Here is a 56,667-nt window from a genome sequence, read left to right as displayed (position 1 = left end):
GGTAGTATTAGTTATGTAACAGCAACTGGTCTTTTTATGGGTTTGCGCAGCAGTCACTATGCGCAAGTAGAAAATGTCCATGATCGAGTCATCAATCTCGAAAAAATCGTTGCCGTTAACGGACTCTCTCGTGCTTATGCAGAAAAGAAAATTTCTTTAGCGGAACTGCACGAGGCATTAAAAAAGGTCAATCCGACAACACCAAGTTTCCCCTACTGGCTGCAGGTCCTTAGTGCTGGTGTAGTCAGCAGTACCTTAATGATTATTTTTGGCGGTGCTTGGTTTGACTTTCTACCGACCTTCATTATTGGCTGTCTGGGATTTTTATGCGCGTATTGGGTCAAGAAAGTGATCGATATCCGCTTTTTGGATATGTTTTGCGCCTCTTTACTAATCGGTACTTTGTCTGTCTTAGCGGTCTCCCTTCATGTCGCACAAAACGTCGATAATTTGATTATCGGTGCCGTCATGCCCTTAGTTCCTGGTGTAGCGATCACCAATTCCTTTCGCGATATCTTGGCGGGCCATCTCATCAGCGGAACCGCCCGAGGTACTGAAGCCATTTTCACAGCTGCCGCGATCGGTGTCGGCATCGCCACGGTCTTCACCTTATTTGGAGGGATCTCATGACGATTTTTATTCACCTTTCCTTCAGCTTTTTAAGCACCGTGACCTTTGGCATTTTGACTAATATTCCTAAAAGAGCTTTGGTTGCCACAGGCATTGCCGGAACCGTTGGCTGGATGATCTATTGGTCATTAAAAACGATTGGCTATGGTTTAGGTAGCGCCAACTTTTTAGCCGCATTTGCTGTCGGTTGCGTCAGCATCTTTTTTTCCCGCAGAAAAAAAATGCCTATGATCATTTTTAACATTCCTAGTCTCGTTCCCCTCGTACCGGGTGGACCTGCCTATAAAGCCGTTCGAGAATTTGCTTTAGGAGACAACTTTGTCGGCTTTGAAAATCTGATGATCGTGGTTATCACTGCTGGGGCGATCGCCGGAGGCTTCATGATGACGAGTGTGGTTGAAAAGATCGTCAATCGTTGGCAAGTGAAGCGCACAAAAAAACGTCACCCAGATAAAAAAGCCTCCTAAAACTAATGGCGTGCCGAAACTATAAATTTTTCTTATTTCAGACTTTGGTACAATGTTTTCTTTGCGGACTTCTCTTATAATAAAGGCATACCTTACAAAACTGTTTGACGTTTGTCATTTGTTTTACTGGATTTTTCTGGTCTCACCCCGTATAGTGAGATTATGAAACAAAAAGGAGATGAAGTCCTGTGAGCATAGCAACTTCTCGTCGTATCATTAATACGATTTCTATTATTGGCTTAGGTTTATCTATCGCATTAACGATCTATTTTATCAATCTAGGTGTTTTCAAAGACATTAATGCCTTACGAGGTCTAGTTGGAAATTCTGTTATCTTAGGACCAATCGTCTTTATCCTATTGCAGATCTTGCAAGTCGTGATCCCAATCATTCCCGGTGGTGTCTCCAGCGCTGCAGGTGTTTTGATTTTCGGTCCTTACCTAGGATTCGTTTATAACTATGTAGGAATCAGTATTGGTTCTGTCATTATTTTCCTGCTTGGCCGACGATACGGTAAACCATTCATTTTAAGTATGATCAGTGACAAAACTTACGATAAATACATTGGCTGGTTAGATAACCAAAGCCGATTTGAAAAACTTTTCGCCCTTGCGATCTTTCTACCGGTTGCCCCAGATGATGCCCTTTGTCTTATGGCTGGATTGACCAACATGTCCGTTAAGAAGTTTACGTTGATTATTTTATTAGCAAAACCTGCCTCAATTTTCTTGTACAGTATGGCATTGATTTATGGTGGGACATTCTTAACTGGTTTGTTAGGCGGATAAGAATTAGAGTAAGAAAAGCGATCAATTTATTGAGCCGAATGTGAAGGAGCTACGTTTGAGACAGGATCTATGCCTGTGACGAACTTGCTGCTAAACTGTTCGGCTTTTTTACCGCCTTTACCTTTATTACCCAGAGAACTAAAATACTTACTATTGTTAGGATGACAACCATGAATTATTTAAAAAACAGCTTCATCAACACTTGGGATTTTTTGAAAGACAGCAACGCCTACTTCCGTGATGTCTTATTGATGCACGGTGCCTTGTTGTTCTTAGTAATTCCCATATTAACTTCTTCCACCAAATTCGTTCTAAGACGGGGAGGCTTACCTTACCTTTCATTCGACAATATCGGGAGTATTTTTACAGATCATCCTGTCGTATTGCTTTCACTAACAGTGATTTTGCTTTTGATCTTATTAGCCGTCTTTTTTGAGTTTACATTCTTGTTGCTGAGTGTTTATTTTATCAAAAAGAAACAACCCATCAGCCTGCGCCAATTGTTACGGATGACTGTTTTGCAGTTGCGAAAATTACGGCCGATGACCTTTTTATTTTTCCTCTTTTACTTCTTACTGATTCTACCCATCGGTGGGTTGAGCTTTAATTCGGATTTACTCGCAAAAATCAAAATCCCTGCCTTTATCATGGATTTCATTTTTGCCAACCGTGTCGTAATCATCGGAGCAGTGCTCTTGATCTATGTCTTGTTGATCTATTTAGGAATTCGCGTGATTTTTGCCTTGCCAGAAATGATTTTGCGTGATTTGCCTTTTCGAAAAGCGATCAAAGAAAGCCTTCAAGTGACTAAACGCCGCTTTTTTGCTATCGTTGGTCAGTTTGTTTTTATTAGTGGTAGCATCTTATTGATCACGACACTTAGCTTTACTTTGCTGATCACGATTCAAGCAGTAATCGAAGCTGTTGCACCGAATTATGCCTTGTATAGTGCTGTTTTTATTATGACTTTCTTACAGTTTATTTTGTTACTGAATGTCATTTTATCGACCGTAGCTATTTTTTATATCATCGTTGATTTCATGGATGACGAAGGTTTTTTACCAGAGATTCCTTCCTGGTTCCACCAAGAACCATTGAACCAGCGTCATTTCTTAGGTCTAAAAAGTTCCTTGTTTACCTTGGTGACGGTGCTTTTCGGTGTCGGTGTTAGTCTATATAATATGAACTATCTGACTTCAGCTGCTTCGATTCATCCGGTAACGATCTCCCATCGAGGGGTAAGCGACGGACAAGGGGTCCAAAATTCTCTTGAAGCACTACGCTTTACTAGTGAGAAGTATCACCCGGATTATGTTGAAATGGACGTCCAGCAAACAAGTGATGGTCATTTTATTGTCTATCATGATTTTTCTTACCGCCAACTAACCGGCGGCAAAGGAAAACCAGAACAATTACCCTTGAGCTATGCCGAATCACTGACAGTTTCGGAAAACAACCAGACAGCCCGTATTCCAACTTTTGACGAGTACTTGGCGCTTGCCAACCAATTGGATCAAAAACTGCTGGTGGAGATCAAAACTCAGCAAAAAGATACTGCGCAGCTCGTAGATGACTTCTTAGAACGATACCAAGAGGATTTAGTTGCAAATGGGCATATTATGCAAAGCCTCTCCTATACAGTTGTTGAAGAATTAAAGGATAAAGCACCTGAATTGACGTCAGGATACATCATGCCCTTCAATGTCGTTGGCCCACCACTGACTAGTGCCGATTTTCTGACAATGGAATACAGTACGATCAACCGCAACTTCATCGCTTCTGCCCGGACTGACGGCAAGGAAGTGTTCGTTTGGACCCCCAATGATGCGGATACCATCAGCCGGATGCGTTTTTACGGTGTGGACGGGATCATTACCGACCAAATGGGGATTTTAAATGAAGAGTTGAGTGTGACGGAAGAAGACATGACTTATTCAGACAAACTATTGAACTTTGTGATCGGTGTTGGCTGATCTCACACGAAGAAAAATGCTGCTCACGGTAATCCGTGGAGCAGCATTTTTACTCTTTTGTTAAGCAACATTGGTTTGTGTAAAAATTTTATTGAAGCTGACGATCATCCGACGATTACAAGCTTCTACTTGTACTTGATCTTCTTCTTCACAACTTGAAACGACGATCAACGCCGTATTTACGTATAGTTTTTCCACCACACCGATCACAGGCTTACTCGCCCCTACTGGTCGGCAGACATATTTTTCACCAATCGTAATATTCTCCATATCCTCACCTCAACCGTTTTCTTTCTTAAAGATATAATAACAAAAAAGCATCAAAATGAAAACGGTTTATTTCCGTTCATCACGCATTTGTCACCAAGAAATGACAGTTTCGTTCGTTGAAACCCACTGCTTTGTTCGTGCCACTGAATAGAATTCATTTTATACTAAAGAAAATCAAAAGGAGATGAGTCAAATGCCAATTATTCAAACCTGTATCTTTGGACTATTGTCTGCTGCGTTGCTTTGGGGATTAAAAGAAGACCGCTGATTTTTTGGATTACTGATTTGTTATTAAATAAAATAAAAACGCCTTGAGCCGATCAGAACTGGCTCGAGGCGTTTCTTTATCTTATTATAGACGTTCGTTCAATTCTTTTGCAAGATCTTCGAAACCTGGTTTGCCAAGTAAGGCGAACATGTTTTTCTTGTAAGCTTCAACTCCTGGTTGGTCAAATGGGTTCACGCCATTTAAGTAGCCAGAAATTCCTACAGCGATCTCAAAGAAGTACATCGTGTACCCTAACGTGTAAGCATCCATTGTAGGGATTTTTACTAACAGATTTGGTACATCTCCATCTGTATGGGCAAGTAACGTTCCTTCAAAGGCTTTCGTATTAACAAAATCAACTTCTTTTCCTTCTAAGTAGCCAAGACCATCAAGATCGGCTTCTTGTGTAGGGATCGCGATTGATTTGCGTGGTTTTTCAACTTTTACGACGGTTTCAAAGATATTGCGACGGCCTTCTTGGATGTATTGACCAAGAGAATGCAAATCTGTTGAGAAGTTTGCACTTGAAGGATAGATCCCTTTTTGGTCTTTTCCTTCAGACTCGCCGAATAATTGTTTCCACCATTCTGAGAAGTATTGCATGCCTGGTTCGTAGTTGATCAGCAATTCGGTTACTTTGCCTTTGCGATAAAGGATGTTACGCATTGCTGCATATTGATACGCTTCATTTTTTTCAAGGTCGTCACTTGCGTAAGCATCGCTAGCATCTGCTGCCCCTTGCATCAAGGCATCGATATCCGCTCCGCTGGCAGCGATTGGCAATAAACCAACAGCAGTCAATACAGAGAAACGGCCGCCGACGTCATCTGGAATCACAAAAGTTTCCCAGTTTTCAGCATCTGCTTCAACTTTTACTGCACCTTTCGCTTTATCCGTTGTTGCGTAGATCCGTTTGTTGGCTTCTTCTTTGCCGTATTTTTCAATCAAACGTTCTTTGAAAACACGGAAAGCGATCGCTGGTTCAGTAGTAGTTCCTGATTTTGAGATCACATTCACAGAGAAGTCACGGTCACCAATGATTTCGATCAAATCTGCTAAGTAAGTTGAAGAAATTGAATTACCGGCAAAAAAGATTTGTGGTGCTTTGCGTTCTTCATTTGGTAACAAGTTAAAGAAAGAATGATTTAAGAAATCAATCGCTGCTTTCGCTCCTAAATAAGATCCGCCGATCCCGATCACGACTAGTACTTCAGAATCAGATTGAATTTTTTCAGCCGCTTTTTTGATACGCGCAAATTCATCTTTGTCATAATTTTTAGGAAGGTCGATCCAACCTAGAAAGTCGCTACCAGCACCTGTTCCTTCGCGTAATTGTTTGTCTGCTGCTGTAACTTGACTTTGCATGTAGCTCAATTCGTATTCGTTTACGAATGGTGCTACTTTCGAATAGTCAAACTTGATGTGTGACATGATTTGTCCTCCTTGAAAAAATAGTTTTTCATACACTACCTACTTTACGTTTTTTTCCAACTTTTTTCAAGTAATTCCTGATAGGTAGCCTGTTGGGTGATTTTAGACAAGTCCTTGAGCAAACATTGCTTTAGCAACTTTTTCAAAGCCTGCGACGTTCGCACCTAACATAAAATTATTTTTTTGATCGAAGGTTTCAGCAGTATCACGGCATGCTTCATAGATCGACTTCATGATATCGTCCAATTTGGCATCGACTTCAGCTTTTTCCCATTGCAGTCGTTGGGAGTTTTGACTCATTTCTAACGCAGAAACGGCTACGCCGCCAGCATTGGCTGCTTTTCCTGGACAGTAGAAAATTCCTTCTTCAATAAAATATTCTGCTGCTTCTAATGAGCTAGGCATATTCGCGCCTTCAGAAACGACCCGAACACCATTGGCTTTTGCACGTTTGGCTTGTGAGAGATTAATCTCGTTTTGGGTCGCGCAAGGAAAGGCTAATTCCGCTGGTGTATCAAAATCCCAGACAGATGCCCCTTCATGATATTCTGCTGATGGACGTTCTTTCGCATAAGCCGTCAGACGTTCGCGCTTCACTTCTTTGATTTCTTTTAATAAGGCCAGATCAATGCCGTCTTTGTCATAAATAAAACCAGAGGAATCAGAACAGGTGACAGGGATCGCACCTAATTCTTGCAACTTCTCAATTGCATAAATCGCAACATTGCCGCTTCCAGAAACGATCGCTTTTTTGCCTTCAAATGTTTCACCTAGGTCTGTCAATAAATGCTTAACGAAATAAACAGCACCATAACCCGTTGCTTCTGTGCGGTTTTTACTGCCCCAAAAGTCTAATGGCTTACCAGTTAAAATACCGGCATCGTATTGTTTCAATCGTTTGTAGGAACCAAATAAATAGCCGATTTCCCGTCCTCCGACACCAATGTCGCCAGCAGGAACATCTAAGTCAGGTCCGATATGTTTTGACAGCTCCGTCATAAAGCTTTGGCAAAAACGCATCACTTCGGCATCTGATTTGCCTTTTGGATCAAAATCACTTCCGCCTTTGCCGCCGCCGATCGGCAGACCTGTCAAGCTGTTTTTGAAGATTTGCTCAAACGCCAAAAACTTCAAGATACTCAAGTTGACACTTGGGTGAAAACGCAAGCCGCCTTTGTAAGGCCCCATTGCCGAGTTGAATTGAATCCGATAGCCACGGTTTACTTGCCAGTTGCCTTGATCGTCTTGCCATGGGACTCTGAATTGGATAAAACGTTCTGGTTCAGTTAAGAGGGCAAGGATATTTGATTCAATATATTCTGGATGCTCCTCTAAAAAGGGAACGATCGTAGGCAAAAATTCGTCAATTGCTTGAAGAAATTCCGGTTGGTGTTGGTCTTTCTCGTGAATCTTCGCTTGAATTTCTTTCACGTAAGCTGAAGCTTTGGTCATAGTGCATTACCTCCTTTAAGATATTTTCTATTTTAAAGAAATTTTCTGAAATTGCACGCTTTTTTTTAGAATTGTCAGAATTTTTTATCATTCGAAAAAAATCGACCAATCCTTTCAGCAGTCGTAGCCGATGTGTTACAATCCCAAAGAGGTGAAAAGAATGGAAAAAACCTATGATGTCATTGTTGTGGGTGCAGGTACGAGCGGCATGATGGCTGCGATCACTGCTGCCAAACAAGGTGCTAGGGTCTTATTAATCGAAAAAAACAAAAAAATCGGCAAGAAATTATTGATGACTGGCGGCGGACGCTGCAATGTGACCAATAATCGGCCGGTAGATGATTTAGTTGCTCATATTCCGGGAAACGGCAAATTTTTGTATAGCACGTTTTCCCAATTCAATAATTATGATGTAATGGCGTTTTTCGCTGACTTGGGGGTCGTCTTAAAAGAAGAAGACCACGGAAGGATGTTCCCTGTGACGAACAAATCAAAAACGATCGTCGAAGCGTTACTTCAAGCAATCAACGATCATCACGTCACCCTGTTGACGAACACGGCCGTAACCAAGTTGATCCATGACGGCAGTCAAATTCGCGGTGTGCGAACCGAAACCGATGAGTTCTCTGCCCCTAGTGTGATTCTGACGACAGGAGGCCGCACCTATCCTTCCACGGGCGCAACGGGGGACGGCTATAAGATGGCAAAAAAAGTCGGCCATACCATTACGCCGCTTTATCCAACCGAATCGCCGCTTGTTTCAGAAGAATCCTTTATTCAAGAGCGGACGTTGCAAGGCATTTCCTTGCAAGACATCACGTTGAGTGTCTTGGATCAAAAAGGAAAGCCTATTGTCGCCCATACGATGGATCTTTTGTTTACCCACTTTGGATTATCTGGTCCAGCTGCTTTGCGCTGTTCCTCCTTCGTAAATCAAGAATTGAAAAAGCAACAACCCGTAACGGTTGCTCTGGATTGTCTGCCAGCAAAATCTCATGAAGCCTTGACCCAAGAATTGATTCAGTCTGCGGCTTCGAAGAAACAATTGCCGAATGCTTTAGCTGGCTTTTTGCCTGAGCGCTTGATGACCTTCTTTTTGCAGCAGCTAGACCTGCATGAGCTGGTTGCTGAAAAAGCCTCACCAGAACAGTTGGCGGCGCTCGCTTCCTTGATCAAAGGCTTTTCAATCACCATTGTCCGCACGTTCCCATTAGAAAAATCCTTCGTGACGGGCGGCGGGGTCCATCTGAAAGAAATCAATCCAAAAACCATGGAGAGCAAGAAAATCAATGGCTTGTATTTTGCCGGTGAATTGCTGGATATCAATGGGTATACAGGTGGTTTCAACATTACAGCAGCGTTTTGCACGGGGCATGTCTCCGGAAAAAATGCAGCAGAAACAGCGAGTTATTTCAGTTATTGATCGATGACCCAGGTGTTGGCAGCAATATCCTTGCCCGTTGCTGTCAACACCTGGGTCTCCCCCTCTTTTTGCTTATTAGTTGGGTTTTTCTCAAAGTAGGCGTAGACTAAAGATAGCAAGATCGAGGGAGGTTTTTTTAATGAAACGAATTTCAAGAGGTAAATTTGAACGAATGCAAAAACTTTCAAATGAGGATGGTGTGATTGCTGCACTAGCGATCGACCAACGTGGTTCCATGAAAAAAATGATGAAGGCAGCAACTGGACCGGATGACTTTACGATGGAACACATTTATGAGTTCAAGCAGTTGGTTTCCCAAGAATTGACCAAATATGTCAGCAGTATTTTGTTAGATGAGGAATATGGCTTCTTAGGGATCGAAGCAAAGAATCCCAATGCTGGCTTGATCCTTTCCTATGAAAAAACAGGCTATGATGTCAACACGCCGGGTCGTTTGCCTGAGATTTTACCCAATGAATCGTTGCAGCGCCTGGTGAAAAAAGGGGCAGATGCTGCGAAAGTCTTGGTTTATTATAATCCAGATGAACCGCAAGAGATTTTAGATACCAAACATGCGTTTTTGGAGCGTTTAGGTACGGAGGCGCAGGCGGCCGATATTCCGTTATTTGTGGAACCAATCGTCTATGATGATGAGATCACAGATGACAAATCACCTGCTTTTGCCAAGATCAAACCGAGCAAGGTCATCCGAACCATTCAGGAATTGACGAAAGATCACTACCATATCGATATTTTGAAAGTCGAAGTACCGGTTCAGTTCGACTTAGTTGAAGGCTTCCAAAAAGAAGGCTTAGAGGCCGTTTATACGCAAGAAGAAGCCGCCGATTACTTCAAAGAAGCCAGTGACGCCGCGACGCGACCATTCATCTATTTGAGTGCGGGAGTTCCAGCGAATGTCTTTCGCGATGAATTGACCTTTGCTGGTCAACATGGTGCCAAATTCTCAGGAATCTTAGGTGGTCGAGCAACTTGGCGCGATAGTGTCGAAATTTATGGGAAACAAGGGGCCAAAGCGTTATTGGAATGGCTGGACACCCAAGGAAAAGAAAATGTTGAAGAATTAAACGCCATTCTAAAACAATATGCCACTCCGTGGTTTGACTTTTATGGTGGTTTAGAAAATATCGAGGTTTTCGATATTGAGGTCATGGAATAAAACAGCACAAAAAAATCCCCGTGAGCGTCATCTCTAGATGGTTCACGGGGATTTTTTATTCGTGGTCAGTTGCCAACAAATCGGCAAAGACCGCCCTTGTCAATTGTTGCAACGCTTGTGGGGCAAGCCCCATCTGCAACCCGCGCTTTCCTGCAGAAACCACGATTTCTTCCAGTGTCTGCGCCCCACGATCAATATAAGTAGGAAAGAGCTTTTTCATCCCGATCGGCGAACAGCCGCCGCGAATATAGCCAGTCGTCTCTTCTAAATCTCTCAGATGCAGCATCTCTACTTTTTTGTTTCCACTGACTTTGGCTAACTTTTTCAGATCCACTTCTCTATTTCCAGGAATCACAGCCACCAGCGGTCCTGTTTTGTTCCCCACTGCCACCAGCGTTTTGTAGATAGCTTGCGGGCGTGCTAGTTGCGCAGCGACGGATTGCGCATCGAGATGATCTTCCGACCACTCATAGGTGTATTCGTTATAGGCGATTTTCTGTTGTTCTACTTGACGGATCGCATTGGTTTTTTGTTTCTTCTTCGCCATTTTATCCCTCTTTTGTTTTGGTTTCTTCTAAGAGAAGGCCTTGGCTGGTCTTACTCATTGAGTGAAAATTCTTGTAAGTAGTTGGTCATTCGTTCGATCGGTATTTGTCCAGGTGCTGATGCCCCTTGCAACGAAGCAAAAGTAAAGACCGAACCAGTCAATGCCCCACTAACACGGCTGATTTTCCCCAGCTCCCCCATCGACATGATCGCCAACGGCAGTTGGTTGAAGCCACGAGCTTTAGTAATGATCCCCATTAAACGTAAAACGTCTTGGACTTGCTTGGGCATCATCGCTAACTTGCCAACATCGGCACCAAATTGATTCATTACGCCGATTTTTAAAATCAACACAGCATCTTCTGGCGTTTTCTCAAAATCATGATTGCTCAGTATCAGCTTTACCTGTGCCTTTTTGATTTCTTGAATAAAGCCGCGACCTAAAAATTCAGCTTTCTCTAATTCGATATCGATCCAATCGATCAAGCCTGAATCAGCAGCAGCTAAACACAATTCTTTGTATTGGGTCAACGTGAACGGCCGCTCGCCCCCTTCTTCTATGGTTCGAAAAGTAAAAAGTAGCTCTTTTGATTTTAAAGTCGTGCGAATATGAGACAATGCATCTAAGACCGCTTGTTGATCGTCTGCATGTTTGTAATGGTCAACGCGCCATTCAATGATCTGTGCTTCTGATTCCTCAGCAGCAAGGGCTTGTTTTAAAATTTCCTCATTGGTTTTTCCAATCAATGGGACACAAATCAGGGGTGTTTTCCCATCTAACGTTACTGGTTTTGATCGGCTCATCTCCTTCACTCCTTTTTCATTTGATAAAAGAATACTTTCAGATAATTACCTTCTGGAAAGTGCTTATCTACCGCAAAATCAGCTGGTAGACGATAACTTTGAATACATTCATAAGGAACATGTGCTTTCTCTAATGACGCTTCGATCATTTCTTGAAACTTCTTCGAGGACAGATTGGCCGCATTCGTTGAGGCGATCAATAAACCATCTGGCGCTAAAATCTCCAAGCTATCTGTGACTAAATCGCCATAGTTTTTTGCAACCGAGAAGACTTTTTTCTTGTTGCGGGCAAAACTCGGCGGATCTAAGACGATCACATCAAAGCGCAAGTCTTTTTTGCGGGCATAATTGAAGTAATTGAAGACATCCATGACATGGATACGCTGGGTATCTGGATCAATGCCATTAACTGAAAATTGTTCGCGGGTCTTTTCCAAACTGCGTTTTGCCAAATCAACACTCGTGGTCTGAGTAGCCCCACCGACAGCAGCAGCGACAGAAAACGCCCCCGTATAACTGAACATATTTAAAACAGACTTGCCAGCTGCCAAACCATCGACGAGTTGGCCACGAACTTCTTTTTGATCCAAAAAGATGCCCGTCATTAGTCCTTCGTTCAAATACGTCGCATACGTGACGCCATTTTCTTTCACCAGTAAGGGTTCAGGCGCCGTTTCCCCATAGACCCATGCTGATTCGGGCAGTTCAGACGCAAAGCGGATTTTTTCATAAGCCCCTTTGATCTCGGGAAAGATTTGACGAAAAGCCGCCACGATCGCTTTTTTATGTTTATAAAGGGTGGCATTGTACCAAGAAAAAACGACATACTCGCCATACAAATCTACGGTAAGTCCCCCCAATTGATCCCCCTCGCCATTAAACAGACGAAAGGCATCTGTCAGGTCATCTTGATAGTAAGCACTACGCTTGCCTTTTGCTTTCGCAAAGCGTTGCGCAAAGAATGCTTGGTCGATCACTGTTTCTTCAAAGGATACGACCCATCCGATCCCTTTATTTTGTTCCCCAAGATAGCCGACACCTAAGAAATGGTTGGCCTGATCAATAAAGGTGACCCACTCCTTCGTCTCGATTGCTTGTTGAAGATCTTCACTTTGGATCAACGGATTCTTTTTGCGAAGCTTCGCTGATCCTTGCTTCGTTAGTTTTATTTTCATGTTCATCTGCTCCATTCATTCTCCTTTTTAGTATAGCAAAAAGCGACTGTATTGTCTGTATCCTTGAAAGTAAAGAAATACTTAATTCCGCGTCATGACAAGGAATTCATTTGACACGTCTTTCACAGCCTAGTAAAATGTACTGTGATGTAAAATCGTAATTTACCGGTTATACTGGAAAAAGAGAGGACGATTCCTTTGAAAAAAAATAAAGTATCCACCTTTGTGAATACAAGAATGGGCTTTTTTTTCCTATTAGCCCTATTATTTTGGCTAAAAAATATCTTTGCCTATATGGTGGACTTCCACCTAGGTATTGAAAGCAGCATTCAGTACTTCATCTTATTCATCAATCCGATCGCAACGACTTTGTTGCTGCTGTCGATCGCATTGTACGTAAGAAGAACCAAGGCAGCTTATATCACGATGCTTGTGATTTATTTCTTGATGACTCTGCTATTGTTCTCCAATGTTTCTTACTATCGAGAATTCACTGACTTTATCACCATCAACACGATGCTTGGTGTAGGAAAAGTGGCAAGTGGTCTAGGAGAAAGCGCAATTCGCTTGTTCCGTCCCTACGATGTGTTGTATTTCATTGACTTTATCGTGCTGATTGCAGCCTTTTCAAAGAAAAAAATCAAAATGGACACTCGTCCTGTGCGGGCACGGATGGCTTTTGCGATCTCAACCTTAGCTGTTATGGTCTTTTCTGCCAATCTTTTCTTAGCAGAAGCGGATCGTCCTGAATTGCTTACTCGAACGTTTTCTCGTGACTATTTAGTCAAATATCTTGGGATCAATGCCTTTACAGTTTATGATGGCGTACAAACTTATCAAGCTTCGCAAGTACGTGCCGAAGCGAGTCCCAACGACATGAACGAAGTAGAGAGCTATGTTAAAGAGCATTACGCAGAACCAAATGATGATCTGTTTGGTATCGCAAAAGGCAAGAATGTCATTTATATTCACTTAGAAAGTGTTCAGCAATTCTTGATCGATTATAAATTGAAAGATGAAGATGGCGTGGAACATGAAGTCATGCCGTTTATCAATAGTTTATACCATAGTGATAGTACCTTTAGTTTTGATAATTTCTTCCACCAAGTAAAAGCTGGGAAGACCAGTGATGCCGAAACATTATTCGAAAATTCCCTGTTTGGATTGAATCAAGGAGCGTTATTCACTCAACTGGGTGGGAAAAACACCTTTGAAGCAGCACCAGATATTTTAGGTCAAACGCAAGGCTATACCAGTGCCGTTTTCCACGGAAATACTGGTACCTTCTGGAACCGAAATGAAACTTACAAACGGTTTGGCTATGATTATTTCTTTGACGCTTCTTATTATGATGTCAATGATGAAAATTCATTCCAATACGGGTTGCATGACAAACCGTTCTTTGAACAATCGGTACAATACTTAGAACGTCTGCAACAACCGTTCTATTCAAAATTCATTGCTGTTTCTAACCACTACCCTTATTCTGAATTTACCAATGAAGAAGGCGGCTTCCCGCTAGCGAACACTTCTGATCAAACGATCAATGGCTATTTCGCAACCGCGAATTATTTGGATAAAGCCGTGGAAGAGTTCTTCAATTACTTGAAAGAAAGTGGCTTGTACGAAAACTCAGTCATCGTTTTATATGGTGACCATTACGGAATTTCCAATTCTCGTAACCGTAACTTAGCAGAATTGCTTGGAAAAACAAGTTCTACGTGGACAAACTTTGACAATGCGTCGTTACAACGTGTCCCTTATATGATTCATATTCCAGGACAATCAAATGGCGGCATCAATCATACGTATGGCGGTCAAATTGATGCATTGCCAACCCTATTGCACTTACTGGGTGTGGATACATCGAACTATATTCAACTGGGACAAGATTTATTCTCTGATCAAAATGAACAACTGGTTGCCTTCCGTGATGGCGACTTTGTGACACCAGACTACACTTACTATAGCAGTACATTGTATGACAATCGTACCGGCATGCCGATCAACGATCCATCCGATGAATTGCAAGCCAAAGTCGATGAATGGAAAGCCAAAGTCGACAAACAGCTTTCGGTTTCTGATCAGATCAACAATGGTGATCTCTTACGTTTCTACGCGAAGAGCGGTCTAGAAGAAGTTGATCCTTCGACCTATAATTACAAAGATGCCCTTCAGCAAATGATGGATATCGAAAAGAATCTAGGCAGTGATTCAACCAGTGTCTTTTCTCAAAACGGGAATCAATCGACCGTCGATCTGTACCAAACAAAAACCTTCCAAGAATACCAGCAGATGATGGAACAAGATAGCGGCGAGTAAAGTAAGAACAACCAATGATCAATCCAGTAAGGCGCCTGCCTTGCTGGATTTTTTTGCGCTATTTGTTAGGAAAACGTCGAACTTTCTCGCCACTTTTTTAGCTTCGATATTTTACTACAAGAACTTCATACTTTATTCAAACTCCCCTTTTATACTATGTACTAGGATGAGGTGAATTAGATGAAAACTATACATTTTGCGATTGCTAGCATTTTTTATCATAAAAAAGCCATGGTGCTTTATACGCTTGTATCCTTCTTTGCCGTAATTGGCTTGATCGTGACGTTTGCCTTGATCTACTCGATGGATCAAGTGATCGCTCAGACAAGAGATCTCTTAGCGACAGAAGATCTGCAAACGAAAGTAGCCGAAGAGATCCAACCGGTTACGACGATCTATCATCAACTGTTCTATTTGATTTTCAGCGCCTTTACGCTGGTCTTTATCGGCTTTCAAGTTTACTACCAACTATATAAACGCTCGGAATACACTGCTTGGTTAGCAAGTGGTGCTACCACCAGACAATGGGTAGCAATGCAGATCATTGAAATGCTCTTACCGCTCTTAGCAGCCGCTGTGATCGCCTTTGTGTTATTGCTACTCTTCCAACCTTATTTCCAGCGGGAATTACTTAGTGGGCATATCATTGCCCTTGATCGAGAGCGTGCTTCTGATAACTTTTGGGAGGCTGTCCAAAGTCTTCCTGGACAAGAATTCGCCATTACGATTCCGCAAAATAGTCAAATTCTGGTCCAAAATGTCGATTTGAACAGCACCACTTGGCTTGCTATTTTATTTGAAAGCACACGCCACACACTTGTCGTCTTACTTGCCGCTGTGACCGGTTTTACTGGTTTGATTGCCAGCGGACATAGTCTGTATCGGAGGAAAAAACAATGGAAAAACCAACTCAGCTAACGAAATCAATTGGTTTCTATTATATTTCGAAAGACAATGAAACAAAAACTTCTGAATTAAGTTTGCAGCTTTCACAAAAAAAAGCAATCTTGATTCGTGCTCAATGGCCCTCCGTTCCCTTTTTATCCGTGATGGACAATGTATCTCTTGCAAATAAAAAAGGGGACGATTTAGAGAGTGTACTGCCTTATGTTCAGCTTCCCTTATCAGCTTTAAAAAAAGAGCGGACAGAGTTAGCCCCCTTTGAGGAAATCAAAATTCAACTGCTCTTAGCGTTACTTTCAGAAAGAGAAACCCTTTTAATCGAAAATGTCTTGAGCACGTTAACAACAGAAGAGGTCCAAATCCTGCTGCCTTTGTGCCAAGAAATCGCCGAACAATTTGCTGTTGCCATCTATTTGATCCATGAAGACGAATGCTTTGCCCATACGCCCTATACCACTTATCTATAGTTTACATAGCCCTCAAACAAAAAGGCTTGCTTGCAAAAGCAAGTCTTTTTGTTTGAGATGCTGCCAATGAAACGCAAAAAAATCGACCGGCTAAGTAAATTGCTGCCGGTCGATTCCTTATTCTTCATTTAAGTCGATATCTGGAAAAGAGATTTTAAAGGTCGTGCCTTTGCCAAGTTCACTTTCTACACTGATCTTTCCTTTGTGCAGGCGTACGAGCTGTTCAACGATCGATAGTCCCAGACCAGATTCACCAAATTGACGGTTTTTGCGGGAAGGATCAACTTTGTAGTAACGATCCCAAATATTCTTGACTTGTTCCTCAGACATGCCGATTCCCGTATCACTGATTTCGATGATCGTTTCCAAGTAGCCTTTTTCGATTCGAACCCGAATTTCTCCATCTTCCGTAAACTGGATCGCATTTTGTAAAATATTGACCATGATTTGGACGAAACGATCGTAGTCGGCATAGACGTCAATTGGCTCTGTTGTTTCTAAAATCAACACATCTTTGGCGATTTCTGCCTTGCTCTCCAGTTGCGTCAGTAGATTTTTGATAGTTTGCGTCGCATCAAATTTTTTGATGACCATCGAGATTTGATTGGTTCTGATTTTTTCGTAGTCAAGGTTTTCGTTGACTAATCGAATCAAACGATTGGTTTCATTTTTCATCAAGCGGATCGCATTGTCTTTTTGATTCTCAGGAATTGCGTTGTACTCTAAGCCCTCCAATAAGCCATTGATGGTCGTCAACGGGGTACGCATCTCATGAGAAGCATCCGCCATAAATTGCCGACGACGTTCTTCTTGCCGTTCAATCTCTTCTTGGGATTCTTTTAAGGATTTCGTCATTAAATTAAAATCTTCGGCTAATTCATCAAATTCATCCCGATTATGCACCGGCAAGAAAATATCAAAATTGCCATTAGTAATTTCTTTGGTTGCCCGTTTCATGCGATTGATCCGCCTTACTTGGAACGTAGCAAAAAGGTAACTGATCAATAATGAGACAACGATCGAGATCAAACAAACTTTAAACAAGTTTTGATTAAAGGCACTGACAAGATTCAAAATACTGCTTGCCGATTGCGAAACTACCATTACCCCGTAAAAATCCGTGCGATTGACAGAAAAAGGTATCAACACATAGGAAGTCAGTTCTTTTTCCCCGTATAAATTTGTGGCGGAGGTCAGTTGTAGACGCGCCCCATTTTCTAAGGACTGCCAGTCTTTTTCAGAGATCGGAAAATCAACAGCATGAGCGGTATCTAGTGGATAAATAATATCATCAGGACTTTTAAAGAAAGCAAAGGAGATATCTTGGTTGCTCAAAATATTCTCAGCCAAACGCAAGGAATACTGTAGATAGCCATCCCGGGTCATATTTTGCTGTAAATATTCTGAGTCACTGATTTGCGAAATCGTCGCGACCGACGAAGCATACCCCATTAACTGCTCATAATTCCGTTCTTGTAACGTTTGGCGTGTCATTTGAGTAAACGCAATACCAATCGTCATCAAGATCACGAAGATCACCACAAAAAATGCAATCAGCTGTTGATACAGGTAGCGCATTAAGCAGCACCCGCATCATCAAATTTGTACCCAACGCCCCAGACGGTTTGAATGATCTGTGGCCCCACTTTTTCAATTTTTTGTCTTAGTTTTTTGATGTGTGCATCGACGGTCCGTTCATCGCCAAAGTATTGGTAATCCCAGACCAGTTCTAACAGCTGTTCTCTCGAAAATACTTGTCGCGGTTTTTTCGCTAACGTATAAAGCAAATCAAATTCTTTCGGCGTCAACCCATCGATGGGTTGACCATTTAAATAGGCTTCCCGTGTTTTTGTGTTCATTTTGAAATGATCGGTGACGATATCAAAGGTGGCATCGGAAGCTTCAGGTGTTATTTTGTCAACCAATTCACTGCGACGGTGTAGTGCCTTGATCCGTGCAATCAAGGTCAATGGACTAAAGGGTTTCGTCACATAGTCATCCGCCCCCATCTCTAATCCAATGACTTGATCGCTTTCTGAGTCACGGGCCGTCAACATAATAATAGGGACTGTACTAGAGATTTTACGAATTTCGCGCGCCACCATCATGCCGTCCATGGAAGGAAGATTCAGATCAAGGGTGATCATATCCCATTTTTCTGGTTCAGCAGCAAAGGCCTCAAGTCCTTCTTTGCCATCGTACTTAAACACTGCTTCCCATCCTTCATTCAAGAAAAACATTTGCATCATTTCAGAAACAGATTCGTTGTCTTCAATCATTAATATATTCATTTTCTTCACCTCTATGTTCTTTATCAAATCGTTGCAGATTCTCTTCGATCAGGCCAAAGATCGGCACGATGAACCAAGGGATCGCGATCATTTCAATTAGAAAAAAGTTGGTCCATTCTTGCCATTTCAAGACAAACCCAATGAGCGCCATGATTCCGCCAAAAAGCAGAAAGAATCGGGCAGATAGTTTTTGGGCCTGTCGCCAATTTCGTTCATTTTGTTTTGCCAGATAGGAACGGTAGCCATAAATAAGGTTCATTTTTTTTGATGGAAAAAGAAAAAAAGTGAGACCAATCAAGAAAAAAATGCTGCCAATTACTAAAAAAATCATCGTTTCACTCCATTCTTCCTATAGTATACTCGAATTTCTTTCTTCTACCAACAACTTCACCGATTATTCATAAAGGTTTGCCTTTTTTTCAATCTTTGATAAGATTGTGAGTGGACTATGACTATAAACCTTAGGAGTAAGATACATGACCTATAAAGCATTAACATTTTTTGATCTTGACGGTACGCTTTTAGATGAACACGCGCAAATCACTTCGGAAATTGCTGAAGCGATGGCGATATTGCGAAAAAACGAAGTACTGCCGATCATTGCAACTGGAAGAACTGAACCTGAAGTTACCGCCATTCGTGAAGCAGCTGGGATCACCTCAAACATCGTCATGAACGGGGCCTTTATTCGCATTGACGGCAAAGAAGTTTTTTCTGATACTCTAGAACCTGAGCTTTGCGCACGAATGTACCAAGCTGTCAAAGACAATGGTGATGAGCTGTGTTATTACAATGAGAAAGGCTATTGGGCGACTGGTCACACCGAGGAAATGGTCGGTGCATACAACTACGTCCGTAGCCCTCTCCCAGAAATCGATCCTCTGCATTATGAAACGGACCGGACCAATATGTTGCTGGTTTTAGGTGTCGGCAACGATGCTTATTATCATGAGCTTTTTCCAGAATTAACTTTTTATCGTAATACGCCTTTTTCGATCGATGTCGTAAAATCTGGCACCTCTAAAGGGACTGGCGTAAAAACCTTGGTAGAATTGTTGGGTCTAGAAGATGTACCTACCTTCGGCTTTGGTGACGGCAGCAACGATTTCGCCCTTTTAGAAGCCTGTGACCACAAAATTGCCATGGGAAATGGGATTCAAGAGTTGAAAGAACTGGCAGATTTCGTTACCTTGAAAAATACCGAAGGCGGAATCGTGCACGCCCTGAAACACTTTGACTTGATCTGATCCTTTGCACATGAACAAAAATATGGTATACTAGTGAATGGTAGCGATACCCCTTTTATCGAGGGGATGTTACGGATTCGACAGGCATAGTTGAGCCTGAATTGCGCTTCGTAGGTTACGTCTACGTTAAAACGTTACAGTTAAATATAACTGCTAAAAACGAAAACTCTTACGCTTTAGCTGCCTAAAAACAGTTAGCGTAGATCCTCTCGGCATCGCCCATGTGCTCGAGTAAGGGTCCTATTCTAAGTGGGATACGTTTTATCTTTCCGTCTGTAAGATAAAAAAGAGCTCATCAGACTAGCGATACAGACTGCCTGTCACTCGGCAAGCTGTAAAGCGAACCTTCAAATGAGTTGACTATGAGCGTAGATTTTTAGGTAGCAATATGTTTGGACGCGGGTTCGACTCCCGCCATCTCCATAAGCTTAAATCGATTAGATTTTCGTAGTTTTTCCTAAGTGTTCAAAACCTTGATTTAAAGAGGTTTTGAACACTTTTTTTGTATTTTCAGTTGCACAATGTTTTTCGTAGTTTTCTTGTTTGGTAGTCAAATGGTGGTTAATTATCAGCTTTAAACCGATGTGCTATTCCTCGCTTTTCTTAGATTGTATTTCTTATACCGATTGAACCTACATTAATTGTTCAAGTGAAGTCAGATGCTTTTTTTTAAGCAATCAATGCTCTTCAATGGCGTACCTTTTCACCAAATTGTATACGAGTCTCTTTTTTGCGAGTTTTTCTTGGGCTGATTTTTTTACTCTATTTTTGATTTAAGGCTTTTTACTCCTTAGTATCTTTAGATACACTTTTTTTCACTCCTGTTTTGCGTTCTCAACGGCATTCTTTTTTCCTATCTAAAGAATATAAAAATAAAGAAAACCTTAGAATAGTCAAGTTGTGCAGTGCGGCTATTCTAAGTGTTCTCTTTTTGTCTTGTTCTACTTTTCAAAAGTTATTTTTTTGTGAGTCTGATAATTTCTGAAATATCGTCAATTTCCAATGCATTAGCGATTCTTTCAATATGTTGAAGGTAAACTTTTTCTCGTTTGCCATTTGCCAGCTTATTAATAATCGAAGGTTCAATATCAGATAAGCGTGCTAACTCTCTTAGAGAAATTCCTCGGCTTTTTACAAGCTCTTTTAAGCCTATTTCTATTTTTCTGTTCATGTATTAGCCACCTTTTTCTGCAAGCAGATGTTGTTCATAAGGACATCATATAGTAAAATAGAACCTAAGGTGGTGTCTATAAGAGCACCATTAAAAACAGAATGGAGGCGTTACTTTGAAAGAAATAGAAAAGATTGGCATTAAGACAAGTAATAAGCAGCCGGTAAAAGAAATTAGCTACCAGGACATATATGGTTTAGGAGATACTTTGGAGCAATTAAAATCTTGGCAAGAACCACTCTGTGTATTAGAAAAATTTTTCAGTGACAAAAAAAGACCAGCTAACAAGCAGAAAATCATCCGAGATTATCATGCCTGTTCCTTATTATTTCATGTCTTTCTCACAGACTTTGGTAGCTCCCTCGAAAAACTGGAACTCCAGATTGGTGATTTAAAAACTCGAAGAAAAGTTTAATAGCAAAACGATAGCTTGAGCTCACATCAAGCGATAAATGATCGCTTACTTTGCTTATTTAGTCTAATAATGGAATATTTTTAACCGCTTATTTTCCTCTGTATAGAATCTACCCGTCTGTTACGTCTCGCAGAAACGACACAACGCTTAGAATCATACGTGATCAAATGATAATCGCCTTCCCTTCTTTCTTATCCTTTGATATGATGATTGCATCAAACGAAGGACGTGATTAAATGAAACTGACCTTATTGGCACCCTCTTTTTCTGTCATCCAAGTAGAGCGTATTGATCCTTCGATACTGAAGATCGTTCCTCTATTTTTTGCCCATACGTCAGAAGAACTTTCTTTGGTGTTACCAACGGCAAAGGTTCCAGCTGAAACACTAAACAGAGAAGATGGATGGAAAGCGATGAAAATAATTGGTGTGCTGGATTTTAGCTTAATTGGCATTATTGCAAAAATCTCTTCCCTTCTAGCCGAGGAGTCAATCAGTATTTTTGCTGTTTCTACCTTCAATACTGATTATATTTTAATCAAGGAACATCAGGTAGAACAAGCTCGTACTGTTTTAACCGCCAATGATTATTCCTTTGTCAATTGAGAAAAACTTGTTCTTCCTTACGATAAGTTACTCTCGCTCGCTTTATGAAATACAAAAGAACGACTGAACCAAAGAAGTTCAGTCGTTCTTTTGTATTTCACTTGTCGTTTAACAAAGATAAGAGTACTGGGTATCCCAAATAAAAGACTTCCCCAAGCTTTCATTTGCCCCAGTACTCTTCATTGCTCGTTGTTAAGATAATCATAATACAAAAATGATTTTTATTCAATAACTATGCTTTAAAAATAAATAAAATGCTATTTTGTGACAATTTATAGGGGTTTCACTTCATTTCTAGCTAATATTCCCTATATCTGTTTATATTCTAAATGGTTCCATGAAGCATCAGTTGATGAGATGCGATCCCTTCGATAGCGATCCTCCTTCTTTTAAAGTTTTGAATTTGAGGAAATTCAGCCTTGTCAATCTCGCCTTCCCATGCTACCATGGTTATGCAAACGTTAACATTAAAATGCACACGTGAACATTAATTTGAGGAGGATTTTTAATGGCAAAAATTACAGATGTACAAACAGCGTATTATCGGATACCTCTTCCAGAAATCATGGAAGATGCGAAGCACGGCTTACACACCCACTTTGAAGTGCCTATCGTCAAGATCGTTACTGATGATGGACGTGAAGGGGTCGGCTATACGTATACTGGTGGCTTCGGTGGCGAATCGATCGCCAAACTGATCGATAAAGAACTAAAAGCGATCCTTTTAGGGAAAGATCCAGCATGTGTGGAAGCCTTGTGGGATCAGATGAACTGGGGAATCCACTATGTTGCCAGAGGCGGTTTAGCAAGTTTCGCCATTGCGGCTTGTGATATCGCCTTGTGGGACTTACGTGCGAAAAAAGCACAAGAACCCCTCTACAAACTTTTAGGCGGCGCAAGCAACAAAGTAAAATGCTATGGTGGTGCGATTGATCTAAACTTTCCTCTTGAAAAACTCTTAGCCAATAATCAAAAATATTTAGACATGGGATTAAAAGCGGTCAAAATCAAATTGGGACAAAAAACACTTGCCGAAGATATTGCTCGCATAAAAGCGGTCAGAGAATTGATTGGTCCCGATGTTGTCTTTATGGTGGATGCCAACATGAGCTGGTCTGTTGAAAAGGCGATCAAAGCCGCCAAACTGATGGCGCCTTATGACATTTTGTTCCTTGAAGAACCAACGATCCCCGAAGATTACGAAGGCTACGCTCGTATCGCTAAAGAAGGGCAAATTGCGGTGGCAGGCGGAGAAAACTTGCGCACCCCTATCGAATTTGCTCATATGATCAAATATGGCAATGTCGATTTTCCGCAACCCGACGCTTCCAATTGCGGTGGGATCACCGGCTGGTTGAAAATTGCTGCCTTAACACAAACAAGTAACTTATCTGTTTCTACACATGGCATGCAAGAATTGCACGTTAGTCTACTAGCAGCGATGCCTAATGCTGGGTATCTCGAAATGCACAGTTTCCCAATCGATCAATACACCACGAGACCGTTAGTGATCGATCCATCCGATGGATGTGCGATTGCACCAGAAGAACCAGGGATTGGCGTCACCTTTGACTGGGAGAAACTTGCTCCTCATAAACAACCCTTTTAACTGAAAACCCACGCTGATTTCCTTTAGGATGAGGAAATCGGCGTGGGTTTTTATTACAGAATCAATGGTTTTTCTTCAAATGGAAGCCACCGTTCATCAATCAGGGAACGATACCAAGCGGCTGATTTTTTTAATGACCGAGTCCGTTCTTCATTTAGCTCGACTCGTACAAGACCATAGCGGTTTTTGAACGCATTCATAGGTGAAACACAATCGGTAAATGCCCAAAGCATATAGCCTTCGCAGTTGGCGCCTTCCTCGACGGCTTTTAGCAGCCAGTAAAGATGTTCGGTAATAAACTGAATCCGATAGTCATCTTGGACTTGACCTGTGGCATCCATATACTGTTCTTCATTTTCCCGCCCCATACCATTTTCAGTGATCAGCCATGGAATATTGCCATAATTCTCCTTAAGATAATTTGCCATATCGTACATGACCTTCGGATAGATTTCCCAGCCACGGGAGTTATTCATTTGTTTTCCTGGCAAATCAAAGGTCTCATAAAACATTTCTGGATGAAATGGTGTATCCGAATGCCATTGATATCGTGGTGCCCGCACGCGTTTCGGGTAGTACTGATTGACACCTAAGAAATCCACCGTATGGGTGCGGATCGTTTCCAAATCTTCTTCTGTCGGATCAAAGTAGATGTCATAGGTTTGGCAAAGTGTGATAAGTTCATCTGGATAATGCCCCTTAACCATTGGATCAAAAAAGATTCGGTTGAAAAAAAGATCGTACATTTTTTGCGCGTTTTGATCCTCTGGTGAGGAAGAGCGTGCGTAAACCATTTCTGGATTTAGCACACAACCGATGCGCCCCTCGTAGCCCTTTTCATGATAGACAGCCACCGCTTGGGCGGAAGCCAATACTTTGTGATAATTCCAAAGCATCCATTTTTTTGTGTTTTGCTCATGGGGCCAGCGGATCGCATCGAGATAGCAACGAGTCTGAATAACGATCGGCTCATTGAAGGTAAACCACTGTTTGACTCGATCACCGTAACGCTCGAAGGCGATTTCGGCATAACGAGTATATAGATCGACCACTTTCCGCGAGCTCCAGCCATCATAGGCATCCATCAAACTAGCTGGCAGTTCATAATGTTCCAAACAAAGCATCGGTTCGACCCCAGCCGCAAGCAATTGGTCGATAAGCTGATCGATATGAGCAGCATAATCTTCATCAACGATCAGCTGTTCATGGTCGGTAAAGAAGCGCGCCCAATTGATCGATGTTCGGTAATGGGTCAAATGAACCTCCTGCATCAGTTCAACATCCTCTGAAAACTTTTCCATAAAATTCGTCGCAACAGCCGGCCCGTAGCCATTATGCCAGACAAAGCGTTCTTCTTTGTACCAGCGGTCGAGATACGAATCTTGCCCTTCTTTCTTTCCTTGCCAGCCTTCTGTCTGCCAAGCAGACGAAGCAGCCCCTAAAATAAATGTTTCAGGTATTTTTACCATTTTTTTAAAACTCCTTTATGCAACTTCATTGGTCGTACGATTCATTACCAAAACAAAAGGTAGATAGATCAAAATTGCCACGACAATACAGATAACTTGCGTGATCACAGCCCCGATATCCCCAGCAGTAGCTAGATAAGCATTGACGATCGGTGGCATCGGCCATGGGACCATTACCACGGCTTTAGCGGCAAAGCCTAGACTTGTCGCCACGTACCCAATCGTTCCTGTTACTAACGGTGTCAGGATAAAGGGAATCGCCAAAATGGGATTCAGCATAATTGGCATTCCGAAGATCACTGGCTCATTGATATTGAAAATCCCAGGTGCTAATGACAATTTAGTGATTTGGCGCATGTCCTCCCGCTTGCCGACGATCAAAATCGCAATCAGCAACCCAATCGTAACCCCAGAGCCGCCCATACTCATATACATATCCCAAAACGGCATCGTAATAATATTGGGTACTTCTTTTCCATCTTCAAAAGCTTCCGTATTGACAGCGATCGCTGCCAGCAACAATGGTTCGCGTATGGGTTTGACCATCTGGTTCCCATGAATCCCGATGACCCAAAAAACTTGTGCGATAAACATCAACAACAAGATACCTGGCAATCCTTGGACGATCCCTTCCAGTGGTCGTTGGACGACATTGTAGATGATATCGTAAGCATACATCCCTGTGAGTGCTTTGATAGCAAAACCAGCGGTGGCGATGATGGTCACGGTGAAAATCGTTGGAAACAATGCCGAAAAACTTGCCGAAACATTCCCAGGAACACTATCAGGCATCGTGATCTGCAGCCGTTTTTGTCTTCCTAACCACGCATAAAGCTCGATGGAAACGATCGCAACGAACATGCCTAAAAATAGGCCTTTCGTGTCAGTATATTGCTTAGCCAGCACGTTTTCAGCAACCACCGTCGCATCTTCGTGCAAAAATTCAAAGATCATTGGATTAACAGAAAGATAAGACATCACGGCGATGATTCCTGGAAAGACCCCCGAAATCTTATTTAATTTTGCTAGCTCAATCCCAATCAGAAACACTGCATAGATCGTTAAGAAACTCAACGTCACATAACTGACCGCAGATGAGATCGGTTTTAAACTTTCTAAAAAGCGCAGTGCCTCGATTTGTGCCAATCCATTTTCAGCATCAAAAACCATTGCTGAAAACAAAGTACCAAATGCCCCGGTAATGATTACTGGAATCAAAGCAGCAAAGGCATTTTTAATGACCATGATGTAGCGTAAATTGTTGATCCTATTGGCAAACTTTCCTAAAACGTCAGCGAGTCGATCCATAAATCCTTGCATAAAACTCCCTCCTATACCCCTATTCTTCAATCGTTAGAAAACGATTACATTCCAAATGTAATTCATTTCCTGAAGAATGTAAACGCAGGAAAAGCCTTTAAAACAAGGTATGTAAAGCTGCAAGTTTACATACTTCGTTTTATCACTTATTATTATTTTGAGGTGAAGCAAATGGCGAACTACCATGACATCGCTGCCGATCTACGGAGCAAAATCAATCACGGGTTTTACGAAGAAGAGAAAAAATTGCCGGAACAATCCGAACTGGCTGTCCATTATCAGACCAGCCGCGTGACGATTCAAAAAGCATTGAATATTTTACAAATGGAAGGCATTATTTACGGTAAAAAAGGCACGGGTACCTTTATCAGCGACGCCTATTCAACCTTCGATTACAACGCCAAGATCAATCGTGGATTGACCAAACGTCTTGGGGAAACAGGAAAGATCACCAGCAAGATCATTTCTTTTGCCATTCTTTTTCCCGATGAGAAAGAACAAGAAAAACTAAAAATCCGCAGTGACCAACAAATTTATGATATCGTTCGTTTGCGCCTGTTTGACGATATACCCGTTGTTTTAGAATATACCATCATGCCGCTTCATGTCATTCCCGGGATTACCGAGGAAGTCTTAAACTCATCGGTCTACAGTTATATCACCAACCAGCTACACTCCTCGATTGGGACATCTGTCCGTCGCATCAAAGCGGATCGTGCAGATAACTATGATCAGCAATACTTAGCTTGTGCTGCCACCGATCCCATCTTAGAAGTGGAACAAACGGTTTATCTCGGCGATGGGACGCCTTTTGAATTTTCTCAGTCACGGCATCGTTATGATATGGGAGATTTTATCGTCGTAAATAATTAATACGCTGCGTATCGAGTATCTCTGAGTGAGGATCGATACGCAGCGTATTTTACTTAAAAATATTGCTGATAGACTGTTTGACCAATTTCTCTTAGCCAACTGATCCCTTGACCACTACCGGTTTTATCATAGGAAAACGCCACAATGATGATCGTCGTTTCATTGGCTTGTAAATACGCTACATCGTGTTCGATGCGGTCAAGACGGCCTGTCTTATTAAAAATGCGGCACGCAGGATGCGTTGTTTCAGCAAAAGTCCCTGGTATGCCCTCTTGAAATTGCTGCTGATTTAAGGCTGAAAATCCTAGGGCAGCTTCTTCTTGTTTAACACACCTTAGTAGTAGTTTGGCAGCCGCCGAAGGGGTCAAGCGGTTCTCTTTGTCTTTGATCGGTCGCATCATATACCGTTCAAATTGGATTTCCGGCTCCTGGATCCATGCTTGAAGTGTGGGCAACCCTACTAAGTCCAATAGTACATTGGTGGCGGTATTATCAGATACGGCGATCATCGCTGTAAGCAGTTCACTGATAGCCCAGCTTTTTTTCTGAGGAAAAAGACGGAGTACCCCAGCGCCACCTGTCAGATCAACGGGGCTCACACAAATTACCTGTTGGGGATCGATCTTTTTTTCGATGATTTGTTCAAGGTAATAGGCATACAATACAAGCTTACTGATACTTGCTGCTGGAAATGACTTATGACTCTGATAGTCAACAAGACATTTCGTTGGCGTACCAATCCATAACCCCATTTCCAATGTTGCTTGATATTTTTTTAGGATATGATTTATTTCTAAATAAACGTCATCTTTTGTCATCAAACGCTCCTTTCCTAAAAGTCAGTAAAGGATTACTCATGTGCCCGATTTAATTGGTGTATTTGGTTTGTCTTGCCAATAGCGCGCCACAACTGCTAGTTCTGGTTCATAATTAGAACCAGCGATTTTGGTTTTCATGACCCGCGATCCGGGTGTTCTTGAATGAATCATTTCATCATCCCCCAAATACAACCCAACATGATGGACTTCGCCTTTTCCTTCTTCATAAGCAAACAGCAGCAGATCCCCTGGTTGTGCCTGACTGTAAGGCACGATGTTTGCTTGTTGTGCTTGCTCAATCGTATCTCGGGGGATCAAAATACCATGAAGTCGATGCAGCGAATACATGAATCCAGAACAATCAAAGCCACTGCCGCTAATGCCTGCCCAGACATAGGGCTGATTCAAAAATTGTTCTGCTAGTGCAATCATTTTCTCGGGCAGATTTGTCCATGTATCCACAATGACTTGAGCAAAGGATTTAGCGATCGTTGCTGGTCCATTAGGCGTAGCCACTCGATAGGAATCTGCGGTTTCCCCAACTAGGGGTAAAACCGTCCCAAAAGAAACGATCCGTGTCGCTGAGTCAAAAACAAGCAAAGCTTCTTTGGCAGTCACGCCGAGCATTCTTTTAGCTGTTGCATAGTCTGGTGGCAATGGCTTCAATACCTCGTTTGGTAGATAGCCGGGATAGCCAAGCGGGTGTTTATTGCTTTTTTGATCCAAGACGATCACATGGGACCAACCATCCATTTGGTCGATGACTTCTACAATCGTCCCATATAATACTTCGGAGTCCACTAAGCTTTCCTGGTAAAGCTGCATCGTATCTTCATCAGTCAAAAAAGTGTGCAACGCTTCTAAAGGAAATGCTTTGATTTTTGCTAGTACTTTGTTTTTTTGGGGTTCCTTCCATAAGAAGGAAGAGCCAGCCTGAACAATTTGTTTCATCTTTGCTCCTCTCATAACTGTTTATTCGTTGATTCCTAGTCCGATGCGTTCGGTGACGCTCAAGCTTCCTGGACGCTGAAGAATCCCTTGCGTTTCAGGGGAAGTCGTTTGAGTCTCCCACATAAAAGGAACATCCAGATCATAAAATTGGACATCGTTCATCCCTAAGGCAAAATGGGCGGCGGCAGCCATTCCACCATACCCTTCAATCATCGAACCGACCATCACCGGCACTTGATGCTCTTTTGCCAATTGATAAATTTTTTGTCCCTCTTTGATCCCGCCGCTTTTCATCAATTTAATGTTCAAATAATTGCAGCAGTTTTCAGCAATCAAACGTTTGGCATCCTCATAGGAAAAAAGACTTTCATCGGCCATGATCGGAATCGTCGTCCGAGCAGTCACATAGCTGAGTCCAGCAAAATCATGGGCTTTTACTGGCTGTTCAACAAACTCGATCGGAATGTCTTGCCATTGGTCTAAAATCTGCACCGCTTCTTCTTTGGTCCAGCCTTGATTCGCATCGATTCGAAAGGGGATCGTTCCTGCCAAGCGTTCATTGATGCGGCGAATTTTCGCAACTTCCTCTTCGATCGTTCCTGCCCCTAGTTTGATTTTCAAAGATCGAAACCCCGCTTGGACTTTTGCTTGGGCATCATGCAGCATCTGCTCCTGTGAGCCGACACTGATCGTATAATCGGTTGTCAGTGTATTGACAGAACCTCCTAAATAACGGTAAAGCGGTAAGTTAGCTGCTTTAGCCAGTGCATCATGCAATGCAATATCGATCGCCGCTTTAGGGCTCGTATGATGCTGGATCAACGCATGAAGCTCATCCATTACCGACAATTGCGCATCTACCTTTCTGCCTAACAGGAACGGGGCAAAGACCGTTTCAATATCTTTTAAAATACTTTCTTTTGTATCACCGGTGATGACTTCGGTAGGTGCTGCTTCTCCGATACCAACGATCCCATTGTCAAAAGAAAGCAGCACTCGAATCACTTCGACGGCGTGCACTTCTCTGAGCGCCGTTTTAAACGGTGCATTCAGCTGGATCGGAATTCGTTTGGTTTCAACTGCTGTGATTTTCATTGGCGTTCCCCCTAAAAAGAAAAGCCGTTCTTATCTAGCTGGAATGAATGATTCCTCTTCACTGCTAGATAAAGAACGGCTGTATTCCTTGTTCTCAAGTTGCTGAACGCTTGGCGTTCCTCTTTTCTGCAGTACTGTTTGACTACATCAGTCGGTAGATGTATGAAAGAATCAATTTTTATACTTATTCTTCGACAAACACATTTTTATAGTCATAGGCAGCACCGACACTATGAACGATGAGACCTTTGATCTTAGGCGACCGCAGATGTGCTTCTGCACTTTGAAAAAGCGGAATAATGCCCAAATCTTCATTTAAGATTTTTTCTGCTTCCACCATATTTTCCCAACGGGCTTCTGGGTTGTTGGCATTTTCATTGGAGGCTTGTTCGATCAATTGGTCGTAGTCATCATTTAACCATTTCCCACGATTGTAGGAACTGTCTTTTTTGAACAATTCTAAAAAGTTGATTGGATCTGCATAATCACCGATCCAATTGTTCATGACCATCTCAAAATCGCCGCTATTGGAACGATCCAAACGAACAGAAAAAGGAACATTTGTGACTTCGACAGTCAATCCATCCAGTGTTTGCTGCAAGGTTCCTTGAATGTATTCCGCCATTTTTTTCGATTGGTCGGTATCTGAGGTCAGCAGCTCGAAAGACAACGTATCGATCCCCAGCTCAGCTTTGGCCTTTTCCCAATACTCTTGGGCTTTTTCTTCGTCAAAGGCTAACGTGGTTGCCGCATCCTCAACAAAGTCAGCTTTTGTCTCTGGATTGAAAGCTAGGTCAGAAGGAACAAAACCGACAGCCGGTAATGAGCCGTTGCCTAAAATATTCTCAACGATTTGTTGCCGATTCATGCTATAAGAAATGGCTTGGCGCAAATTTGCATTTCGAAAAGGCGAATCTTCTGGTGCTTGATTCATTTCTAAATACTGAGTGGTTGCACTAGGCTGAACAATGTAATCAGGATGATTCACATTCTGCATCGCCAATTCACCGCTTAAAATAATGTCATCGGCTTGTCCGCTTTCGTACAAGTTATAAGCAGTCGATGAGTCTTTCACGACATCGAAATTAACTGTTTCAAGTTTGACTGAATCGGCATCCCAATAATCCGGATTTTTTTCCAATGACCACTGGATATCGGTGCCTGGGCCAGCATAATTGGTCAATAGGAATGGTCCATTGTACGCCGCGTTTTCACTTGTTAAGGCGTATTGATCACCAAATTCCTCCACGACACGTTCGTTTTGTGGGAAGAAGGTTGGAAAAGCCAGTAAAGATAAAAAGTAAGGTGTTGGTTTTTCTAACGTGATTTTCAACTCATGATCATTGACTGCTTCGATCCCTAACTCGCTTTTATCTAGCGTGCCATCTGAAATAGCAGATGCATTTTTAACGGGTGCTAGCATATAGGCATAATTGGAAGCTGTAGCTGGATCAACGGTTCGCTGCCAGCTAAAAACATAATCAGCCGCTGTAACTGGATCACCATTGGACCATTTTGCCTCTTCTCGCAGTGAAATGGTATAGGTCAGGCCATCTTCACTGACTTCAGCGTCTTTACTTGCCCCAGCAATTACAGGAACATTGTTCTCATCCAAGCGATAAAGGCCTTCATAAGCATTGTTCAGAGTAATAAAGCTATAAGAGTCGGTTGCTAAAGAAATATCGGCACTGCCCATCTCTGCTGAAAATTGCACATTGATCACTTGCTCTGCAGAAGAAGCTGCTGATGAATCCGTGTCGTTTTCTTGCGCGCCATTTTGACAAGCTGCTAAAAAGAAGCTGCCTAGTAACACAAGCGATACTGCATATTTGCTACGTTTCCCCATTTCTACTCATCCCCTTCTAACATTCAGATAATTCAAAAAATTCTGTTTGTTGTACCGAGTTTACCGCATGTTTATGCAGCCTGTCAATTTAACTCGACCAAAAAATGTAAGAGGTTACATGGTTGTGTCAGAAGCGCTCTTCTGAATGTAAAAAGTAGAAAAGTGCGACTTTATGCTGAATATCGTTGACAGGAGTCGTGCCAAGAAAGCATACAAAAAAGTACTGATCTTCTAGTGATCAGTACTTTGGCTACTCTCTTATACATCATTTCGCAGGTAAAATGGATAAAAAACTTTCTTAATTTTCCTTACCTTTCATACAAAAAAAGAAGACACAAATTTCGTCTTCATAGCGCTTTCTCAGAACCTTCCCACTTTTTTGCCTTTCAACTCAAGGAATAAAAGAAATCTCCTCAGAAAGTAAAAAAAACGTATCTATTTTAAAATGGGAGTGGTACACTAAACAAACGAAGAGTATTGCACGTGAGAAAAGAAAGACTTCCCCAAGTATCCATTTTCTCCAATACTCTTCGGACTCTTCAGTACGTATATTAATTATACGTACTTTTTTCATTTGTTCAAGGCTTTTGAAGGATTTAATCAAAAAGCAAAAATCGATACAAACGTACAAATTCTCAATGCTAATTGACAATGATTCTCAATTAGGGCTATACTAAATGAAATCACTCACAGCAAGGAGGAATTTCATGTATATCCGTACCGTCGCATTTGAAGTAATTCCTGAAGGTAAAGAACGATTTCTAGCTAAAATGAAAAAAGATACCGTCTCAATGAAAACATTTGCTGGGTGTCACTCTGCTGAAGCTTGGTTTTCAGAATCAAAAGACAGCCTCGTTTTCCAGTTAGTGTCAAAATGGACTGAGAAAAAAGCCTTTCAAGCTTGGTTAAAACGTCCCGAACATTTGCAAAAGCACCGAGATGCGTATCGAGCTGAAAAAGAAGGAACTGCAAAACCGAGCCTTGTTTTGTCCAAGACCGGCCAAGAATTTGTCTTGATCGATGAAGAACCTAGTCCTAGTTAGACTATAAGAGCGATCCACCAAAGCTGATTCCGTTCGCTTTGGTGGATCGCTTTCTTGTTCAGTATCTCTCTTTTCTATTCCACCGTTCGCTCGTTCAGGGTTCTTCCTTGCTGATCTTTTAATTGAAGCCAGCCATTGGTCCCCCCATAGTAAAGAAACATGCCGACCTCATTGACACTTTTTAATACGACGTCTTCAATCGTTCGTCCCTCTTTGATCGCTGATTGATTCTCTTGCCGTATCTTTTCTGCTAATCGAGCTGAAAAGCCCACCGAGCCGTCTTTGTTCAAAGGAACCTCTTGACGCAAGGTAGCGCCTTTTTCAATTCGAACCTCGTTGCGTTTCTGCCAATAGACCGTTGCTGTACTTCCTTGATAATCCACCATAAAGGGTTCATCTTGTAATTCTTTTGACCATTTATGACGAGGCTTGCCCCCTTTTTTCACCGCTTTCATTTCCTTTTTGCTGGTGAATACATAACCCAGAAAATCGATCAAGCAATCAAATGGTTCCGCACAAACAGCGACCTTTTGTTGCAGTTCCTGTGGAATCACGATAGGTGCGTTGGAAGCATTGGACAGTTGGTATTTCTCTTGGTAGTAGGCCGCTAAGTATGGCGCCATAATCTCCCAAGGTGGTGTAAGGATTATTAAGCGGTCATATTCTTGCTTGTCATCAAATGTTTTCTCATCTGTTACTGATAGTAATTGGCCTTTTTTTATGGCTAAGAGGACGGTATTGTCTTTTGCTTCAATAAGTTTTCCTTTAACAATTTGCAGTTGCCCTGCTTCCTGCGGCAATTCAAAAAGCATCTGTTTGTCATCAATGACCGTTTTTTCTAATTCCATTTTGCTCCCTGCTTTCTGCTAGTTTCTCGCCCATTATAGCATGTATTTTTCTACGCAGCTGTGTCGAAGAATCAAAAAAAGAGGCTGCTTCCAAGAAACAGCCCCTTTTTTAAGGGAATTGGTTTACGTGCATGGTTTCATTTTATTTTGATTGGGTGATTACCAATGGATCAGCTAAAAAAGCACTCAACTAGTGCTGGTTGATAGATCTCATTGTATTTTGCAACTACTCGTCCGCAACGTTCTTCGATATCTTCATGATCGATTCCATCATAGCGAATCACATTTAATACGACACACCTTTCCATTTTTCTGACCACTTCACCGATCACACGGCTTTGTAAGCCAACTGGTTTACATTCATATGCTTTACCTAATACAATTGTTTCTGCTTCCATAATTCTCTCCTTAAAAATTCATTTTTCTAATTGTATTATCATATTATCGTCTAATTTTAATTAAATAAAGCAATATGCCCGTAATTTGTAAATAATAACTAAAAAAAGCGTTCATATTCAATGAACGCTTCGCTTTAAAACATTATGTTGTTTTTACGTTAATATTAAAAAACAAGTGCTTTATTGGCGACATGCTACCAATAACGCCGCAAATTCTTCCAGATATTTCTGATCGATCGCATCATAGCTGTTTGTTTTTCCACTATCGATATCCAGCACGCCAAGCAGCTGATTACCAGCTACCATGGGAACTACGATTTCAGACATTGCTGCTGAGTCACAAGAAATATAATTTTCATGTTCTTTGACATTGGGTACGATCAATGTGGTTTTTTTCTCCGCTGATTCCCCACAAACCCCTTTGCCTAATGTGATTCTGGTGCAAGATACTCTTCCTTGGAATGGGCCTAAGATCAGTTCGCCTTCTTCAAATAAGTAGTAGCCGGCAAATACTGTATCTTCCAATGTTTCATTCAGTAAAGCAGAAGAGTTGGCTAGATTGGCGATCCAATTACTCTCCGCTTCTAACAACCCTTTTAATTGCAGAAGCATCAATTCATACGCTTCGATTTTTTTATTCATTTTCTCACCTCTGTCCTTGATTATAAGCAAACACAGAGGATTTGTCTCGTCTAAATTGCTGGGTACTGGAAACAAAAAATGTGAATAAAGAGAAGTCGCCTGAATCAGTCTACTTACTAACCTTTGTCAGCAACCGATCTCGATCGATTGGGTTCTCCTTCTCAATCATCTGCTGAACTACTCTGCATCAATCACAGTAAAACGAGTATTTTCATGTCGCACTGTTTCGATTTCATCAAGGATTGCTTTGGCTAACGTACCACTGGATGTTACTGATTCCTTTTGGTCATTGAATAGCAAGTGATCTTTCCCTAAAATCGCTGGTTTAGCTGGTCCTTCTTGAAAGACGTTCCCAGGAGAAATCCCCACCCAAGGGACATTTTTGACGGTTTCTAAAAAGAGGTATTCGTCTAGCTGATTTTCTGGAATCGCAATCCAGCTTTCACTTCCTGGGGCTTTTTTTAATTCGGTAAGATTGCGTTCGCCCGCTTCGTTGAACAGGCTGCCAGCTCCTAAAATGAAGAACAAGCGTGTGTTCTTTTCTCGAAACAGGTGCACTAATTTTGCTGCCAAATCCACATGCAAGTACGCTTGGTCAGGACTTGTCGCAAACGCATCGACCAATACGTCAAACCCGTCGAGGTCTCCTTCTGTTAACGAAAAAGCATCTTTTGTAAGTGTTTTGACTGTATCACCAAATTGTTCTTTGGCTTTAGCTTCATTTCTAACGATAGCAGTCACCTCATGTCCTCGCTGTACTGCTTCTTGATAAATAGCTGAACCTGCATTTCCTGTTGCGCCAATAACACCGATTTTCATGATAATCATCCTTCCTCATCTTTTGTTTGACTAAAACAGTTGTTACTAATCAAGTTACAACTAGAGTATAAAAGAAACTTTCTTTCCTGTCAAGAAATTGCTTAGCAGGTGAAAGTTCTTTTTACTGTGTTGTGTCCGTTCAATCTACTGTTTGGCTTCTCCTCGAATGCCTTCAATGATTGATTGCAACGAGATGGCACTCATCTCCTGCTCGATTTTCTTTTGCAGCACATCATAGGTTTCTTCTAATACCCCTTGAATATTCCCCCCAATTAAGCAGTTGGGGTTGGTTTTTTTGTCTGCATGTAAAAGATGGTGATCTTTTTCAACACTCGCATAAATGTCTAACAAAGAAATCTCATTTGGTTCCTTCGTTAGTTTAGGGTTTGGTTTTCCTCTTTGGCTTTCGATCAATCCAGCAACCCGTAAATCACTCATAATCCGGCGAACATAAGCAGGATTCGTTTCAACGCTCTGGGCGATCCGATCACTTGATAAATCAGTTCCTTTAAAGAGGTGGATGTAAGCGAGGATGTGAATGGCGTCGCTGTATTTGGTTGAATATTTCACTTCGTCTCCACTCCTTTTTCTTGTATCATACCTCTTTTTTAGCATTTAGACAAAGGGGACTGATCAATCTTACAAAACTCAAGAATCCCGTCAAAAAAAACAGCCCTCAAAAAGTTAGCACAAAAGCCTAACTTCTTGAAGGAACTGCATACTGAACCACTTTTTTACTTTTTATTTAAACGATCACTTTGCTAATAGCCATTCATCCATGCTGATTCAAGCTGATTGCCATCGGGATCAACGATTTCATAGCCGACCATCATGTCTTCTGGAATACCCATGTCAACTTGGAACGATTGGCCGCCATTTTCTTCTGCAATCTTCGCAAAATTCTTCGCTTCTTCTGGTGTATCGAAGCTAAACGCAATCAATGCACCACTTGTGTTCTTCGTATCCGCAATACGTCTGCCATTCAGAAACTGTTGATAAAACTCATGTTCTAACAACATCACCCAAATCGATTCACTCCAAACCATCCCGCTGCTAGTCTCGTTTGAAAACTCTTCATTTTTGACAAATCCCAACGCTTCATAAAAGGAGGTTGCACGTTTGATATCAGTGACAGGCAAATTTATAAACACCATTTTGTTCGCCATTTTCTTGCCTCTTTTCTTTGATAAGCTGCATTAACGAATCCGCTCTCATTATACCACCTATCAGTTGATTCACAAAAACATCAAACCTTATCATTTGTTATTGGTTTCTATCAGCTCATCCAAAAATGTTTTTTTTAAGTAAAAAAAAGGCCTTTGCATGCAAGACCTTTTTGCTTTTCTTACCTATGAAAAAGTAACCAAATACGCATCGCATAGAAGCCATTTTTTCGCTGATCAATTCAACGCAAGCTACTCTACTTTTTTTAATACTCAAAACTCAAGTCTTGAATCGATCACGGTAGCTTTCCCACGATAAATTTTTCGATACTCTTTGGGCGTATAACTAGTTGCTTTTTTAAATTTCTTACTAAAATAATTTGGATCATTGAATCCCGCTCTGACAGAGATTTCACTGATTGATCGATCACTTGTTGAAAGTTCTTTTTTAGCAACCTCAATACGATAAATCATCAAGTACAATGAAAAGGTCATCCCTAAGGTATTCTTGATCAAACGGCTGGTGTGATACCGGCTTAAATGCAGGTGATCTGCTAAAGTGTCTAACGTAATATGTTCTCTATAATTTTCATGAATATAGCGCAATATCTTATGTCTTAAAGAAAGCGAAGGAGAAGCTTCATTGTTTTTCTCGACGTGCAGCAAGGAAATCTGATTGATGGATTGAATCCCCCGGTCCAATGCATAAACAAAATCATTGGTGATCGGTTCCACTAAATAATCGATTAAGCCGTAACGCAACGCTTTTTGAGCGATAGCAAAGCTTTCTACTGCAGAATACAAAATTGCTTTTGCATTCGGGCAAAAAGAGAGCAATTCTTTGTATAATTCAAAACAGTCTCCTTCGCCATCCGCATTGATCACTGCAATTTCAACCGTTTGCTCAAGACATGTTCGCTGAAGCGCTTTTTTCGAATCAACCGTCGGAAGTAAGATGACATTTGGGAAATGACGATCGATCAAACGAATCATATCATTAACTGCTCCTCGCTCATTGCTGTCAATGATCAATAAATTACACACGAAATTTTCTCCTTCGTTTGAAATTTATCTGTTGGTATTTCTCTTTCCATTTATTTCTCTTGAAAATCTATGACCATCCGCCCTTTGATTTGGCCAGAGAGCATTTCATCAAAAATATCATTGATCTCTTCTAACTGACGCATAACAACTTTAGGAACGACTTTTCCTTCAGCTGCAAATTGGAAAGCCTCTGCTAAATCAGTTCGTGTTCCGACAAGAGAGCCAACAATCTTAATACCGTCCAATACAAGCCGCGGAATGTTCAAGTCCATGCTTTCTGGTGGAAGACCGACTGCTACAATCGTACCGCCCGCACGAACGGCATCGACAGCAGAGTTGAAGGCTGCTTTTGAAACAGCAGTTACAACAGCTGCATGTGCGCCACCGGTTACTTCTTGAATGACTTTCGCTGCATCTTCTTTCGCGGGATTGATCACAAGGTCAGCGCCGTGATCTTTTGCAAAGTCCAACTGCTTGTCGTTGATGTCGATCCCAATCACTTTTGCATTGAAGACATTTTTTGCATATTGCAAGGCTAAGTTTCCTAATCCGCCTAAACCATAGATGGCGATCCATTGACCTGGTTTAATATCAGAAACTTTCACCGCTTTATATGTCGTTACGCCTGCACAAGTAATGCTACTGGCTTCAGCAGAACCTAAGTCCTCAGGCACCTTCACTGCATAGTCAGCTACAACGATACACTCTTCAGCCATACCACCATCTACAGAATAGCCGGCATTTCTAACAGAACGACATAATGACTCATTCCCGTTCACACAGTATTCACATGATCCACAGCTTTCATACAACCAAGCAACACTTGCACGGTCACCAATTGCTAGAGAAGTAACATCATCACCGATCGCAACGACTTTACCGATTCCCTCGTGACCAAGTACGATTCCAGACGCATCGCCAAAGTCGCCATCTTTTACATGCAAGTCAGTGTGGCAGACACCGCAACACTCCATTTCTAATAATGCTTCATTCGGACGAAGCGCTCTCAATTCTTTTTCTTCGATTTTTACAACCTTATCTTTTGATACTACAGCTGCTTTCACAAAGACACCTCTTTCAATTCGTTTAAATAAAGAACTTCCTTTTATTTGTGAAGTAATTAACTAACATACAGAGGTCAGTAATAGCTAGATAAAAGAAAGTTCTCTATCGAGAAGATTACCATAGAAATCATCGAAAAAAGGGGAATATATTGCTTTTTTTCTGTAATCGTTTATTAGAAAAAAATAATGAAATAATTCAAGTTTTTTTCTTTAATACCGAATTAGATAAAAGATGAAGAAGAAAAAATGAGTGAAATCACCGATATAAATAACGATTCTATAATTAGAAATATCAAGAGAGACTTCCGCTATCATGTAAACTTTTTTTAAATCATTCCCTATCCTTCTATTTTTTTATCAAGTCGATGATTTGTGATTTATTTTCTTTCAGGCGCTGAATGTCATATTGGTATTTAACGAGATGTCCCTCGTCAATGTTTTTCTGAAAATTTCCATTCCCTTCTTCTCCTTCTCTGATTATAAAAGCAGCTAGCGCTGAAAGGCGGTCGGTCAAACAATCGACAATCTGTAACCTGTCATTATTGGACAGCCGATAAGTATCCACAAAAAGTTTCAATCGATGGCATTGTGTTTCACTCAGACGACTGTTCCCATCAAAATACAAGGGTACCCAGCGATAAGCAGCATAAGAAACATCCCACAACCTGCTTCCTGGCCTTACTGTGTCAAAATCAAAAAGACCAAATGGCTCCCCATCCACGATCGTCATATTATACGGAGCAAAATCATTGTGACACATCACTTGTATTGGGCCAGAGTAATCCAACATCCACTGTTCCTCACCAGTTAACCTTTCCAGAAAACCAACACTTCGATCATGAAAATCTCTTAATCGTTCAGCTACTAAACAAAGAACCTCATCAGTATAAAGCTCATCCGGCAATGGCTGATCATATACCTCCCCTGGAACAAAAGAAACTAACTCATGTTCTTCCTGATCAAACCCTAATGGTTTCGGCACATAATTTATCTGCTGATCATGCAAAAAACGTAAAAAGCATTGAACGTCCTTCGACCATGGAACCTTTGGCCGTCTGACGAACTCCTTTTCGATGATTATTTCTTCTCGTCCAAGATTGTTACTTCTTTCATTCAATGAAACCCCTCCTATTTGTATAGTCGTTTCTTCATTTTATCACAACAAATGAAAAGTTCTTTTCACCTTAGTCAAAAGAAAAAAGCCCTTGAAATCAAGGGCTTTTGCTTCATCTGATAATAAATGATTAACGACGAATTTCTTTGATACGAGCTGCTTTTCCGTGTAATGCACGCAAGTAGTACAATTTTGCACGACGTACTTTACCGTAACGAACAACTTCGATTTGTGCAACACGTGGTGTGTGCAATGGGAAGGTACGTTCAACACCTACACCGTTTGATACTTTACGAACTGTATAAGTTTCGCTGATACCAGCACCGCGGCGTTTGATGACAACACCTTCAAATAACTGGATACGTTCGCGAGTTCCTTCGACAACTTTCGCGTGAACGCGAACAGTGTCCCCAGGACGGAAAGCTGGGATGTCCGTACGTAATTGTTCTTGAGTTAGTTCTTGAATCAATGGATTCATGTTTATCATTCTCCTTATTCCCAAACATTCTTAAAGCATGAAAGCTCCAGCGGAACATCGTAATAGTTGAGTTTACACTCACTGAAACATCTTACCACAGTCGACCACTGGCTGTAAAGAGAATTTTCTTGTCATAGCGCAGAATATCAAAAAAACTGGCACTATTTTAGTTACCAGCTTTCGCTTCTTCTTCAATTTCTTTTAAAAGCTTCTGCATTTCTGCCGTCAACGGATAATTTTCTAACATATCAGGTCGGCGCTGAAAGGTGCGGCGCAATGATTCTTTTAATTGCCACTGCTCGATCAATTTATGATTGCCATTCATCAAAACTTCCGGCACTTTCATGCCTTTGAACGCTGCTGGGCGTGTATATTGCGGATGTTCTAATAAACCAGTGGAATGAGAATCGGTTTGTGCGGAGGTTTGATTGCCTAAAACTTCTGGTAATAGCCTGACTGTCGCATCGATCATGACCATTGCCCCCAATTCGCCGCCAGTCAAGACGTAATCCCCCAGTGACACTTCATCAGTGACCAATGAACGGATTCGTTCATCATAGCCTTCATAGTGACCGCAAATAAAAACAAGGTGCTCTTCGGTAGAGAATTCTTCCGCCATCTTTTGATCAAAGGGTTTTCCCGCTGGGTCTAATAGGATCACCCGCTTTTTCGTTTCTGGTGCCGCTGCTTCGATCGCTTTGATATTGTCATAGACAGGTTGGACTTTTAATAACATTCCTGCTCCGCCACCATAAGGATAGTCATCCACTGTTTGATGTTTGTTATCGGAATAGTCACGGAAATTAGAGACGTTGATTTCTAACAGTCCCTTTTCCCGTGCTTTGCCGATGATCGATTCTCCTAGAGGACCTTCGAACATTCGCGGAAATAGTGTCAACACATCAATTCTCATCGTCTAACAACCCCTCTGGGATTTCCACAGTGACCTGACCATTTTCAAGATCGATCGTGTGGACAACCGACTCGATATAAGGAATCAAGGCATCCTTCTTCCCTTTTCGTTGAACGACCCAAACGTCATTGGCACCTGGTGAAAGGATCTCTTTTACTTTACCAATGATTGTGCCATCTTCTTCGACGACTTCCAGACCAATAATTTCATGGTAGTAAAACTCATTTTCTGCTAGATCCACCAAATCATCCTTGGTAACTTTTAAAATGCCGTTACGAAACGGTTCAACGTCGTTGATGTTGGGATAGCCTTCAAATGTTAACAAATCAAAATTTTTGTGTTTGCGATGACCTGAAACGATCAATGGTAATGGCTCTTTATTTTCACGAAAAAGTGTCAATTCAGCCCCTTTACGGTAGCGTTCTTCTGGAAAATCCGTTTGCGATATCACTCGTACTTCTCCACGGATCCCATGTGTATTGACGATTTTCCCTACGTTTAAATATTCTGTCACGTTCGTTCCCCATTTCTTCTAACTTCTGTTCTATTTTAGCATAGCAAAGTAGCGAATTCTAGCCGTTTCCTAGCGCCCCATGTTTTCCTCAAAATCATCGCGCGAAAAACGCCCCTTCGACGCTTGATCAAAGGGGCATTGTCCTAATATAAGCTTTATTGATTCATAGAAACGGCCATCTTCAATGCCGAACGTGCATCTTGATGTTGCACCGTTCGAAGGGTCTTTTCTTGTTGCCAGACCACGGTAGTTGCTGTATGGTCATTTTTTCCCATATCGATAGTGATTTGACCGACCTCAGGCGCTGGGAGCATAGCTTCTTCCAGATACGCCACCACTTCTTTGGCAACCGGCACAGGATCTTGTTCTTCTTGGTTGACTGCTCGAACAGTCAATGACCAATTTCCTTCTTGCCAGCTCAAATAACTGGAGCCAGCAGCTCCTTGCATATGCCCAGTAATCCCATATCCGAGATCAACGGCTTGTCCGCCATCATCAGCTGTTACATTGACCGCTGCGGCAGCTTCATCCGCTGATTGATACTCTTTTGATTGAAAAGCAGCAATCGGTGTTTCCTCGTTCAAAGCCTTGTCATTGAGAGGCAACTGCTGATCAAGTCCATAATAAAGAATTGAGGCATCGGCTTGGCTGCCAGCTGTGGCTGCATTCAACACTTTACCTGAAGCAAGTGGAATGTCCTTGGGTAAGACAAGATCAGGGAATACCGCTTGTATTTGAGCGTAGATATCTGCAGTACTATTCGTGTTTGAAGAATCCCTAGAAGCCGCCTGACTAGAAGACGTACTTGATTGACTGGTTTCTGATTGACTACTTGCTTGCGTTTGGGTACTTTCCACCATACTCGTCGCTGTTGTTACGGCACTACTGGCTTGACTTGTTTCTGGTTCCTGTTGATTATTGCAGCCAGCTAAGGCGCCCATCGTCAGCAGCGTAACGAATAATCCTAGTTCTTTTTTCATGATGTTCCCCTCCTTATACAAAGGATACCCCTCAATAAAAAAAATGACAAACAAGTCAGATTGTCTGTCATTTTTTTGTTGATTTTTTAAAGATTTGTCACCCAATTTTGCAGTGATTGAAAGCCATCCTTGATCCATTGCCAAACTTGATTGGCGATCGTCGATAGGTCGCCCCAACGAAAGTTTTGTGTCCATTGGTTCAATTGCGTCATGATCTCCTCACGATAGACCCAAATTAAAAAGAGCAACAACAAGATCCCTAGCGTTCGCCAAAGAAAAGAACCAATTTTATAAATAAATACGAGAATCAAAAGAACGACGATCCATGCGATTAGTTGAGACATACAAGCACCTCCTCCTTTTGATTATCTCAAAACCACCTTTTTCTGTCCTCCATCTTAAGCATGAATTTTACAAAAAAAGCATTCCTCAAAGAGAAATGCTTTTCATTCTTGCTTATTTACCATCAATGATATTCAAACGAACTTTTTTTGGTCCATTTGTCCGTACACTGTAAACGATCGTTCGAATTGCTTTGGCAACCCGCCCTTGTTTACCGATGATACGACCAATATCTTCTGGTGCCACAGTAAGATTATATTCCAAGAAATCATCTGACTCTACCAGCTCAAGCTTGATATCCTCAGGTTTGGTAACAAGTGGTGAAACGATCGTTAAGACTAATTCTTGCAAATCTTTCATCCAAAGTCACCTTATTTCTTAGTGAATTTTGCTTCGTGGTGTTTTTTCATAACGCCTTCTTTAGAAAGGATGTTACGAACTGTATCTGAAGGTTGCGCACCTTTAGATAACCAATCAAGAACTAGATCTTCTTTGATTGTCACTTCAGCTGGGTCTAGTAAAGGATTGTAAGTACCAACTGTTTCGATGAAACGTCCGTCACGAGGAGAACGTGAATCTGCTACGACGATACGGTAAAAAGGTTTCTTTTTAGAACCCATGCGTTTTAAACGAATTTTTACTGCCATTATTTACACCTCCATTGATTTAATCACAAGAGCTAGTTTAACAGGTTTTTCTGATGGTGTAAAGAGTTTTTTCTTTACAGCTAAAAAAGTTTCTTCTTTCTTATTTTCTGAGCATGGTTATCTTTTGCCAGAATGGATCAGGACGCGTATCATTAGTAATAGAGAAACTTTTTAAAGTCAAATCGTTTTATTTGCACCATTCACTTACTTTTGGTAAGCTAAAAGAGTAGAAAACAACAAGGAGGAATTTTACATGACAAAAAAAATTGGTTTTATCGTCGGCAGTTTACGGGAAGGTTCATTTAATAAACTCGTAGCGAAAAAATTCGCATCATTATTACCAGAAGGTTTTGAAGCATCTTTCATTGAGATCGGCAACTTGCCATTTTACAATGAAGATTTGGAAGTTGAAGGAAAAGTTCCTGCTGAATGGACAGCATTTCGTGAAGCACTAAGCGCCGTTGATGGTGTCTTCTTCTTTACACCAGAATACAATCGCTCTGTTCCTGCAGCGTTGAAAAATGCTTTGGATGTCGGTTCTCGTCCTTATGGTGCTAGCAGCTGGGGTGGTAAACCAGCATTGGTTGTCAGCGTTTCTCCTGGAGCGATCGCCGGCTTTGGTGCAAACCATCACCTACGTCAATCATTAGTCTTTTTGGATATGCCTACTCTGCAACAACCAGAAGCCTATATCGGTGGAATCACCAACTTGATTGATGAAAACAACGAAATCAATCCAGATACAGTAAGCTTCTTTGAAACGATCATTGCAAAATATATTGAACTCTTTCAACGATTCAACTAATCCATGAATCTGTATCAAAAGACCAAGGAACTGTAGTGACCCCAAAAAGTTAGACTTTTATGGAGTGGAGAAATCCACTCCTTTTTTGTACGATAAAATTAACTGTTAGACAGCTGTTTTTACAGCTTCTCGAAACTGAACCGGACTTCGCCAATTTAATTTCTTTTTGATGCGTTTATGGTTGTAATAATAGATATATTGGTCAATTTTTGTTCTCAATTCATCTAAACTCCGATAGACTTCTCCATGAAAAATCTCTTGCTTTAATAAACCAAAGAAGTTTTCCATAGGTGAGTTATCTAAACAATTCCCTTTACGAGACATACTCTGGAAGATTTTATGCTGCTTCAATTTATTCTTATAAGCATTCATTTGATAGGCCCATCCTTGATCTGAATGGAAGGTTCTACGAAATGGACAATCATTTGTCATCTGGATTGCTTCTTCTAATCCTTCCATTATGGCTAGTGCGTTTGGTTTTTCAGAAATCCGATAAGATAGAATTTCACTATTGTAGAAATCCATGAAAGGATCTAAATACAGCTTTTTCTGACGAACGACACCTGTGGTGTCTACTTCATAATACTTAAACTCTGTGGTATCAGTTGTAATTTTTTGGTGACAGATATTTGTATAAAACCGACGATGAATACGATTTTTGGCGACAGTGCCAACCTTCCCACGATAAGAATTGTACCGTCGAGATTTTCGAGTGTAAGACTTTACTTCGATACCTAGTTTTTTATCAGACGTTGAATCTTCTTTTTATTGACATGAATCCCTTGATTCTCTAATTCTTTTTTTAGTCGCAGACAGCCATAGTCTTTATGCTCCTTGCGAATTTCAATCATTTTTCTTCAATTTCTTGGTCTGGGTTTGGTCTGTCAAACCGTTTCTGCCAATACATATAGGTTGCTTTAGGAAATTTCAATGTTTCAAGAAGCTCAACTAGTTTGAATGATCCTCGGAGGCTGGCGATGATTCGTGCGATTGATTCTTGCGTCTTTGCTGGGCTTCCTGTTTTCGCAGCTTCCTCAACTCTTTTAAAAAGGCATTCTCAATTTGAAGGGATCGGACTTGCTTTTCTAATGCCTTGATACGATCGCGTTCTTCAGTTGTTGTATTTTCTTTTTTGTTCTCTTTTTTCTAGCCAAAGTAAGTGATCGCCCTTTCTCTTTTGAGATCCCCTCAATACCTGCTTCTCTGAAATTACGCATCCAATTGGCAATAAGCGCAGGGTTGTTCATTTCTAAAGTGCTGGCAACTTCTCGATAGGACATCTCACTTGTTTGATATAACTCTATCGCATTTAACTTAAATTGAACAGAATATTTCTGATTTTGATGCTTTCTCAATAGACCTTCCTCTCCGTATTCACGATAGGCATTCACCCAATCACTTACTTGAGACTTGCTTGAAATACCGTATTTATTGGCAAGATGCCGATATCCACCCACACCACTAAGATATTCTTTAACGATTTTTAGTTTTAATTCAAAAGGATATTTTGCCATACAAATAGCGACCCCCAAAAGTTAGATTTTTGGTCTAACTTTTGGGGGTCGCTTCAAACTCAGCGTTGAGTTTCTTGGTCTTTTTTGCGTAGAAAAATAGTTTGTATTTTTTACTTGCTTACTTGCTCAGCTTTTCGAACATAATGAAGTTCTGTCAGTTCCCCCATCTGTTTTGTTTCAACAAACGTCAAGCGCCTCGCGTAATCCCCCGCTTCAAACAGTGGCTTGCCCTCTCCTAAAAGCACCGGCGCGATTTGAATAAACCATTCATCGATCAGATCCGCTTCTAGTAAGGGTTTTAATAGGGAACCCCCACCCACTACCCATACGTTTTTCTCTTGTTTCAATGCTGAAACAAATGCAACTGGATCCGATGCCACTAGGGTTGCATCCGGCAGCGGTTCTTTTCGGGTATGGGAAAAAACATAGTTTGTCGTTTCAGGATACAACGGTCCCTCATCCATCAGTTTTTTCGCTTCTTGATAGGTTTTTCTTCCCATCACGGTCGTGTCGATAGTCGCAAAAAATGCTTCATAGGTCGTTGCAACACCGGTATCGGTTTGAAACAGCCAGTCCAGTTGATCCTCTAGCCCTGCTAAATAGCCATCTAGGCTGATTGCACCATAAAATATCACTTTTCCCATTAATCTCACTCCTTTATTTTACGATTGCTTCTGACCTTCGACAAACACAAGTGACTAAGTGATCGTTGACCATACCAACCGCTTCCATAAAGGCGTAAATAGTTGTCGTTCCGACAAATTTAAAGCCTCGCTTTTTCAAGTCTTTTGCTAGCTGATCGGAGATTTCCGAATGGGTCGGTACATCGGATTGCTGCTGAAATTCATTGATGATCGGCTCATGATTGACATATCGCCACAAGAATGCAGAGAAACTGCCGTATTCTTGCTGGATTTTTAAAACTTCTTGGGCATTGATGATCGCTGCTTCAATCTTTCGTCGATTGCGAATGATTCCTGGATTCATCATCAGCTCTTCCACTTTTTCTTCCGTATAGTTCGCTACTTTGGTGATTTCAAACTGATCATATGCCGCATCAAAATTTGCCATTTTATTTAAAATCGTTTGCCAGCTCAATCCTGCTTGATTCATATCTAACACCAGTTTTCGAAATAACTGCTGATCCTCATACTCAGGTTTTCCCCAGACCGAATCATGATACTCTTGCATTGCTGGCGTACTGTTGGCCCACTCACATCGCTTCATTGTTCTCATCAGCTCCTTTTTGCTTATTTTATCATAAAAGACTTTACTTCCACTAGTGTACTACGTATACTAGTACACATAAATGAAAGGAGCTGATTTTGTGGTTCGCATTAACAAAGCCAGCAGCAAACCTTATTATGAGCAATTGGTTTTAAGTATCAAAGAAGATATTCTGAACGGTGTTCTAACCGCCGGAGACCAAGTGCCTTCAGTTCGTGAAATGGCCAAGCACCTGTTGATGAATCCAAATACCGTCAGCAAAGCTTACAAAGTATTGGAAAATGAGCAAGTCCTTGTCACCATCAAAGGAAAAGGCACTTTTGTGAAAGTCACCGAGGACTTGCCTCGCGATGAGATTCGGATCTTACAAGTGAAAGAACGTTTGAAAGAATTGATGATCGAAGCACGCCATTTACAGATCAGCATACGCGAGTTGACCGATTGGATGAATGGCTTTGAACAAGAGTTAGGAGGCGACCCACAGTGAAGATCGAACATGTGACCAAGAAAATGGAGCAAACAACTATCATAGAAAACGTGAACTTCTCCTTGGAAAAAGGAGAAATCGTAGGATTGATCGGCCGCAATGGTTCTGGGAAAACCACGTTGTTTCGAACGATCGCTGGACATTATTTATTAGATGATGGCGAAATTTCGATCGATAACCAACACCTGGATCAGTACCCGCAATTAAAAGAACAACTTTTTTATATTGATGAAAAAGAAAACTTTCTTTCGGCCTACTCTTTGAAAAAGCTCAATCAATTTTATCGGCTTGCTTATCCAAATTTCGATCAAAATCTTTATTTAGAATTGATGCAAAGTCACGGTCTTCCTCTGACGCTTTCCTACCGACGGATGTCAAAAGGTATGCAAGGTCTTTATAAAATGATTCTTGCGATTGCCTCAAATGCGACGTTCTTACTTTTAGATGAACCTTTTGATGGGCTTGATGTGATCGTCCGTAAAAAAGTGATCGGACTATTGCTGGAAAGCCTCAGCGAATCGAATCGTACCGCATTGATTGCTTCTCATAATCTAAATGAATTAGAACATATTATTGATCGTGCCTTGTTGATCAAAGGGAAAACGATTGAAGGAGACTACCGTTTGGAAACGATTCGCGAACAATCTCGCAAACTCCAACTCGTCTTTCGCAGCAAACAGATTCCTCCCCTTATCAAGCAGCACTCCAAGCTGATTCAAAAGCAAGGCCGAGTCTTGACCGCTTTGTTTGACAATTACACAGAGGAGCTGGCGGCTGAGATTCAGCAACTTGATCCTTTGGTTTTTGAAGAATTACCTTTGACTTTGGAAGATCTGTTTGAAGCAAATTTACGACAAGAAGCATTGGTGGAAGGATAGAGGTGAAAAACGATGTTAAGCAATTTATTTAAAGAACGCTACGGCAAGCTGCTGATCGGCTTTTGTTTTGTCGTGCTCTTCATGTATCTTAGTGCTGGCTGGCAATCACAAAAAGCCTGGCATCAGCAAGAACGCTATTTGGCATCTGAAGAATTTATCAAAGATTTCAACGAAAATCGAGAGTACTATGTCAAAAGCTACAACGGTGAAACCCCGGTTTACTTTGATTCGGCGGCAGAGTACCGCGATGCGGCATTGACGGTCAACAAAGAGTACTCTGATGAGATTTATTACAATCACCCTTATATGACTACCATGAATCAATTTGTGATTGTCTTTCTGTTTCTTATAGGCTTTTTGTCCTTTTTTGTCGATGGCCGCACTCATTTCAACCGCTTTTTATTTGCTTTACCCTTTAGCAGAAAGCAGGTCTTTCGCAAGAAACTGCTTTTTATCGGCTTACCCTTGACGGCTTGTTTAGTGTTGGGTCTGTTAGGTCATATCCTGATCGAATACACGATGATCCCAGCTCGCTATCTCGCTGTGCCGCTTCAAGACGTGCTGCTTTCTGCCCTTAGTACCTTGGTAACGAATCTGCTCGTATTTGCTACAGGACTCCTGTTAGGCGTTTTGCTAGGGAATCTGTTTACTGGCGTGCTATCGGTGTTCTTCACTATTTCTCTAGGATCAATGGGGTATAGCTTTTTCCAATGTACCCGCGAGTTTTTTAGTTTTGTGTTTCTTGGTCATGGGGATTTTCTGCTTCCTTTTCAAACGTGGATCGATTGGCCGCAAGGATATGTCTACCCTTGGTGGCTGCTGCTCCTTTACCTCGGCTTGAGCGGCTTGCTGATTCTTGCTGCCGAAAAAGTGTTTTCGAAAATTTCTTTAGAAAATGATGGTGATTATTTAACGATCCCTAAATTGCGCGCCCCGGTTTATTGGCTGCTTTCTTTAGGAACCTGGTTCTATCTATCCATGATATCTTATTACCCGTTAGAAATTTTTTACCGTGATCTTTACGAAGGATATGATGTCAGTCTTTGGAATATCGCCCTCCGGCTTGGTTTGTTGCTGGTTGCTTGCTTATTCATCAGTTTGTTGCTTGTCTATCCTAAAGCACTGATGAATTGGTGGTACAAACGAAAAAACAAACAGGTCAGCAATATTTAAAAAAGCGTCCCGGCAACAATTTCTTGTTGTAGGGACGCTTTTATATTTAATGTTTAGGTTTGTCGTCGTCTTTTTTGTCAAAGAAGTCATTTACTTTGCGAGAAACATCATCCGCAAAATCTTCAACCTTATCTTTGGCTTTCCCATATTTATTTTGGGTTTTCCCTTTTAATTCTTCGGAGTCATCTCCTGTAAGTTTCCCTTTTGTTTCGGTTACTTTTCCTTCAATGCGATCTTTGTTTGTCATCGTAAAAAACTCCTTTCATACTTGCTATAAGCTAATAGTAGCATCATTTGACAGAAAGCACGAATGTTCTGCTTCTACTATTTTTACAGGTGCTAGTTTCTTTTGAATCGCGGAAAATTTTTGGCCTTTCATAGATATCATACTCACACGATAAAAAGTGCTTCCCCTTTTAGGAGGCCATAAAAAACATTGCTTGCATAAAAAAACAGGACCGTCGAAGGCTTTGATTCGAGAAGCTGTTCTTGCTGATTCTAGCAAGGAGCTTTCTCTGAGCGCCTTTTTTCGGTCATGTCTTTTGGAATCCTTCGCTAATCAGGTCTTTTACGCAATCCTTTTTAGCATCAGAATTGTTATTTGCGTTTTTTCTTTTTCTTCTTTTGTTTTTTAACCATGCGGTTCATGGCCATTTTTCCAAGTTTCCCTTTGACCCCACCGCCAAACATTTGATCCATGCCAGGAATGTTCATATTCCCTTTACTCATTTGCTGCATCATTTTGCGAGATTCTTTGAATTGTTTGATCATCCGGTTGACTTCGACGACACTGTTTCCAGAACCGGCGGCAATCCGACGACGGCGGCTTGGATTCAACAAATCTGGATTTTCCCGTTCAGCTGGTGTCATAGAATAAACCATGGCTTTTTGCCGAGCAATTTGTTTCGGATCAACTTTGACATTTTCGATACCAGGCATTTGGCTCATTCCCGGAATCATTTTTAAGAGATCTTCAATTGGGCCCATGCCCATGACTTGATCGATCTGTTCGACAAAGTCATTGAAGTCGAAAGAGTTTTCCTTCATTTTTTGAGCAAGTTCTTCTGCTTTTTTCTCGTCGTAATCTTGCTGTGCTTTTTCGATCAAAGTCAGCATATCACCCATACCGAGAATCCGACTAGACATCCGATCTGGATGGAACACTTCAAGGTCGGTCAATTTTTCACCGGTACCAGTGAACTTGATTGGAGCGCCAGTAACTTGACGAATCGACAATGCCGCCCCGCCACGAGTATCACCATCTAGTTTGGTGATGACCACCCCTGTGATCCCCAGTTGTTGATTGAAGCTTTCTGCCACGTTGACAGCATCTTGTCCGGTCATCGCATCAACTACCAGTAAAATTTCATTTGGCTGTGCCAGGTCCTTGATTTGTTTTAGCTCTTCCATCAAGTTTTCATCGATATGCAAACGACCTGCCGTATCGATCAAAACATAGTCATTTTTCTTTTCCCGAGCCAAAGCCAGTCCTTGACGCACGATTTCAACTGGACTGACATCTGTTCCCATATCAAAAACAGGTACATCCAATTGCTGCCCTAATACTTTCAACTGGTCGATCGCGGCTGGACGATACACGTCACCAGCGATCATTAATGGGCGAGCGTTTTCGGTTTTGATCAAATGGTTGGCTAATTTTCCAGCAAAGGTGGTTTTCCCTGCCCCTTGCAGACCAGCCATCATGATGATCGTTGGAATCTTCGGTGATTTTTCGATCCCAACTGTTTCTGATCCTAATGTTTTAGTTAATTCTTCATCAACGATTTTAACGATCTGTTGCGCTGGAGATAAGCTTTCTAATACTTCTACCCCAACTGCCCGTTCACGAACATTTTTGGTAAACTCTTTTACAACCTGGAGATTGACGTCGGCTTCTAATAAAGCTAGACGAATCTCACGCATCATTTCTTTTACATCTGCTTCAGATACTTTTCCTTTTCTGCGCAGTTTGCTCATTGCCTGCTGGAGGCGTTCAGTTAAACTTTCAAATGCCATTTTTTTCATTCCTTTATTCTTCAATTTCTTGGAGCTGTTGAATAAACCCCTGTAAGGTTTCGTCTTTTGGATAGTGAGTTTTCGTATACTCGCTTAGCTGATCCAGCAAGTCTTCCCGCATGATATAGTCCGAAAACATATGTAGTTTTTTTTCATAGTCTTCTAAAATACGTTCGGTGCGTTTGATGTTGTCATAGACTGCTTGACGGCTTACTTGATACTCTTCAGCGATTTCTCCTAGAGAAAAATCATCTGCGTAATATAATTCCATGTAATTCATCTGTTTTTCCGTCAATAACGTGGAATAAAACTCAAACAACGCATTCATGCGATTGGTCTTTTCAATTTCCATTTGCTTCCTCCTGTTTTGCAAGCCATTCGACATCGGACAAAACAGTCATGCCTTGTTGTCGAAAATACGCACAAGCGACACCGACCCCTGTTTTTTTGATTCCAGAAAAATTGCCATCATAAATCGTCTGACTGCCACAAGAGGGACTTTTCTCCTTTAGGATCAGTTGGGTGATGCCTTGCTCTTGTAATTTTTGATAAGCAATTTTCGCCCCGGTAGTAAACTCTTCGGTCACGTCTTCTCCTGAGATGGTGACGACCTTCGCCCGTTGTGCCCAAACATCCACCCCATCACCACCGACGATTTCGGCCGGTTCCCGTGGGATCGGCAAACCGCCAAGAACTTCTGGACAGACCATCATGGCTTGACCTGCTCTTACCAGTTCGATCAATTGTGGCACTGCTTGGTGTTTTCCATCATAGCGGCAAAGTGCACCGCCTAGACACGCACTGATTCCGATCATTTCGCACCCTCAGCTTTCCTATGAAATCGTCCTTTATTATAGCATTTATTTAGTGGTTGCAATAGTACCAATTGTCTATTCATGCTAAAATAGGACTTGTTCGTTGAAATTTAATCGTTTCTTGAAAAAAAGAAACGAAAGGAGTGTATCATGAAAAAAATTCTCGTTGTCGATGATGAACCTTCCATCGTCACACTTTTAACCTTTAATTTAGAAAAAGAAGGCTACCAAGTCGTCTCAGCCGCAGATGGAAAAAAAGCTTACGAATTAGCTTTGTCTAAGCCTTTTGACTTTATCATCTTAGATGTCATGCTGCCAAATATGGACGGTATCGAGATCACGAAGAAATTGCGCCAAGAAAAAATCGAGACCCCGATTCTCGTCTTGACCGCAAAAGATGATCCAATCGATCGGATCTTAGGCTTAGAAATCGGCGCCGATGACTATTTGACGAAGCCTTTCAGTCCTCGAGAAGTATTGGCTCGAATGAAAGCCATCTTCCGTCGTTTAGAACCCCGTCAACAAACACGAGAAGAAGATCAACCTGCAGAGATTCTGCAAGTCGGTGGGATCCAAGCAGACCTGACGAATTTCCAAGTCACTGTGGATGGTGAGAAAATCTTCCTAACCCCAAAAGAATTCGAGCTGCTAGTTTACTTTATGAAACGAAAAGGCCGCGTGATCGATCGCGATACCTTGCTCAATCGCATTTGGAACTTCGACTTTGATGGACAAAGTCGCATCGTGGATGTTCACATCAGTCATTTAAGAGAAAAATTGGAAGCTGATCCAAAACGGCCGGAATACTTAGTAACGGTTCGGGGATTCGGGTATAAATTTCAGGAGCCAGTCTAATGAAAAAACGCTATGGCTATGGTATATGGTCGATTGGCCTATTGCTGATTTTTTTTCTAAGCTGGCAAGTTCTTAGCAGTTTTTACCGTCAACAAGTCATTGCTCAACAAGTGGCTTTTCTCCAAGAGAAAGCCACCGTTTTTTTGAATCTCTCAGATAACCAAACCGCGGCGTTAGAACAATTTGCAGATACCTATGTGGAAGATAGCAATAGTCGCATCACTTTGTTAGATGATCAAGGTCAGATTATTTTCGATACCTATGATCATACACTGCATGAAAACCGCTCCGATCGTCCAGAAGTCCAAGCCGTTTTGCGTGGAAGCGCCGTCGGTCAGTCTCTGAGGGAAAGTGATACCTTACATGAAGAATTGCTCTACGTGGCAGTCCCTGTCAAAGAGGAAGGAAATCTGACGCAAATCTTACGAATCGCCGAACCGACTGCTGCTTTTTTTGAAAAAAACCAAGGAATCAAGCAGTCGATCTTGATTGTCTATCTTGTCTTTTGTTTCTTGATCAGCCTACTGATTTTCCATACCTTGCGTCAGCGGAATCGTCCGATCCAAACGATTCTGCCCGTCGTAAAGAAAATGATCAGCTCGCCCGATCAACAAGCAATCATTATGCAAGAAACACCTGAACATGATGAGTTGTATCAACTGATCAATCAGCTGAGCGAACAAATGAGCCAGACCTATCGTGCCTATGCAGCATCTGAACAACAACTTTACGGATTGCTCAGTGAATTGATGATCGGTGTCTTTATCATCAATGAAGAAAATCAACTGCTGCTGTTGAATCCGACGATGCAAGATCAGTTGGGGATGGAAACTGTGCCCACCTTGCCGCAACCTTTTACTGAAGTGATTCATGACACACAATTGATCCAGTTGATCTACCATTTTAATGACGAGACCCCTATTTTCCATGCGGAGACTACCCTTAGCGGAGAACGTTCAAAAGTCCTGGATGTTACCTTGCGGAGTTTCCAAGAAAACCAGTTGATTGGTATTTCCTATGACTTGACGCGCATCAGACAATTAGAAAAGATGCAAAAAGATTTTGTCGGCAATGTTTCCCATGAATTAAAAACGCCGGTAACTTCCTTGATCGGGTTTACTGAAACATTGCTGGACGGTGCCAAAGAAGACCCTGAGACATTACAAACCTTCTTAGAGATCATTCAAAAAGATGCCTATCGCTTGAAAAATCTAATACAAGATATCATCCAATTGTCTCAAGACAGCGATTCTTTCCAGTATGTCAATCAGCCAATCGACTTTTCCGAACTGCTGCAACAAGTCCTTCAAACTTATGGTCCCGCAGCTGCTAAGAAGCAATTGACCTTTCAATTTGAAGGACCTGAACACTACATTTTGTCTACCAAAAAAGAGCTGCTGCAGCCCATCGTAAAAAATCTAGTTGAAAATGCGGTCACCTATTCAAAACCTGGTGGAACCATCAAATTATCCTTTTCCGAGCAAGACGACCAGCTACTATTTCAAGTGCAGGATCAAGGCATCGGCATCGATGAAGAAGATCAAGAACGAATTTTTGAACGGTTTTATCGGGTAGACAAAGCCCGCGCCCGCAATTCTGGCGGCACTGGACTCGGACTGGCTATCGTCAAAGACTATACCAAATTATTAGGCGGCAGTATCAAGGTTGACAGTTTCCCTAAAATTGGTTCTACCTTTACGGTGACTTTGCCGCTTCATGAAGAAAGATGATTATTGATAAAAAACAGCCGAGAAAACGCCTAGTGGCATTTTCTCGGCTGTTTTTTTGGAACCATGCTTACTTAACAACTTTTGTTGCGGATTCATTAACGTAACCTAACCAAGTTCCTTTATTATCATAAATTGACAGGTAATTACTACCATTAAAGTGGCGATACACATAGCGCGCTTCGAAAGTTTGTCCTTTCATGGCATTAGTCACCGTACTTTTTTGCTTCCAAGAGAAATTTTGCCAGAGTGGAAAATTCTGAGTAAACGTTATTTTTTTATGGTAACTTTGGTTTATTCCGGCAGCATTACTTGCTTCCTTTGTTCCATTGGCATTGATATAGCCAAGCCAAGTTCCTTTGTTATCGTACAATGATGAATAGGTACTTCCATTGAAATGGTTATAGTATACTTTTACTTGGAGTGTTTGACCGTAAAAATTACTGCTTTTATTTTTTTCTTTCCAAGAAAAGTTTTGCCAAATCGAATAATTTTTACTTGTAATAGTGACATATTTACCACTTGAAATAGCTGTTCCACCTGCATTATTCGCTGTTTTGGTACCATTAGCGTTCATATAGCCTAACCATGTACCAGATTGATCATATAGTGAATAATAAATACTGCCATTTAAGTGTTCATAGCGATATTTCGCTAGAACTGTTTTGTTCAAGTAATCCTTGCTGGATGCCTTTACTTTCCACGAAAAATTTTGCCATATCGAGTAATTTCCACTGGTGATCGTTACATAGCGTCCATCGGCCAATGCGGGGCCTTGATTCGTTTGAACTGCTAATTTCGTTGAAGCGATGTACCCAATCCATTTTCCAGAAAAATCATAAACTGAATCATAATACGTGCCATCAAAGTGATGGTAAGTACCGGTTACTTTATAGGTATTTTTCACCATATCTGAAGTTATCGGTGCAGTCTTAGTAAACGTAAAATCTCGACATATTATTCCTGGCTCTTTAAATTTGACATAGGTTTGTTTTGATTGCCAATTCCCTTGAGGACCATCAGCAACTTTGACGCCACCAGAGTTAATGTACCCAACCCAATTCCCTTGGTTGTCGTATAACGAATAATAGGTGCTACCGTTAATATGCTCATAACGCACTTTTATTTGCAGGGTCTGACCCAGATAAGCTTTAGAGTCTGCTTTTTTTGTCCAAGAGAAATTTTGCCAAATCGTATAATTGTCTTTTACAACGGTGGCATAACGGCCATCATTGATCGCACCACCTTGTCCTTGACTGATAAAATACTTGTTATAATCTGAATTCATATCAAAGGTGCCATTGATCCCTGGGAATGTAACGTTATATGTCCACTGCCATGCACTATAATCCGTA

60 protein-coding genes, 1 other RNA gene and 1 pseudogene (2 of these 62 only partly in view) are annotated in these 56,667 nt (G+C 41.4%); 22 read left to right on the top strand and 40 right to left on the bottom strand.

Going from position 1 to position 56,667, the window contains the following annotated elements; all coding sequences use genetic code 11:
- From CO692_RS12885 to CO692_RS12870, 4 genes are all read left to right on the top strand, one after another.
- Positions 1–630: the 3' portion of a threonine/serine exporter family protein gene (locus CO692_RS12885; protein ID WP_077454202.1), read on the top strand. Its footprint begins 129 nt before the window's first position; 630 of the gene's 759 nt are visible here — the last part of the coding sequence; its start codon lies off the left edge, out of view; it ends in the stop codon at positions 628–630.
- The gene (locus CO692_RS12880) at positions 627–1,097 is read left to right on the top strand and encodes a threonine/serine exporter family protein (protein ID WP_077454203.1); all 471 of its coding nucleotides are present in this window, start codon (positions 627–629) and stop codon (positions 1,095–1,097) included. The genes CO692_RS12885 and CO692_RS12880 overlap by 4 nt, the downstream gene beginning before the upstream one ends.
- Positions 1,098–1,285: 188 nt before the next feature.
- Positions 1,286–1,885, top strand: coding sequence for a TVP38/TMEM64 family protein (locus CO692_RS12875; protein WP_077454204.1), 600 nt, complete (start codon positions 1,286–1,288; stop codon positions 1,883–1,885).
- A 170-nt stretch (positions 1,886–2,055) separates the two neighbouring features.
- Positions 2,056–3,858 (top strand): glycerophosphoryl diester phosphodiesterase membrane domain-containing protein, encoded by a 1,803-nt coding sequence (locus tag CO692_RS12870; RefSeq protein ID WP_077454205.1) that lies wholly within the window; start codon positions 2,056–2,058, stop codon positions 3,856–3,858.
- A 60-nt stretch (positions 3,859–3,918) separates the two neighbouring features.
- On the opposite strand, the gene CO692_RS12865 is transcribed toward CO692_RS12870, so the two are convergent.
- The 3 genes from CO692_RS12865 to gdhA form a co-directional block, all read right to left on the bottom strand.
- Positions 3,919–4,128 (bottom strand): hypothetical protein, encoded by a 210-nt coding sequence (locus CO692_RS12865; protein ID WP_086292927.1) that lies wholly within the window; start codon positions 4,126–4,128, stop codon positions 3,919–3,921.
- Positions 4,129–4,480: 352 nt separating this feature from the next.
- Positions 4,481–5,827, bottom strand: coding sequence for a glucose-6-phosphate isomerase (locus CO692_RS12860; RefSeq protein ID WP_005229134.1), 1,347 nt, complete (start codon positions 5,825–5,827; stop codon positions 4,481–4,483).
- Positions 5,828–5,929: 102 nt separating this feature from the next.
- Positions 5,930–7,279 carry an NADP-specific glutamate dehydrogenase gene (gene gdhA, locus CO692_RS12855; RefSeq protein ID WP_096742399.1) on the bottom strand — a complete coding sequence of 450 codons (1,350 nt, stop codon included), beginning with the start codon at positions 7,277–7,279 and terminating at the stop codon, positions 5,930–5,932.
- A 160-nt stretch (positions 7,280–7,439) separates the two neighbouring features.
- Between gdhA and CO692_RS12850 the strand changes: the two genes are divergently transcribed.
- The gene (locus CO692_RS12850) at positions 7,440–8,702 is read left to right on the top strand and encodes an NAD(P)/FAD-dependent oxidoreductase (RefSeq protein ID WP_096742398.1); all 1,263 of its coding nucleotides are present in this window, start codon (positions 7,440–7,442) and stop codon (positions 8,700–8,702) included.
- Positions 8,703–8,841: 139 nt separating this feature from the next.
- The gene (locus CO692_RS12845) at positions 8,842–9,879 is read left to right on the top strand and encodes a tagatose 1,6-diphosphate aldolase (RefSeq protein ID WP_081119500.1); all 1,038 of its coding nucleotides are present in this window, start codon (positions 8,842–8,844) and stop codon (positions 9,877–9,879) included.
- A gap of 55 nt (positions 9,880–9,934) precedes the next feature.
- Here CO692_RS12845 and ybaK read toward each other — a convergent pair whose 3' ends face one another.
- The 3 genes from ybaK to CO692_RS12830 are packed head-to-tail and all read right to left on the bottom strand — an operon-like array spanning position 9,935 to position 12,404.
- Positions 9,935–10,426: a Cys-tRNA(Pro) deacylase gene (gene ybaK / locus CO692_RS12840; protein WP_096742397.1), complete on the bottom strand. Its 492-nt coding sequence runs from the start codon at positions 10,424–10,426 to the stop codon at positions 9,935–9,937.
- A gap of 50 nt (positions 10,427–10,476) precedes the next feature.
- Complete coding sequence (gene aroD, locus CO692_RS12835) at positions 10,477–11,229, bottom strand: type I 3-dehydroquinate dehydratase (protein WP_081119498.1); 753 nt, start codon at positions 11,227–11,229, stop codon at positions 10,477–10,479.
- Positions 11,230–11,234: 5 nt separating this feature from the next.
- A complete protein-coding gene (locus CO692_RS12830; protein WP_312727575.1) occupies positions 11,235–12,404 on the bottom strand; it encodes a class I SAM-dependent rRNA methyltransferase in 1,170 nt (389 codons plus the stop codon).
- A gap of 237 nt (positions 12,405–12,641) precedes the next feature.
- Here CO692_RS12830 and CO692_RS12825 point away from each other — a divergent pair, with 237 nt between their 5' ends.
- The 3 genes from CO692_RS12825 to CO692_RS12815 all read left to right on the top strand — a co-directional run bounded on the left by CO692_RS12825 (position 12,642) and on the right by CO692_RS12815 (position 16,096).
- Positions 12,642–14,726: an LTA synthase family protein gene (locus tag CO692_RS12825; protein WP_096742872.1), complete on the top strand. Its 2,085-nt coding sequence runs from the start codon at positions 12,642–12,644 to the stop codon at positions 14,724–14,726.
- A 180-nt stretch (positions 14,727–14,906) separates the two neighbouring features.
- Positions 14,907–15,644, top strand: coding sequence for a hypothetical protein (locus tag CO692_RS12820; protein WP_096742395.1), 738 nt, complete (start codon positions 14,907–14,909; stop codon positions 15,642–15,644).
- The gene (locus CO692_RS12815; RefSeq protein ID WP_096742394.1) at positions 15,623–16,096 is read left to right on the top strand and encodes a hypothetical protein; all 474 of its coding nucleotides are present in this window, start codon (positions 15,623–15,625) and stop codon (positions 16,094–16,096) included. Before CO692_RS12820 ends, CO692_RS12815 begins: the two co-directional genes overlap by 22 nt.
- A gap of 117 nt (positions 16,097–16,213) precedes the next feature.
- Here the strand turns inward: CO692_RS12815 and CO692_RS12810 are convergent, their stop codons facing one another.
- From CO692_RS12810 to CO692_RS12800, 3 genes are read right to left on the bottom strand one after another with little or no spacing between them, the layout of a single operon-like run.
- Entirely contained in the window at positions 16,214–17,674 is a 1,461-nt protein-coding gene (locus CO692_RS12810; RefSeq protein WP_005237199.1) for a sensor histidine kinase, read from the bottom strand.
- Positions 17,674–18,387, bottom strand: a complete 714-nt coding sequence (locus CO692_RS12805) for a response regulator transcription factor (protein WP_096742393.1) — start codon at positions 18,385–18,387, stop codon at positions 17,674–17,676. The genes CO692_RS12810 and CO692_RS12805 overlap by 1 nt, the downstream gene beginning before the upstream one ends.
- Positions 18,368–18,718, bottom strand: coding sequence for an SdpI family protein (locus CO692_RS12800; protein WP_081119493.1), 351 nt, complete (start codon positions 18,716–18,718; stop codon positions 18,368–18,370). Before CO692_RS12800 ends, CO692_RS12805 begins: the two co-directional genes overlap by 20 nt.
- A gap of 145 nt (positions 18,719–18,863) precedes the next feature.
- Between CO692_RS12800 and CO692_RS12795 the strand changes: the two genes are divergently transcribed.
- Positions 18,864–19,634 (top strand): Cof-type HAD-IIB family hydrolase, encoded by a 771-nt coding sequence (locus CO692_RS12795; RefSeq protein WP_096742392.1) that lies wholly within the window; start codon positions 18,864–18,866, stop codon positions 19,632–19,634.
- A 62-nt stretch (positions 19,635–19,696) separates the two neighbouring features.
- Positions 19,697–20,060, top strand: a transfer-messenger RNA (tmRNA) gene (gene ssrA, locus CO692_RS12790).
- A 529-nt stretch (positions 20,061–20,589) separates the two neighbouring features.
- Here the strand turns inward: ssrA and CO692_RS12785 are convergent.
- Positions 20,590–20,805 (bottom strand): helix-turn-helix domain-containing protein, encoded by a 216-nt coding sequence (locus CO692_RS12785; protein ID WP_074933564.1) that lies wholly within the window; start codon positions 20,803–20,805, stop codon positions 20,590–20,592.
- A 115-nt stretch (positions 20,806–20,920) separates the two neighbouring features.
- Between CO692_RS12785 and CO692_RS12780 the strand changes: the two genes are divergently transcribed.
- The 3 genes from CO692_RS12780 to CO692_RS12770 all read left to right on the top strand — a co-directional run bounded on the left by CO692_RS12780 (position 20,921) and on the right by CO692_RS12770 (position 23,434).
- Positions 20,921–21,220, top strand: coding sequence for a hypothetical protein (locus tag CO692_RS12780; protein WP_086338012.1), 300 nt, complete (start codon positions 20,921–20,923; stop codon positions 21,218–21,220).
- Positions 21,221–21,456: 236 nt separating this feature from the next.
- On the top strand, positions 21,457–21,825 hold the full coding sequence (locus CO692_RS12775) for an ACT domain-containing protein (RefSeq protein WP_010749708.1): 369 nt from the start codon (positions 21,457–21,459) through the stop codon (positions 21,823–21,825).
- Positions 21,826–22,333: 508 nt separating this feature from the next.
- Positions 22,334–23,434, top strand: coding sequence for a mandelate racemase/muconate lactonizing enzyme family protein (locus tag CO692_RS12770; protein WP_081116486.1), 1,101 nt, complete (start codon positions 22,334–22,336; stop codon positions 23,432–23,434).
- Between the two features lie 53 nt (positions 23,435–23,487).
- Here CO692_RS12770 and CO692_RS12765 read toward each other — a convergent pair whose 3' ends face one another.
- Together CO692_RS12765 and CO692_RS12760 are read right to left on the bottom strand one after the other, a co-directional pair.
- Complete coding sequence (locus CO692_RS12765) at positions 23,488–24,903, bottom strand: glycoside hydrolase family 1 protein (protein WP_086293025.1); 1,416 nt, start codon at positions 24,901–24,903, stop codon at positions 23,488–23,490.
- Between the two features lie 15 nt (positions 24,904–24,918).
- Positions 24,919–26,223, bottom strand: coding sequence for a PTS sugar transporter subunit IIC (locus tag CO692_RS12760; protein WP_096742391.1), 1,305 nt, complete (start codon positions 26,221–26,223; stop codon positions 24,919–24,921).
- A gap of 171 nt (positions 26,224–26,394) precedes the next feature.
- Here CO692_RS12760 and CO692_RS12755 point away from each other — a divergent pair, with 171 nt between their 5' ends.
- Positions 26,395–27,096 (top strand): GntR family transcriptional regulator, encoded by a 702-nt coding sequence (locus tag CO692_RS12755; RefSeq protein ID WP_096742390.1) that lies wholly within the window; start codon positions 26,395–26,397, stop codon positions 27,094–27,096.
- A 53-nt stretch (positions 27,097–27,149) separates the two neighbouring features.
- Here the strand turns inward: CO692_RS12755 and CO692_RS12750 are convergent, their stop codons facing one another.
- From CO692_RS12750 to CO692_RS12735, 4 genes are all read right to left on the bottom strand, one after another.
- Positions 27,150–27,914, bottom strand: a complete 765-nt coding sequence (locus CO692_RS12750) for a serine hydrolase (RefSeq protein WP_096742389.1) — start codon at positions 27,912–27,914, stop codon at positions 27,150–27,152.
- 36 nt (positions 27,915–27,950) lie between these two features.
- Positions 27,951–28,865: a C40 family peptidase gene (locus CO692_RS12745; RefSeq protein ID WP_186366410.1), complete on the bottom strand. Its 915-nt coding sequence runs from the start codon at positions 28,863–28,865 to the stop codon at positions 27,951–27,953.
- Between the two features lie 21 nt (positions 28,866–28,886).
- On the bottom strand, positions 28,887–29,960 hold the full coding sequence (locus tag CO692_RS12740; protein ID WP_096742387.1) for a dipeptide epimerase: 1,074 nt from the start codon (positions 29,958–29,960) through the stop codon (positions 28,887–28,889).
- Between the two features lie 184 nt (positions 29,961–30,144).
- Positions 30,145–31,806: a peptide ABC transporter substrate-binding protein gene (locus tag CO692_RS12735; RefSeq protein ID WP_096742386.1), complete on the bottom strand. Its 1,662-nt coding sequence runs from the start codon at positions 31,804–31,806 to the stop codon at positions 30,145–30,147.
- Between the two features lie 707 nt (positions 31,807–32,513).
- On the opposite strand from CO692_RS12735, the gene CO692_RS12725 reads away from it, so the two are divergent.
- Positions 32,514–32,849 (top strand): antibiotic biosynthesis monooxygenase family protein, encoded by a 336-nt coding sequence (locus CO692_RS12725; RefSeq protein WP_096742385.1) that lies wholly within the window; start codon positions 32,514–32,516, stop codon positions 32,847–32,849.
- A gap of 74 nt (positions 32,850–32,923) precedes the next feature.
- Here the strand turns inward: CO692_RS12725 and CO692_RS12720 are convergent, their stop codons facing one another.
- From CO692_RS12720 to rpsP, 16 genes are all read right to left on the bottom strand, one after another.
- Positions 32,924–33,697, bottom strand: coding sequence for a hypothetical protein (locus CO692_RS12720; RefSeq protein WP_096742384.1), 774 nt, complete (start codon positions 33,695–33,697; stop codon positions 32,924–32,926).
- Positions 33,698–33,867: 170 nt separating this feature from the next.
- A complete protein-coding gene (locus tag CO692_RS12715; protein ID WP_005237217.1) occupies positions 33,868–34,095 on the bottom strand; it encodes a hypothetical protein in 228 nt (75 codons plus the stop codon).
- A 180-nt stretch (positions 34,096–34,275) separates the two neighbouring features.
- On the bottom strand, positions 34,276–34,737 hold the full coding sequence (locus tag CO692_RS12710) for a GAF domain-containing protein (RefSeq protein ID WP_096742383.1): 462 nt from the start codon (positions 34,735–34,737) through the stop codon (positions 34,276–34,278).
- A 177-nt stretch (positions 34,738–34,914) separates the two neighbouring features.
- A complete protein-coding gene (locus CO692_RS12705) occupies positions 34,915–35,565 on the bottom strand; it encodes an NAD(P)H-binding protein (protein WP_077454239.1) in 651 nt (216 codons plus the stop codon).
- 135 nt (positions 35,566–35,700) lie between these two features.
- Positions 35,701–36,126 carry an Rrf2 family transcriptional regulator gene (locus tag CO692_RS12700; protein ID WP_034878711.1) on the bottom strand — a complete coding sequence of 142 codons (426 nt, stop codon included), beginning with the start codon at positions 36,124–36,126 and terminating at the stop codon, positions 35,701–35,703.
- 191 nt (positions 36,127–36,317) lie between these two features.
- Entirely contained in the window at positions 36,318–36,722 is a 405-nt protein-coding gene (locus tag CO692_RS12695; protein WP_096742382.1) for a VOC family protein, read from the bottom strand.
- Positions 36,723–36,992: 270 nt separating this feature from the next.
- Positions 36,993–37,712 carry a DNA-binding response regulator gene (locus CO692_RS12690; protein WP_186366412.1) on the bottom strand — a complete coding sequence of 240 codons (720 nt, stop codon included), beginning with the start codon at positions 37,710–37,712 and terminating at the stop codon, positions 36,993–36,995.
- A 101-nt stretch (positions 37,713–37,813) separates the two neighbouring features.
- The gene (adhP, locus tag CO692_RS12685; RefSeq protein WP_086293046.1) at positions 37,814–38,827 is read right to left on the bottom strand and encodes an alcohol dehydrogenase AdhP; all 1,014 of its coding nucleotides are present in this window, start codon (positions 38,825–38,827) and stop codon (positions 37,814–37,816) included.
- A 346-nt stretch (positions 38,828–39,173) separates the two neighbouring features.
- Positions 39,174–39,944 (bottom strand): aminoglycoside phosphotransferase family protein, encoded by a 771-nt coding sequence (locus CO692_RS12680; RefSeq protein WP_096742381.1) that lies wholly within the window; start codon positions 39,942–39,944, stop codon positions 39,174–39,176.
- A gap of 127 nt (positions 39,945–40,071) precedes the next feature.
- Positions 40,072–40,419 carry a 50S ribosomal protein L19 gene (gene rplS / locus CO692_RS12675; protein WP_002357176.1) on the bottom strand — a complete coding sequence of 116 codons (348 nt, stop codon included), beginning with the start codon at positions 40,417–40,419 and terminating at the stop codon, positions 40,072–40,074.
- Between the two features lie 166 nt (positions 40,420–40,585).
- The gene (gene trmD / locus CO692_RS12670; RefSeq protein ID WP_096742380.1) at positions 40,586–41,332 is read right to left on the bottom strand and encodes a tRNA (guanosine(37)-N1)-methyltransferase TrmD; all 747 of its coding nucleotides are present in this window, start codon (positions 41,330–41,332) and stop codon (positions 40,586–40,588) included.
- Entirely contained in the window at positions 41,322–41,846 is a 525-nt protein-coding gene (rimM, locus tag CO692_RS12665) for a ribosome maturation factor RimM (protein ID WP_081118437.1), read from the bottom strand. The genes trmD and rimM overlap by 11 nt, the downstream gene beginning before the upstream one ends.
- A 155-nt stretch (positions 41,847–42,001) precedes the next feature.
- A complete protein-coding gene (locus CO692_RS12660) occupies positions 42,002–42,826 on the bottom strand; it encodes a hypothetical protein (protein ID WP_096742379.1) in 825 nt (274 codons plus the stop codon).
- A gap of 86 nt (positions 42,827–42,912) precedes the next feature.
- The gene (locus CO692_RS12655) at positions 42,913–43,170 is read right to left on the bottom strand and encodes a hypothetical protein (RefSeq protein WP_005228919.1); all 258 of its coding nucleotides are present in this window, start codon (positions 43,168–43,170) and stop codon (positions 42,913–42,915) included.
- Positions 43,171–43,282: 112 nt separating this feature from the next.
- Positions 43,283–43,528, bottom strand: a complete 246-nt coding sequence (locus CO692_RS12650; protein WP_005228918.1) for a KH domain-containing protein — start codon at positions 43,526–43,528, stop codon at positions 43,283–43,285.
- 11 nt (positions 43,529–43,539) lie between these two features.
- Complete coding sequence (gene rpsP / locus CO692_RS12645; RefSeq protein ID WP_005228917.1) at positions 43,540–43,815, bottom strand: 30S ribosomal protein S16; 276 nt, start codon at positions 43,813–43,815, stop codon at positions 43,540–43,542.
- A 253-nt stretch (positions 43,816–44,068) separates the two neighbouring features.
- On the opposite strand from rpsP, the gene CO692_RS12635 reads away from it, so the two are divergent.
- Positions 44,069–44,620: an NADPH-dependent FMN reductase gene (locus tag CO692_RS12635; RefSeq protein WP_016613846.1), complete on the top strand. Its 552-nt coding sequence runs from the start codon at positions 44,069–44,071 to the stop codon at positions 44,618–44,620.
- A gap of 105 nt (positions 44,621–44,725) precedes the next feature.
- Here CO692_RS12635 and CO692_RS12630 read toward each other — a convergent pair.
- The 3 genes and pseudogenes from CO692_RS12630 to CO692_RS12620 form a co-directional block, all read right to left on the bottom strand.
- Positions 44,726–46,134, bottom strand: a pseudogene (locus tag CO692_RS12630) (IS3 family transposase).
- Between the two features lie 110 nt (positions 46,135–46,244).
- A complete protein-coding gene (locus tag CO692_RS12625; protein WP_096742377.1) occupies positions 46,245–46,778 on the bottom strand; it encodes a dihydrofolate reductase family protein in 534 nt (177 codons plus the stop codon).
- 13 nt (positions 46,779–46,791) lie between these two features.
- The gene (locus CO692_RS12620) at positions 46,792–47,361 is read right to left on the bottom strand and encodes a DNA-3-methyladenine glycosylase I (RefSeq protein ID WP_077453498.1); all 570 of its coding nucleotides are present in this window, start codon (positions 47,359–47,361) and stop codon (positions 46,792–46,794) included.
- A gap of 100 nt (positions 47,362–47,461) precedes the next feature.
- Here CO692_RS12620 and CO692_RS12615 point away from each other — a divergent pair, with 100 nt between their 5' ends.
- From CO692_RS12615 to CO692_RS12605, 3 genes are read left to right on the top strand one after another with little or no spacing between them, the layout of a single operon-like run.
- Positions 47,462–47,848 (top strand): GntR family transcriptional regulator, encoded by a 387-nt coding sequence (locus tag CO692_RS12615; RefSeq protein ID WP_170920129.1) that lies wholly within the window; start codon positions 47,462–47,464, stop codon positions 47,846–47,848.
- Complete coding sequence (locus CO692_RS12610) at positions 47,845–48,726, top strand: ABC transporter ATP-binding protein (RefSeq protein WP_096742376.1); 882 nt, start codon at positions 47,845–47,847, stop codon at positions 48,724–48,726. The genes CO692_RS12615 and CO692_RS12610 overlap by 4 nt, the downstream gene beginning before the upstream one ends.
- Before the next feature lie 12 nt (positions 48,727–48,738).
- Positions 48,739–49,899 (top strand): ABC transporter permease, encoded by a 1,161-nt coding sequence (locus tag CO692_RS12605; protein WP_096742375.1) that lies wholly within the window; start codon positions 48,739–48,741, stop codon positions 49,897–49,899.
- 46 nt (positions 49,900–49,945) lie between these two features.
- On the opposite strand, the gene CO692_RS12600 is transcribed toward CO692_RS12605, so the two are convergent.
- The 4 genes from CO692_RS12600 to CO692_RS12585 form a co-directional block, all read right to left on the bottom strand.
- Positions 49,946–50,146: a CsbD family protein gene (locus CO692_RS12600; RefSeq protein WP_008377398.1), complete on the bottom strand. Its 201-nt coding sequence runs from the start codon at positions 50,144–50,146 to the stop codon at positions 49,946–49,948.
- A gap of 350 nt (positions 50,147–50,496) precedes the next feature.
- Positions 50,497–51,915 carry a signal recognition particle protein gene (gene ffh / locus CO692_RS12595; protein ID WP_005228902.1) on the bottom strand — a complete coding sequence of 473 codons (1,419 nt, stop codon included), beginning with the start codon at positions 51,913–51,915 and terminating at the stop codon, positions 50,497–50,499.
- Between the two features lie 13 nt (positions 51,916–51,928).
- A complete protein-coding gene (locus tag CO692_RS12590; protein WP_005228897.1) occupies positions 51,929–52,267 on the bottom strand; it encodes a putative DNA-binding protein in 339 nt (112 codons plus the stop codon).
- Positions 52,257–52,730 (bottom strand): DUF523 domain-containing protein, encoded by a 474-nt coding sequence (locus CO692_RS12585; RefSeq protein ID WP_077453503.1) that lies wholly within the window; start codon positions 52,728–52,730, stop codon positions 52,257–52,259. Before CO692_RS12585 ends, CO692_RS12590 begins: the two co-directional genes overlap by 11 nt.
- Before the next feature lie 150 nt (positions 52,731–52,880).
- On the opposite strand from CO692_RS12585, the gene CO692_RS12580 reads away from it, so the two are divergent.
- Both CO692_RS12580 and pnpS read left to right on the top strand, forming a co-directional pair.
- Positions 52,881–53,585 (top strand): response regulator transcription factor, encoded by a 705-nt coding sequence (locus tag CO692_RS12580; protein WP_096742374.1) that lies wholly within the window; start codon positions 52,881–52,883, stop codon positions 53,583–53,585.
- Positions 53,585–55,315: a two-component system histidine kinase PnpS gene (pnpS, locus tag CO692_RS12575; RefSeq protein ID WP_096742373.1), complete on the top strand. Its 1,731-nt coding sequence runs from the start codon at positions 53,585–53,587 to the stop codon at positions 55,313–55,315. Before CO692_RS12580 ends, pnpS begins: the two co-directional genes overlap by 1 nt.
- A gap of 67 nt (positions 55,316–55,382) precedes the next feature.
- Here pnpS and CO692_RS12570 read toward each other — a convergent pair whose 3' ends face one another.
- Positions 55,383–56,667 carry the 3' portion of a GH25 family lysozyme gene (locus CO692_RS12570; RefSeq protein WP_264291233.1) on the bottom strand. Its footprint extends 218 nt past the window's final position, so only the last 1,285 of its 1,503 coding nucleotides appear in the window; its start codon lies beyond the right edge, outside the window — the gene reads right to left on this strand; the stop codon is at positions 55,383–55,385.

This window comes from Enterococcus sp. FDAARGOS_375 (genome assembly GCF_002393265.1).
Classification (GTDB): Bacteria; Bacillota; Bacilli; order Lactobacillales; family Enterococcaceae; genus Enterococcus_D; species Enterococcus_D innesii.
This window is presented reverse-complemented; position numbering and strand designations above follow the sequence as displayed.

What these genes read in the sequence shown, in the direction of transcription:
- CO692_RS12705 (WP_077454239.1), bottom strand. Translation starts at nt 35,565, where the DNA reads ATGATTATCATGAAAATCGGTGTTATTGGCGCAACAGGAAATGCAGGT.
- CO692_RS12740 (WP_096742387.1), bottom strand. Translation starts at nt 29,960, where the DNA reads ATGAAAATCACAGCAGTTGAAACCAAACGAATTCCGATCCAGCTGAAT.
- ybaK (WP_096742397.1), bottom strand. Translation starts at nt 10,426, where the DNA reads ATGGCGAAGAAGAAACAAAAAACCAATGCGATCCGTCAAGTAGAACAA.
- trmD (WP_096742380.1), bottom strand. Translation starts at nt 41,332, where the DNA reads ATGAGAATTGATGTGTTGACACTATTTCCGCGAATGTTCGAAGGTCCT.
- CO692_RS12795 (WP_096742392.1), top strand. Translation starts at nt 18,864, where the DNA reads ATGACCTATAAAGCATTAACATTTTTTGATCTTGACGGTACGCTTTTA.
- CO692_RS12650 (WP_005228918.1), bottom strand. Translation starts at nt 43,528, where the DNA reads ATGAAAGATTTGCAAGAATTAGTCTTAACGATCGTTTCACCACTTGTT.
- CO692_RS12755 (WP_096742390.1), top strand. Translation starts at nt 26,395, where the DNA reads ATGGCGAACTACCATGACATCGCTGCCGATCTACGGAGCAAAATCAAT.
- CO692_RS12580 (WP_096742374.1), top strand. Translation starts at nt 52,881, where the DNA reads ATGAAAAAAATTCTCGTTGTCGATGATGAACCTTCCATCGTCACACTT.
- CO692_RS12830 (WP_312727575.1), bottom strand. Translation starts at nt 12,404, where the DNA reads ATGAAAATAAAACTAACGAAGCAAGGATCAGCGAAGCTTCGCAAAAAG.
- CO692_RS12880 (WP_077454203.1), top strand. Translation starts at nt 627, where the DNA reads ATGACGATTTTTATTCACCTTTCCTTCAGCTTTTTAAGCACCGTGACC.
- rplS (WP_002357176.1), bottom strand. Translation starts at nt 40,419, where the DNA reads ATGAATCCATTGATTCAAGAACTAACTCAAGAACAATTACGTACGGAC.
- CO692_RS12620 (WP_077453498.1), bottom strand. Translation starts at nt 47,361, where the DNA reads ATGAAGCGATGTGAGTGGGCCAACAGTACGCCAGCAATGCAAGAGTAT.
- CO692_RS12760 (WP_096742391.1), bottom strand. Translation starts at nt 26,223, where the DNA reads ATGCAAGGATTTATGGATCGACTCGCTGACGTTTTAGGAAAGTTTGCC.
- CO692_RS12805 (WP_096742393.1), bottom strand. Translation starts at nt 18,387, where the DNA reads ATGAATATATTAATGATTGAAGACAACGAATCTGTTTCTGAAATGATG.
- CO692_RS12590 (WP_005228897.1), bottom strand. Translation starts at nt 52,267, where the DNA reads ATGGAAATTGAAAAGACCAATCGCATGAATGCGTTGTTTGAGTTTTAT.
- CO692_RS12715 (WP_005237217.1), bottom strand. Translation starts at nt 34,095, where the DNA reads ATGGAAGCAGAAACAATTGTATTAGGTAAAGCATATGAATGTAAACCA.
- CO692_RS12735 (WP_096742386.1), bottom strand. Translation starts at nt 31,806, where the DNA reads ATGGGGAAACGTAGCAAATATGCAGTATCGCTTGTGTTACTAGGCAGC.
- CO692_RS12605 (WP_096742375.1), top strand. Translation starts at nt 48,739, where the DNA reads ATGTTAAGCAATTTATTTAAAGAACGCTACGGCAAGCTGCTGATCGGC.
- CO692_RS12845 (WP_081119500.1), top strand. Translation starts at nt 8,842, where the DNA reads ATGAAACGAATTTCAAGAGGTAAATTTGAACGAATGCAAAAACTTTCA.
- gdhA (WP_096742399.1), bottom strand. Translation starts at nt 7,279, where the DNA reads ATGACCAAAGCTTCAGCTTACGTGAAAGAAATTCAAGCGAAGATTCAC.
- CO692_RS12860 (WP_005229134.1), bottom strand. Translation starts at nt 5,827, where the DNA reads ATGTCACACATCAAGTTTGACTATTCGAAAGTAGCACCATTCGTAAAC.
- CO692_RS12750 (WP_096742389.1), bottom strand. Translation starts at nt 27,914, where the DNA reads ATGACAAAAGATGACGTTTATTTAGAAATAAATCATATCCTAAAAAAA.
- CO692_RS12785 (WP_074933564.1), bottom strand. Translation starts at nt 20,805, where the DNA reads ATGAACAGAAAAATAGAAATAGGCTTAAAAGAGCTTGTAAAAAGCCGA.
- rpsP (WP_005228917.1), bottom strand. Translation starts at nt 43,815, where the DNA reads ATGGCAGTAAAAATTCGTTTAAAACGCATGGGTTCTAAAAAGAAACCT.
- CO692_RS12660 (WP_096742379.1), bottom strand. Translation starts at nt 42,826, where the DNA reads ATGAAAAAAGAACTAGGATTATTCGTTACGCTGCTGACGATGGGCGCC.
- CO692_RS12870 (WP_077454205.1), top strand. Translation starts at nt 2,056, where the DNA reads ATGAATTATTTAAAAAACAGCTTCATCAACACTTGGGATTTTTTGAAA.
- CO692_RS12625 (WP_096742377.1), bottom strand. Translation starts at nt 46,778, where the DNA reads ATGGGAAAAGTGATATTTTATGGTGCAATCAGCCTAGATGGCTATTTA.
- CO692_RS12600 (WP_008377398.1), bottom strand. Translation starts at nt 50,146, where the DNA reads ATGACAAACAAAGATCGCATTGAAGGAAAAGTAACCGAAACAAAAGGG.
- CO692_RS12635 (WP_016613846.1), top strand. Translation starts at nt 44,069, where the DNA reads ATGACAAAAAAAATTGGTTTTATCGTCGGCAGTTTACGGGAAGGTTCA.
- CO692_RS12720 (WP_096742384.1), bottom strand. Translation starts at nt 33,697, where the DNA reads ATGGAATTAGAAAAAACGGTCATTGATGACAAACAGATGCTTTTTGAA.
- CO692_RS12745 (WP_186366410.1), bottom strand. Translation starts at nt 28,865, where the DNA reads ATGAAACAAATTGTTCAGGCTGGCTCTTCCTTCTTATGGAAGGAACCC.
- CO692_RS12725 (WP_096742385.1), top strand. Translation starts at nt 32,514, where the DNA reads ATGTATATCCGTACCGTCGCATTTGAAGTAATTCCTGAAGGTAAAGAA.
- CO692_RS12810 (WP_005237199.1), bottom strand. Translation starts at nt 17,674, where the DNA reads ATGCGCTACCTGTATCAACAGCTGATTGCATTTTTTGTGGTGATCTTC.
- CO692_RS12825 (WP_096742872.1), top strand. Translation starts at nt 12,642, where the DNA reads ATGGGCTTTTTTTTCCTATTAGCCCTATTATTTTGGCTAAAAAATATC.
- CO692_RS12820 (WP_096742395.1), top strand. Translation starts at nt 14,907, where the DNA reads ATGAAAACTATACATTTTGCGATTGCTAGCATTTTTTATCATAAAAAA.
- ffh (WP_005228902.1), bottom strand. Translation starts at nt 51,915, where the DNA reads ATGGCATTTGAAAGTTTAACTGAACGCCTCCAGCAGGCAATGAGCAAA.
- CO692_RS12710 (WP_096742383.1), bottom strand. Translation starts at nt 34,737, where the DNA reads ATGAATAAAAAAATCGAAGCGTATGAATTGATGCTTCTGCAATTAAAA.
- CO692_RS12815 (WP_096742394.1), top strand. Translation starts at nt 15,623, where the DNA reads ATGGAAAAACCAACTCAGCTAACGAAATCAATTGGTTTCTATTATATT.
- CO692_RS12695 (WP_096742382.1), bottom strand. Translation starts at nt 36,722, where the DNA reads ATGGCGAACAAAATGGTGTTTATAAATTTGCCTGTCACTGATATCAAA.
- CO692_RS12865 (WP_086292927.1), bottom strand. Translation starts at nt 4,128, where the DNA reads ATGGAGAATATTACGATTGGTGAAAAATATGTCTGCCGACCAGTAGGG.
- CO692_RS12585 (WP_077453503.1), bottom strand. Translation starts at nt 52,730, where the DNA reads ATGATCGGAATCAGTGCGTGTCTAGGCGGTGCACTTTGCCGCTATGAT.
- CO692_RS12775 (WP_010749708.1), top strand. Translation starts at nt 21,457, where the DNA reads ATGAAACTGACCTTATTGGCACCCTCTTTTTCTGTCATCCAAGTAGAG.
- pnpS (WP_096742373.1), top strand. Translation starts at nt 53,585, where the DNA reads ATGAAAAAACGCTATGGCTATGGTATATGGTCGATTGGCCTATTGCTG.
- CO692_RS12655 (WP_005228919.1), bottom strand. Translation starts at nt 43,170, where the DNA reads ATGTCTCAACTAATCGCATGGATCGTCGTTCTTTTGATTCTCGTATTT.
- CO692_RS12690 (WP_186366412.1), bottom strand. Translation starts at nt 37,712, where the DNA reads ATGATTCGTTTGATCGATCGTCATTTCCCAAATGTCATCTTACTTCCG.
- aroD (WP_081119498.1), bottom strand. Translation starts at nt 11,229, where the DNA reads ATGAGCCGATCAAAACCAGTAACGTTAGATGGGAAAACACCCCTGATT.
- CO692_RS12765 (WP_086293025.1), bottom strand. Translation starts at nt 24,903, where the DNA reads ATGGTAAAAATACCTGAAACATTTATTTTAGGGGCTGCTTCGTCTGCT.
- CO692_RS12850 (WP_096742398.1), top strand. Translation starts at nt 7,440, where the DNA reads ATGGAAAAAACCTATGATGTCATTGTTGTGGGTGCAGGTACGAGCGGC.
- CO692_RS12800 (WP_081119493.1), bottom strand. Translation starts at nt 18,718, where the DNA reads ATGATTTTTTTAGTAATTGGCAGCATTTTTTTCTTGATTGGTCTCACT.
- CO692_RS12770 (WP_081116486.1), top strand. Translation starts at nt 22,334, where the DNA reads ATGGCAAAAATTACAGATGTACAAACAGCGTATTATCGGATACCTCTT.